We start from the raw sequence: 57,671 nt of genomic DNA, 5'->3' as shown, positions 1-57,671 counted from the left end.
TAGCAGGCGGAGAAAGTATTAGATTTTTAGGAATTAGCTTAGCTGAAACAACTTATACATCGTCAGTTTTACCACCATTATTTTTAGTTTGGATATTATCTTATGTTGAAAGATTTGTAGATAAAAAATTACCAGAAGTAATTAAAGCATTATTTACTCCATTTATATGTATGGTTGTTATGGTTCCACTTACTATATTAGTTATAGGACCATTATCAGATTCATTAGCTACAGGAATAGCAAACGGATATAATGCTTTATATAATGTAGCACCAGCAGTTGCAGCAGCTGTTATCGGTGGATTATGGCAAATTGTAGTAATATTTGGAGTGCACTGGGGAGTTACACCAATGTGCTTAGCTAACTATGATTTATATGGCATGGATACATTCCAAGCATTTCAAACAATGGCAGTTGTAGCTCAAGCAGGTGCAGTTTTTGGAGTATTTATAAAGGCTAGAAATAAACAAACTAAAAATATAGCTTTATCAGCTGGTGTTACAGGAATATTTGGTATAACTGAACCAGCAATATATGGTGTAAACTTAAGATTTAAGAAACCGTTTATATGTGGATGTATTGCAGGAGCAATTGGAGCAGTAGTTGGATCATTCTTTAATATAGCTTATTATGCATATGCAGGTCTTCCAGGACTTTTAACTGTTGTAAATGCTATTACACCAGATAATTCAAAATCTATTGTAGGAATGTTACTAGGAGCAGCTATATCATTCTTTGGAGCAATTGTACTTGTTCAAATAGTTGGTATTGGTGAAAAAGAAACTGATAAAAATAAAGAAGATAAAAAGGAAAAAGTTGAAGATGGACAAACAGTTTTAAATATAGGAGTTAAGGAAATAAAAAGTCCTATATCTGGAAAAGTAATAGAATTAGAAAAAGTTAATGACCCGGTATTCTCTTCAGGAGTAATGGGAAAAGGTGTAGCAATTGAGCCAACTGATAATAAAGTATACGCTCCATTTAATGGTACAATAGAATTTATTGCGGATACTAAACATGCAATTGGCTTACTTTCAGAAGATGGTGTAGAAGTATTAATACATGTTGGTATGGACACTGTAAAGATGCAAGGTAGAGGATTTAATGTTAAGACATCAGTAAATTCTAAGGTAAAAGCAGGAGATTTATTATTAGAATTTGATAGAAGTGCCATAGAAAAAGAAGGGTATCCGTTAGTTACACCAGTTGTAATAACAAATTCTGATGAATATGAGGATAAGGCATTATGTATAAATGAAGAAGTTAAAAATGGAAAATCAATAATTAATCTAGAAAAATTAAGTATACAAACACAGTAAAAAATCAAGCAAAAATATACTAGATAAAGGAGAATAATTATGAATAAGTTACCAAATGACTTTTTATGGGGAGGAGCCTTTGCAGCTCATCAATTTGAAGGGGGATGGAATGCTGGAGGAAAAGGACCAAGCGTTGTTGATGTAATGACAGCAGGAGCTCATGGAGTACCAAGAAGAATAACTGACACAATAATGGAGGATACTTTTTATCCAAATCATGAAGCAATAGATTTTTATGGAAGATATAAAGAGGATATAGCATTACTTGCTGGAATGGGTATTAAGTGTTTAAGAACATCAATAGCATGGACAAGAATTTTCCCAAAAGGTGATGAATTAGAACCGAATGAAGAAGGATTAAAATTTTATGATGATGTATTTGATGAGTTATTAAAGTATGGAATAGAGCCAGTTATTACTTTATCTCATTTTGAATTACCATTACATTTAGCAAGAGAATATGGTGGGTTCAGAAATAGAAAGCTTGTAGACTTCTTTGAAAGATTTGCTGAAGTTTGCTTTAAAAGATATAAAGATAAAGTTAAGTATTGGATGACTTTTAATGAAATAAATAATCAAATGGATACAAATAATCCATTATTTTTGTGGACAAACTCTGGTGTAACATTAACTGAAGGAGAAGATCCAAGAGAAGTTTTATATAAAGTAGCTCATAATGAGTTATTAGCAAGTGCAAAGGCAGTTATAAAAGGAAGAGAAATTAATCCAGAATTTAAAATTGGATGTATGATATCTCATGTTCCTATATATCCATATTCTTGTAATCCAGAAGATATAATGGCAGCAGAAGAAGCTATGCGTGAAAGATTCTTCTTCCCAGATGTACATGTGCGTGGACATTATCCAAGATATGCTTTAAAGGAATTTGAAAGAAAAGGATATGATATTGGTATGGAAGAAGGGGATGCAGAAATTCTTAAAAAAGGAACTGTAGATTATATTGGATTTAGTTATTATATGTCAAATGCAGTAAAATCAGGTGTTTGTAATGACGGAGAAGTTTCAGTAAATGGATCACTAGAAAATTCTGTTGAAAATCCATATATAAAGGCAAGTGATTGGGGATGGCCAATAGATCCGATTGGATTAAGATATACTTTAAATAATCTTTATAATAGATATGAGTTACCTTTATTCATTGTTGAAAATGGATTTGGAGCTCATGATAAGGTAGAGGAAAATGGACAAATACATGATTCATACCGTATAGAATATTTAGCTAAACATATTGAGGAAATGGAAAAGGCAGTTAATTATGATGGTGTAGAGTTAATGGGATATACTCCATGGGGAATAATAGACTTGGTATCATTTACAACTGGAGAAATGAAAAAGAGATATGGAATGATTTATGTAGATCGTGATAATGAAGGTAATGGAAGTATGAAGAGATTGTGTAAGGATTCATATTACTGGTATAAAGATGTTATTGCCTCAAATGGATCAAAACTTAAATAGTTAAATATGGTATAAAGGGTAATGTAATTATTAATATAGGAAAGATAAGAGGAATCACTTTGATATATTTCAAAGTGGTTCCTCGCTTTATGCAATGATTTCTGAAGAGGGGAAATAATTATGAATGTATTTTTAGCAGAATTTATAGGAGTAGCAATTTTAATATTTATAGGATGTGGAGTTATACAAGGAAACTAATTAAAAGAATCAAGAACATATAAAATTGGATCAGTAGCAATAAATTTAGCGTGGGGATTTGCGGTTATACTAGCTATTTATACAGTAGGAGATATAAGTGGCGCACATTTAAATCCGGCGTGTACAATAGCTAAAACTTTGAATGGAAGTTTTGAATGGAGGCTAGTTCCATTTATAAGCTTTTTAATAATACTTTAAGAAATATAAAAAAAGTATTGACCTAAAGTTAACTTTACCCTGTAAGATAAATTTGTTGATATAATTCAATAATATGGAAGAATTAATTTCTTTAATTTTAGAAATAATTAATTTAGATGATAATGTATCAGGAGGTAAAGTATGAAAGGGAGTATCTTAAATAAAATAAATGAACCAAAGGATTTAAAAAATCTTAATCAAGAAGAATTAAATATATTAGCAGAAGAAGTAAGAGATGTATTAATAAAAAAAGTTAGTAAGACAGGTGGACATTTTGGACCTAACTTAGGAATGGTGGAAGCAACTATTGCATTACATTATGTTTTTAATTCACCAATAGATAAAATAGTCTATGATGTTTCACATCAATCATATCCACATAAAATTTTAACTGGAAGAAAAGAAAATTTCATTAATCCAGAAAAATTTGGAGAGATAACTGGATATACATCTCAACATGAAAGTGAGCATGATTTCTTTACTGTAGGCCATACTTCTACTTCAATTAGCTTAGCATGCGGATTAGCTAAAGCTAGAGATGTGAAGGGAGAAAAGGAAAATATTATAGCTGTAATTGGAGATGGATCTCTAAGTGGTGGAGAAGCTTATGAAGGTCTAAATAATGCAGCAGAATCAGGAAAAAATATAATAATAGTAGTAAATGATAATGATATGTCTATTGCAGAAAATCATGGGGGACTATATAAAAATTTAGCTGAACTTAGAGAAACTAATGGAGCTTCAGAAAATAACTTTTTTAAAGCTTTAGGATTTGAATATTACTATGTAGGTGAAGGAAATAATGTTGAAGCCTTGATAGAAACATTTAATAAAGTAAAAGATACAGAACATCCAGTTGTAGTTCATATTCATACTATTAAGGGTAAAGGATATGAAGAGGCAGAGAAAAACAAAGAAGCTTTTCATTGGGTAATGCCATTTGATTTAGAAAATAAAGAGTCAGATATAATTGAATTCCCAGAAAGCTATACTGATATTGCAGGAAAGTTTTTAGTTGAAAAGGCTAAAAAGGATAAAAAGATTGTGGCAATAACAGCAGCTACTCCAGCTCCAGCAGGATTAAATTATTTTAGACAAGAAGAAAGTCTTAAAGAGCAATATGTAGATGTTGGAATAGCAGAAGAACATGCAGTAGCATTTGCATCAGGAATAGCTTCACAAGGTGGAAAACCAGTATTATCAATTTTGAGTTCATTTGTTCAAAGAACATATGACCAATTATCACAAGATCTTGCAATAAATAATAATCCTGCACTTATTATGGTTTCTTGGGCTGGAATAACTGGAGGCGATGTTACTCACTTAGGAATATTTGATATACCGTTAATTTCTAATATACCTAATATAGTATATCTTGCTCCAACTAGTAAAGAAGAGTGTCTTGCTATGATAGAATGGGGAATAGAACAAAAGAATCATCCGGTAGCTATACGTGTACCAAACGGGAATGTTATTTCAACAGGAGTTAAGGTTAAAGCTGACTTCCATAATTTAAATGTTTATGAAAAAACTATAGATGGAAGTGAAGTTGCAATTATTGGTCTTGGTTCATTCTATGATTTAGGAAAAAGAGTTCAAGAAAAATTACAGAGTGAAACAGGAATAAAGGCCACATTAATAAACCCTAGATTTATTACAGGAGTTGATAAGGATTTATTAACAGATTTATTAGATAATCATAAACTAGTAGTTACATTAGAAGATGGAGTTCTTGATGGAGGATTCGGAGAAAAGATTTCAAGATTCTATGGAGATAAAAATATGAAGGTATTAAACTTTGGTGCTACAAAGGAATTTACTGATAGAGTATCATTAGAGGAATTATATGAACGTTATCATTTAACAGAGGATTTAATTGTTAATGATATTAAAACTGCGCTAAAATAATAGTAATTATAAATGTTACATTAGGGGAAGGTGTATCTATAATGACATATACAATTAAACAAGTTGCAGATAAAATGGGTGTTTCAGTACCAACATTACGTTATTATGATAAAGAAGGGTTATTGCCATTTATTGAAAAAAAGGAAAATGGTACTCGTATTTTTAAGGAGTCAGATTTAAGAACATTAGAGATAATATCTTGTATGAAAGCTTCAGGAATGCCAATAAAGGATATTAAGAGATATATGGATATGTGTCTAGAAGGTGATAATACATTAGAGGATAGATTAGATATATTTCTTAAAAGGAAAGATGTTGTTAAAGAACAAATGGAAGAACTTAATAAAATAATGAGTGTAATTGAACATAAAATTTCTTATTATGAAAAGGCCATTCAGGCTGGAACTGAAGAAGTTCATAAAGAAAAAAATATGAGTTTAAAATAATTTAGATAGAAATAGGTTGTAAAGTTTACTACCTATTTCTCTAAATATTAAAATTATTAGGACACAATGTTGTTCTTACAACTCTTAATCATAATTTTGAGCCAGAAGTACGTATTGGTATGAAACCATCACCGGTTATTATAGGAGAGAATGTGTGGATTGGAGCGAATGTAACAGTAGTTCCAGGAGTAACCATTGGTAATAATGCTATTATTGTCGCAGGAGCAGTAGTTACTAAGGATGTTGATTCTAATACTGTTGTAGGTGGAGTTCCAGCAAAATTAATTAAAATTATTAGAGAAGATTAAAATTAATTTATTTAAAAAAATAATAAAAATGAAAAATAAATATTATTAGAAGGTTTAGGAGGAAAATTTATGTTATTTGATTTTACTTATTATAACCCAACAAGAATACATTTTGGGAAGAATTCTTTAAGTAAATTAAAAGAAGAGTTGAAAAATTTTGGAGAAACGGTGCTTTTAATGTATGGAAAGAGTTCTATAAAGAAAATTGGATTATATGATGAAATAATTAAAATATTAAATGAGAGTGGAAAAAAAGTTGTAGAGCTTTCTGGAGTTATGTCAAACCCTACTTATAAGAAAGTATTAGAAGGTGGGGAGCTAGTACGTAACAATAAGGTAGACTTTATTTTAGCAGTTGGTGGAGGTTCAGTAATAGACTGTGCTAAGGCAATTTCAGTTTCTGCTTATTGTGAAGGAGATGCTTTTAAAAGATATTGGATGAATTTTGAACCAATTACAAATAAAATTATACCTGTAGGGTCAGTTTTAACAATGGTTGGTACAGGGTCAGAAATGAATGGTGGTTCTGTTATAACAAATGAAGAATTAAAGATTAAAAATGGGAGAGTTTATTCATCAGAGGTGTATCCAAAGTTCTCTATTTTAAATCCAGAGTATACATTCTCAGTTCCACAATATCAAATGATTAGTGGAATTTTTGATATTATATCTCATCTTATGGAGCAGTATTTTTCAGGAGATGATAATAATACAACTGATTATGTAATTGAAGGACTTCTTCGCTCTGTAATTGATAATGCAAGAGTTGCAATTAAGAATCCAGAAGATTATGAGGCGAGAAGTAATATTATGTGGAGTGCAACACTTGCACTTAATACCATGGCAGGACTTTCAAAGACTCAAGATTGGGAAGTTCACATGATCGAACACCAATTAGGTGCATATACAGATTGTGCTCATGGTATGGGATTAGCGGCAATTTCTATTCCATATTATCGTTATATTTACTCTTATGGATTAGATAAGTTTGTAAGATTTGCGAAGAATGTATGGAATGTATCAGAAGAAGGAAAGAACAAGGATGATATTGCAAAAGAAGGGCTTAATTGTTTAGAAGCGTTTATTAAAGAATGTGGAATGGTAACTTCACTTAGAGAACTTGGAGCAACTAAAGAGATGTTGCCACTTATTGCAAAATCCACTGTACTTGGTGGTGGATATAAAAAACTTAATGCTGAAGAAATTTTAACAATTTTAGAAGAATGTTATTAAAATAATAGCAGTCATTCATATTATGAATGGCTGCTAATTAACATTAAAAATGATAAATATTACTATGATTTATTTTAATCTAACATAGCTCTTTGATTTACAAACTGTACGAACATATCAACTGTATTTGGATCTTGGTGGTTAAAGAATAAACTATTTTTAGTATCTAACTCTTTTATTGTATTCATATCATCATCAGATAGCTTAAAGTCAAATATTGTGAAATTCTCTTGCATTCTATTTGGATTAACAGATTTGGCTAACGCAACAACACCTCTTTGAGTTAACCATCTTAGAATTACCTGAGCAACACTTTTTTGATATTTATCAGCTATTTTCTTTAAAACTGGATTATTGAACATATCGTTTCTTCCTTCGCCAAATGGAGCCCATGCTTCAATTTGAACGTTATTTTTAATCATATTTTCTTGTGCTTCAATTTGTTGATTAAATGGATTTGTTTCAACTTGATTTATTTGAGGTGTAATTTCATTAAAAGCACATATATCAGATAATCTATCAGGATAAAAATTACTTACACCAATTGCACGTAATTTCCCTTCTTTATATAAATCCTCTAGAGCGTGATAAGCTCCATAATAATCAGCAAATGGCTGATGTAGTAAAACTAAATCAAGATAATCTACTTTTAATTTTTTCATAGAATTAAGTACAGACTCTCTAGTTTTATCATATCCGTAGTTGCTAATCCATACTTTAGTTGTAATAAATAATTCCTCACGTGGAACTCCACATTTTTCTATTGCATTTCCAACAGCTTCTTCGTTGAAATAGCTTTGAGCAGTATCAATTAAACGATATCCTACTTTTATTGCATCAAGCACGCAAGCTTCACATTCCTCTTTTGTTACTTGATAAACCCCATATCCTAAAAGTGGCATCTTTACACCATTATTTAAAGTTACAAATTCCATAATAAACCCTCCTTGATTTATATCTAAATTAAATTTACAATATAATTGTATACCTCGGTAGTAACAACCGGGCAAGGGGGAATTAAAATTTTTTTTGGAGGATTTTTATGTATACTATGAAACAAGCATGTCAAGAGGTTGGTATGACTTATGAGACACTAAAATACTACTGCAACGAAGGGTTGGTTCCAAATGTAAAAAGAGATAAAAATAATTATAGAGTCTTTGATGAAAATGATATAGAGTGGATAAGAAATTTAACGTGTCTTAAAAAGTGTGGTATGAGTATTCAGGATATGAAAATTTATATTAAGTTATGTCTAGAAGGTGAATCTAGTATTCCTGAGCGTAAAATAATTCTTGATAAGCAAAAGGATGAACTGTTAGATAGAATTAATGAATTACAAGAATGTGTTGAGTATATAAATTGGAAACAACAGTTTTATGATGATGTGCTATCAGGAAAAACTAAGTATTATAGTAATTTGATAGAGGTGGAAGATTAATATTATTTCTATTAAAGCTTTTTATTGACATTAAAATTAAATAGTGTTACCATTTTGTTCATATAATGAACAGTTTGAATAAATTAAAAGCAAGGTGAATTAATTATGGTACTTCTTATAGATAGATGGATAGATATTTCTGAATACCTAAAAGAAAAAAAGTATGCATCAGTAGATGAACTTATGGAAAAGTTTCAATTATCTAGATCAACAGTAAGGAGAACGCTAATAGCAATGGAAGAAAAGAATTTGCTAAAAAGAGTTCGTGGTGGTGCTGAAATAGTTGATAATGAAGAAGAGTCTTTACCTACTGATTTTAGAGAGATTTTTAATGAAAAAAAAGAAGAAAAGATTAAAATTGCGCAAAAGGCAGCAGAGTTAATTAAGGATAATGATGTAATATTTATTGATTCAGGATCAACATGCTATTATATGATAGATAACATTAAAGCTAAGAATATTACTGTTGTAACTAATGGTATATTACATATACAAAAGCTTATGGCAATGGGTATAAACACTTATATTCTTGGAGGATATGCAAAACCTGAAAAGAATTTAATTATAGGAGAAGATATTGTAAAAAAGATATCTTCAATGAATTTTGATAAGGCATTTTTAGGAACTATGGGAATTGACTCAAGAAGTGGATTTACCACAATGATGTTAGAAGATGGAGAAGTGAAGAAGGCTGTAATAAAATCTTCTGATTTATGTTACATTCTTGCGGATACATCAAAATTCAATGTAAGAAAATTTTATACTTATGGAGATTTCTCACAAGCAACAATAATAACTAATTCAAAAGTAGAATTTGAAGATGAAAAAGCAAAAATAATATATTAGAAAAGTAGTTAAAAGCTGATTTATTCGGCTTTTTTTTATTTACAAAAAAATAAATAATGTTTATATAGTTGAGGATTATATTTCATTAAATGATATTTATAGAACAATAAAGTTCTAAAAATGAATAAAAATGAATTTTATGATTGACAAATGTTCATAAAATGAATAATATAAAGATAGAGTTAAACATTAAATAAAAATAATAAGTGGAAAATGGGAGGAATTATTTATGAGCAATATTAAATTTCCAGAAAATTTCTTATGGGGAGGAGCTACAGCTGCTAATCAATTTGAAGGTGGATATAGAGAAGATGGAAAGGGATTAAGTACATCTGATGTAATGACAGGGGGAACACATACTACTGCTAGAAGAATAACTCCTGAACTTGAGGTGGGAACATATTATCCAAGCCATGAAGCCATTGATTTTTATCATAGATATAAAGAGGATATAGCATTATTTGCAGAAATGGGTTTCAAGACTTTTAGATTATCTATAAATTGGACAAGAATATTTCCAAATGGGGATGAATTAGAACCAAATGAGGAAGGATTAAAATTTTATGATAAGGTATTTGCTGAATTAAAGAAATATAACATAGAGCCATTAGTAACAATATCTCATTATGAGACACCATTTGGTTTAACAAAGAAATATAATGGATGGTTAGGAAGAGAAACTATAGATTGTTATTTAAGATATTGTGAAACTATATTTAATAGATATAAAGATGTAGTTAAGTACTGGTTAACATTTAATGAAATAAATATTTTAACACATGGTCCTGCAGCAGCATTTTTAGGTGCTGGAGTAATGTTTGATGAAATTAGAGAATTAACATTTGGAGCAGCTGGTGAGCATCACTATCAAGAATGTTTCCAAGCATTACATCATCAATTTGTTGCAAGTGCTAAAGCGGTACAATTAGGACATTCAATTAATCCAGACTTTAAAATTGGATGTATGATTGCTTTTGGAAAATTATATCCGTACACTTGTAATCCAGAAGATGTTTTATTAGCTCAGCAACAAGAAGAGTTTAATAATTATCTTTGTGGAGACGTTCAAGTAAGAGGGGCATACTCAGGGTTTGCTAAACGTTTCTTTAGAGAAAATAATGTGGAAATTAAGATGGAGGAAGGAGACTTAGAAACTCTTAAAAAAGGAACAGTTGACTTCTACACATTTAGTTACTATATGACAAACTGTGTAAGTACTAATCCTGATATTGAAACTACAGGTGGAAATTTATCAATGGGGTTAAAAAATCCTTACTTAGAAGCAAGTGATTGGGGATGGCAAATTGACCCAGTAGGTCTAAGAACTGCTTTAAATGATATTTATAATAGATATCAAATTCCAATGATGGTTGTTGAAAATGGATTAGGTGCTGTTGATACAGTTGAAGAAGATGGTTCAATTAATGATGATTATAGAATTAACTATTTAAAAGCTCATATTGAACAAATGAAAGAAGCTATTGGTGATGGTATTGAATTATGGGGATATACTCCATGGGGATGCATCGATTTAGTAAGTGCTGGTACTGGTGAAATGAAAAAGAGATATGGATTCATTTATGTTGATAAACACAATGATGGTACTGGAACTTTAGATAGATCAAGAAAGAAGAGCTTCTATTGGTATAAAAAAGTTATTAGTTCTAATGGTGAAGAACTATAATATAAAATATTTATTATTATAAATAAAGAGTGTCTTGGAGATAAAATATAATTCTTTGGGACACTCTTTATTTAAATAATATTATTTATAAGCTAATTTAACTGGAAAAATTTTATTAAATAAAAATCTTACTATTGGAGATACAATAAGTAAATTTAAAGGTAAAGCCATTATAAAATTTCTTAATATGCATAATGGATATAATTTTAAAGCAGCAATAGTAAAGCCGGATGAAACTATAGCACCAAACATAGACATAAATAAAACCATTCCAACTACCATACAAGATGAAATTGCAATTATGATTTTAATTTGTTTAGTTTCTTTATTAGGTTTTACTATTTTAAAAGCTAATGGTTTAGCAAGTTTTCCAACGATAAATACATCTAATAAAAGTGCAACTATAAAACCAAGCCAAAAATCTTTTAATAAGTTATTTAATAAATTAGAATGAAAACCTTCGTTTAATATCATATTATAAATAGTCATACCTAAAACCATGCAAAAGCACATCATTAAAATTATTTAATGATGTGCTTTGAGCTATATATTATTAATTAAAAAGTTCTTAAAATCTTTTTCTACTTTTGAGAAATTCTTATCTTTTAGATGTACCAAGCATAAGGTGCTATAAATTTTTTCTTTTAAAAGAACAATAGAAATATTCTTTTTATCAAAGCACTCTACAGCTTTTCTCATTAAAGGAGAAATTCCCATTCCTGCTGAAACAAGTCCTATTATGTTTTCTATTCTGCTATTAAAACAAATTACATTAGGTTCAAATGAAGCTTTATTACATTCATTAACAAAGAAATCGTAAACTCCAGATTTTTTTCCTAAAGAAATAAAACTTTCATTTGATAATTCGGAAATAGAAACATATTTCCTTTTTGAAAGAGGATGTGATTTAGGAACAATTAGTACAAGTTCATCCTCAGCTAAAGGAGTAATATCTAAATTTGAATAATCTAATATATCACTTCTTAAAAATGCAAAATCTATTTTTTGAGATAATAATAGATTAAGTATTTCAGCATGCTCACCTTCATGAAAAGTTAATTGTAAGTCTGTAATTTTGGTTTTAAAATCGCCAATAAGATTAGCGATATTGTATTGGTTTATTACAGGAATATATCCAATAGATAATTTAGGACAAGAAGAAGTAAACTTATTTATATCAATTAATAATTCATTATAGTTAGCAACTATATTTAAAGCATACTTTTTTAGAGAAATTCCAGCATCAGTTAAATTAATATGTCTAGTACATCTTTCAAAAAGTACACAGTTAAGTTCTGTTTCTAATTTTTTTATATGTTTAGATAATGAAGATTGAGATATACATAATTCTTCAGCAGCTAAGGAAAAACTGTTATATTTTTCTACAGCTAAGAAGTATTTTAGACTTTCTATATTCATAAGTTAACCACCATAATTTCTTTAATATATCTATATTATATCATGATAATAATGTATTTATATAAGGATAGTTAGAAATTATTCCAAATTGGAATAAAAGCATATTAATTAAGGAATTGTTCCATCTTGGAATGTTAAATATAATTTCAATATATAGTAGTAGCTTTAAAAATACCTTGCTAAATATGATAAAAACAAAACGTAATTATAAAAATATAAATATAAGGTAAGATTATAAATAATAAATTTTTAAAGTTACTGCTAATTAATTGAGGTGAAAATATGAATTTAGTTATAAGAGTAATGGGAGCGACAGGTACTGTATATGCAGTCAGGTTGCTTGAATATTTAAAGGATATAGAAGAAATAAAAACTCATTTAATAATGAGTAAATGGGCAATTAATAATTTAGAGGTTGAAACAGATTATTTATTATGGAAGGGAAATAAGCATGAATAAGATTGAAATTAATGATTTAAGAAGTGCTATTGAATACTTAAAAAATGTTAAGGGTCAATTAGTGAAAAGTGATGTAGAAGTAGATCCACATGGGGAATTAGCAGGAGTTTATAGATATATTGGAGCTGGTGGAACTGTAAAAAGACCAACAAAAATAGGGCCGGCAATGATATTTAATAATATAAAAGGGCATAAGGATGCTAAAGTTATAATAGGGCTTCTGGCTAGTAGAGATAGAGTTGGAATGCTTCTAGATTGTGAACCTAAGAAGTTAGGATTTTTATTAAATGAAGCAGTAAAAAATCCAATAAACCCAATTATAATAGACAATGAAAATGCACCATGTCAAGAAGTTGTACATTATGCAACTGATGAAGGATTTGATATAAGAAAGATATTACCGGCACCTACAAATACAGAAGAGGATGCTGGACCATATATAACTTTAGGAATGTGTTATGCAAGAGATCCTGAAACTGGAGAAGGGGATGTTACAATTCATCGTTTATGTTTACAAGGAAAAGATGAATTATCAATGTTTTTCACCCCTGGAGTAAGACATTTAGATGCATTTAGAAAGAAAGCAGAGGAAAGTGGAAAGCCTCTACCGATATCTATTAGTATAGGGGTTGACCCAGCAATTGAAATAGCATCATGTTTTGAACCACCAACTACCCCAATTGGATTTAATGAACTATCTATAGCAGGAGCAATAAGAAAGAAGCCAGTTGAAATGGTTAAGTGTTTAACTGTTGATGAGTCTGCAATTGCCAGAGCAGAATATGTGATTGAAGGTGAGTTGGTTCCTAATAAACGTGTAAGAGAAGATATGAACACAAATACGGGAAAAGCAATGCCTGAATTCCCAGGATATACAGGTGAGGCTGCTAAGGAGTTACCTGTAATTAGAGTAAAAGCAATAACTCATAGAAAGAATCCAATAATGCAAACTTGCATAGGACCAAGTGAAGAGCATGTAAATATGGCTGGAATTCCAACAGAAGCAAGTATAATTCAAATGGTTGAAAAAGCAATGCCAGGTAGACTTTTAAATGTATACGCTCATCCAGCAGGGGGTGGAAAGTATATGGCTATACTTCAAATTAAGAAGAGCGTTCCTAGTGATCAAGGAAGAGAAAGACAAGCTGCATTATTAGCGTTATCAGCATTTTCAGAATTAAAGACTGTAATATTAGTTGATGAAGATGTAGATCCATTTGATAGTAATGATGTTTTATGGGCATTAAATACTAGGTATCAAGGAGATATTGATACAATATTTATTCCAGGAGTTAGGTGCCATCCATTAGATCCTTCACAAAGCCCTGAATATAGCTGGACTATTAGAGATAGAGGGATAGCTTGCAAAACTATATTTGATTGTACTGTACCTTATAAATTAAAGGATAAGTTTAAGAGAGCTAAATTTACTGAGGTTGATTTAGAGAAGTTTAAAATAGAAGAGTATAATTAAGAGTAATGAAGGGACATCAAAATAATTTTTGATGTCCTTATTAAATTACGAAGGTTGATTTGCCTCTTTAATAAGTTTTGCCATTGATTCAGGAGATTCTTTCATTCCTCTAGCTATCCATTCGTTAATCCAACCGAATAAACCATAGGCAAGCCATGAATTAAAATAAGCTTGCAAATTATCTTGCTCAGCCTTTGGACCACAAACAGCTTTGATATTGTCTAAAACTAAATGTGACAAATTAGATTTATATAGCAATGTGTAGACTTCACTATAGTTTTTATAAAGACCGAATAAGTTTTCTATCCAATCTGCATCTTCTCTTTTTTCAAGTTTAACTTTTAATTCCCACTCTTTAATAAGGTGTATAAGATATTGTTGAATTACATCTTCTTTATCAGCAAAATTTCTATAAAATGATGCTCTACTAACCATAGCTAATTTAGCGATGTCAGTTATTTTTATTTCTTCAAAAGCTGTGGTTTCCATTAGTTTTAAAAGCGCCTGAGTAATTTGTTTTTTTACATATGTAGCATTTTCGTTCATTTTCATCTGATACAAAACCCCTTAGATTGTCTCATTTTTTTAAAAATATGGTTTTAAAATAAAGTGTATGATACACTTGTCTCAAATTTGAGGATATAACTGTATCATAAAATTGTAAAGGGGGAAGGCTTAATATGAAAAAGTTTATAAAGATTATTTTAATTATGCTTTTAATTATTTTTTTATTAATATGTATTCTTTTAATGATGTTAAAATATTTGGCATCAAAGCCTATTAGTAGTGAGTATTTCAATAAAGTTATAACAAGTGGAGTATTGGAAAATAAATATACAGGTTATGGAGAATATACTGTTAATTCTCTAGAAGTTGATAGTAATGAAGAATTATTTAATAAATATAAGATATGGTATCCTGAAGAATTGGAGGAAAAAAGTGATAAGAAATATCCAGTTGTATTATTTGTAAATGGTACAGGTGTACCATATTCTAAATATGGAGCAACTTTTGAACATTTAGCTTCTTGGGGATTTATTGTTATAGGAAATGATGATGCAAGTACTGCAACTGGTGAATCTTCTTCTATTACTTTAAATTATATATTATCATTGAATAATAATAAGGAAAGTATATTTTATAATAAGTTAGATATAGAAAATGTAGGAATATCAGGACATTCTCAAGGAGGTGTAGGTGCAATAAATGCTGTCACTAATTTTGAAAATAGTAACATATTCACATCAATCTATACGGCAAGTACAACATCTTTAGAGTTAGCTAATGCACTTCAATGGGACTATGATGTAAGCAAGATAAGAATACCTTATTTTATGGTTGCAGGTACTGGTAAGATTGACTCAGAAACAATAGCTCCATTAGAATCTTTAATAAAAAATTATGAAAACTTAAATGAGGATATAAAAGCAATTATGGCAAGAAGAAAAAATGTTGATCATGGGGACATGCTAATTTATGCTGATAGTTATATGACTTCTTGGTTTAGATATACTTTAATGAATGATAAAGAAGCTAGTAAAGTTTTTTGTGGAGATTCATCAGAAATAGTGCAGAATACAGATATTTGGCAAGATGTGAGAATTAGAAATTTAGATTAAGAAAATATTAATTAGTGAATGGATATGAAGAAGAGTAGATTTACTTATAATACCAAGTATATCTACTTTTCCTGTTATTAGACTATTGATGTAAAAATATATATTTATTTAATAGGTTCATAGTTAATTTTAGCCTCTTCATCAGTTGATTCTATTTTAAAAATTACAGGACGAATACCGTCATTACATGAGCAAATAGCTACACCTTCTTTATCTATCCAATCCTCATAATAAAATTTATCACATCCATGAGATAGAGCAAAAACATATTGATACATAGATTTCCATGCTTCATCACACAATCCTTCTGGTTTTGAGTAATCACCATAAAATATATCGCCTACCTTATGCATAGGACATTTGCCAAGATTTTTACAACCATATTGTTTTGCTAAATCTTCATGAAATGTTGTTTTAAGAACTTCAATTTTACATTTTTTCATAAATTCCCATCTCCTTATATTATCTTTTACGAATATGAGTATATGTGTTATTTTATATTTAAACAAGTATGCACTTTTAGGTAAACTACATACCTTTTGGTTAGTATTAATTATATAAGAAGGTGATAAAATGAGTATGAAAGACTTTGAAAAGTCTGATTTAACGGATATTACATCTACTCCTTTTGGATATACACTTTCAATTATAGGTGGAAAGTGGAAGATGATTATAATGTTTTGGTTAGTAGAATATGAAGTATTACGATATGGTGAATTAAAAAGGTGTATAGGTCAAATAAGTGATAAAATATTAAACAATCAATTAAAGGAATTAGAAAGAGATGGGATTATTATTAGAAAAGAATATCCTCAAATTCCTCCAAAGGTTGAGTATAGACTTTCAAAACGTGGATTATCTTTAATGCCAATTTTAGAGGAAATGTGTAAATGGGGAGAAGAGAATAAGATATAAACAGAAGAAAATTATCATTTTGATAATTTAATATCAAAAAAATGATAATTATTTTATTAGAAAAAATAATGGTAATATTAATTTTTAAATAATAATGAAAAACTAATATATTTATATTAAATAAAACAGCTTTAATGTCAGAAAATATAAAAAAATACAATTATTTTAAAACATAGATTTGGAATGAAACTTGCTAGAGATAATCATATATAGATTATCTCTAGGAGGTTTATTTTATGTTATTAGAAAATGATATTTTAAATATATTAAGCAAGTATAATAATCAAAGAGAAAATATACTTTTTATATTAAAGGAAATCCAAAATAATGATAAAGATAAAGAAATTAAGGAAGAGTATTGCAAAATTATTAGCAGAGAAATGAATATTACTTTAGCTAAAATATACGAGATGATAACATTTTATTCTATGTTTAGTACTAGTAAGCAAGGGAAATATGTTATTGAGTTTTGTGGATCAGGTCCATGTTATGTAAGTAAATCTAAATATATAGTGGATTATTTGCAAGAAAAGCTAGGAATAAAAATAGGAGAAACAACAACTGATAATATGTTTACTTTAAAATCCAGTAGTTGTATGGGCTCATGTGATATTTCACCAGTAATAAAAATTGGAGACCAAGTATATGGAAATTTAACTAGGAAAAAAGTAGATGAAATAATAGAAGGATTATTAATATAGGGGGGCAATATTATGATAAGGGCAATTTTAGATGGATTTTATAAAATTAATCCTACTGATGTAAATGACTACATTAGTATTGGGGGATTTGAAGCTCTAAAAAAAGCCATAAATATGGAGCCATTAAGTATATGCGAGGAAATTAAAAATTCTAATTTAAGGGGAAGAGGTGGAGCTGCATATCCTACTGGGGTTAAGTGGGAGCAAGCTTATAATATAAAGGGCGATGAAAAATATATATTGTGTAACGGAGATGAAGGAGAGCCAGGAACATTTAAAGATAAATTAATATTTGAAAATTTACCATTAAGGTTAATTGAAGGAATGACAATTGCAGCGAGAGTACTAGGAGCAAAGGAAGGTATTATTTATATAAGAGGTGAATATGCAGCTATTCAGAAGGTTGTAAATGAAGCTATTTACAATGCAAAGAAAGAGGGATATTTAGGTGAAAATATATTAGGAACTACCTTTACTTTTAATATAAAAGTATTAACTGGAGCAGGTGCATATGTAGTAGGTGAAAACTCTGCATTAGCTGAATCAGCAGAAGGTAAAGTTGGTAGACCAAGAATGAAACCGCCTTATATAAAGGAGTGTGGACTATATGGAAAGCCTACATTAGTTAATAATGTAGAAACATTCACTACAATACCATATATAGTTTTAAAGGGTGCAAAAAGTTATAGGAGTTTAGGCAATGAAGCTAGCGGAGGTACAAAATTAATTAGTTTATGTGGAAATGTTAAAAGAAGAGGAGTATATGAAATACCATTTGGAATATCAATAAAAGATATAATTTATAAATTAGGAGAGGGAATATATTTAGATAATAAATTAAAGGCAGTTCATATAGGAGGATCTTCAGGTAGTATAATACCTAAAGAATTAATTGATACAGAATATTGTTATGATGCATTAAAAGGAATAAATGTATCAGTAGGTTCTGGTTCAATATTAGTTATAGATGATAGTGTAGATATGATTGAATATTTATTACATGTATATAAATTCTTTTTCCATGAATCCTGTGGAAAGTGTACTCCTTGCAGAGAAGGAAATAAACAAATAGTTAATATATTAGAAAAGCTAAATAACAAAAAGGGAACAATAGATGATATTAATACCTTAGAAAGATTATTAGATGTTATGAAAAATGCATCATTTTGTGGTTTAGGTAAAACTGCACCAACAGCATTAAATTCTGCTATTAAGTATTTTAAAGAAGATTTAATGAAAGGGATAGAGGTGAAGAGGTAATTATGGTCAATTTAACTATTAATGGAGAATTATATTGTTTTAATGAAGGAATGAGTATTTTAGAAGCAGCAAGAAGTGTGGATATATATATACCAACTTTATGTTTCTTAAAGAATATAAATAAAGATGCTAGCTGTAGAGTATGTTTGGTTGAGAATAAAGGAAGGTTGATACCTGCATGTGATACCACAATAAGTGAAGGTATGGAGATACTTACTAATAGCAGTAAAGTTAGAAATACTAGAAAGACTATTTTAGAGTTAATTGCTGCAGATCATGACTTTGATTGTGGACATTGTATAAAAAATAGTAATTGTGAGTTAAAAAAATTATGTGAAATATATAATATTAGAGAAAATACATTTGCATCAAAAACAAATTTTGATAAAAAAGATGAATCAAGTATAGCTATTATAAGAGATGAAAGTAAGTGTATAAAATGTGGAAGATGTGTGGCTGTATGTAGAAATAATCAAGGGGTAGATGTATTGTGCTATTCTAATAGAGCACAGGATTATAAAATAACAACAGAGTTTGATAAAGACTTAAATGATAGTTCATGTATTTTTTGTGGACAATGTAGCAAGGTTTGTCCAGTAGGAGCTATATATGAAAGAGAAAACTTAAATGATTTATATAGTGCTATTGATAATAAGAGTAAGCATGTTGTAGTTCAAATAGCACCTGCAGTAAGAGTTAGTATAGCAAATGAATTAGGAATTGAAGGATGCGACTTATCAGGAAAGATAGTAACTTTACTTAAGCTTATAGGTGTAGATAAAGTCTTTGATACTAATTTTGGGGCTGATTTAACAATAATGGAAGAGACAGAGGAGTTAATTAGAAGAATAAATAATAATGGTGTATTACCCTTAATGACTTCTTGTAGTCCGGGATGGATTAATTATGTTGAAAAACATAAACCAGAATTAATTCCTAATTTATCATCTTGCAAATCTCCACAACAAATGTTTGGAGCTATATTAAAGACTTATTATTCAAAGAAGGCAGATATAGATTATAAAAATATAGTTAGTGTATCTATAATGCCTTGTACTGCAAAAAAGTATGAGGCACATAGAGAAGAGTTTAGTAAATCAGGAGTTAGAGATGTTGATATTGTTATAACTACAAGAGAATTACTTAGATTAATAAAGGAAACAGGAATTAATTTTGACAATATTCCTTCTAGTGATTTTGATAATTTATTAGGCATATCAAGTGGAGCAGCCAATATTTTCGGAGCATCAGGAGGCGTAATGGAGGCAGCATTAAGGACTGCTTATGAGAAGATTACAGGATATGATTTGAAAGCATTAGATTTTTATGAAGTTAGAGGAACTAATGGGTTTAAAGAAGCTGCTATAGATTTGAATGGAAAAGAAATAAAGGTAGCTGTAGTTAATGGAATAAAAAATGTAGATATACTTTTAAATAAAATAAAGAATGGTGAAAACTATTGTTTTGTTGAAGTAATGTGCTGTCCAGGAGGATGTATTGGAGGTGGTGGACAACCATATAATATTGATGAAAGCAGTGAATTAATTAATAAAATGAAAAAAATATATAGTATAGATAAAAATAAAATTATTAGAAAATCACATGAAAATCCTAATATAATAAAAATTTATAATGAGTATTTAGGAGAACCAGGTTCAAATAAGGCTGAAGAATTATTGCATACTAAATATTTTAAACGATGACTTTAAAAGGAGTTTATATTATAGGCTCCTTTTAAATATTTTCATTACTTTTTTTAGTTCTAAATATTTTGTATTACTTAATTTTGATAAGTGATATATAATAATAGTAAAAGATTACAAAAATTGTATTGAGTAATAATTTTTATGAAAAGTAATGGGTATTAGAGGAGAAATATGGTATGCAAATGGATTTAAAATTAAATATATCTCAAAAACAAAAATTAATATTAACTCAAATAATGCAACAATCTATAAATGTTTTGCAAATGTCAGCATATGATTTACGAGAATATATAGAAAAAGAGTTTGAAGAAAATCCAATATTAGAAGCTGATTTTAATTTAATTGAAAGTAAGGATAATATTGATAATACACAATTATCTAAGTATTTAAATGATAGATATGATGAAGATTATAATTATCAACATAATAATGAAGATGAGGCATCTGTATTTAACTTTATTTCAGATAAAAAATCATTAAAAGACTATCTTTATGAGCAGCTAGGTGAAATAAAAAGTGATATAAAAATTAAGAAAGTAGTATCTTATATGATTGAATCATTAGATAGTAGAGGATATTTAGAAAATACATTAGAAGAAATTTGTAGTGATTTAGGAATAGATGGGGAGAAAGTGCAGAATGCATTAGAGATATTACAATCATTAGAACCATGTGGTATTGGGGCAAGGGATCTTAAAGAATGTTTATTAATACAATTAAAAAACAAAGGTATTTTAGATGAAATTATAAAGGAAATAGTACTAAAGTATTTAGAGTATATAGCAGATTGTAAATATAACTATATAGCTAAAGAATTAAAAATTACACCTAAAGAAGTACAAGCATATGGAGATATTATAAAAAGCTTAGAGCCAAAGCCATCAAGGGGATATTATACTGGTGAAGAGGTTAAATTTATAATACCAGATGCATACATAGTAAAAATAGGGGATAAGTATAATGTCATAATGAATAAGGATATTATACCTAATATTACAATAAATAATTTATACAAGCAGGAAATTTTAAATGGGAAAAACAAAAAAGAAGTAGAATACGTTAAAGAAAAAGTTAATGATGCTATCGGTTTAATAAATGATATAGAACAAAGAAATAATACTATATTAAAATTATTAGAGTGTATTGTTAAAAAGCAAAAAGCATATTTTGAAAATGGACAGGAATATTTAAAACCAATGACTCTGAGAGATTTAGCAGATGAGATGGCTCTGCATGAATCAACAGTAAGTAGGGCTATAAAAGATAAATATATATTAACATCAAGAGGAACTGTAAAAATTAAGGACTTATTTTGTAATGGAATTGTATCTTCTGGGATAAATGGTGAGGGAGTTTCAACTAATACTATTAAAAATAAGATAAAACAATTAATTCAGTTAGAAAATAAAAATAAGCCATTATCAGATCAAGCGATATGTGATTTATTAAATAAAGAACATATAGATATTTCGAGAAGGACTGTAGCAAAATATAGAGAAGAATTAGGTATAAAATCATCATCTAAAAGGAAAAGAGTCTAGATAAATTTCAATGAATATGTGAAATATTTAACTAAAAATAAGATTATGTAAATAATTTAATAATTAAAGTATTATAAAGCAGAGATTGTAAATAAATACAACCTCTGTTTTTTGATATAAAATACATGAAAAATTTTAAATTTAATTTGAAATTTTTATGGTAAAAAGTTTAAAAATAGTTTAAAATTGAATATATATAAAATTGTAAGTACAATATTTGAAGGAGTATATTATGGCAGAAAAAACAATTAAATATATAGAGATATTTGAATTTTATAGGGATAAAATATTAAATGGAGAAATGAAGTATAGTGAGAAATTACCTACTGAACAAGAAATAGGTGAAATGTTTTCAGTAAGTAGACATACTGTTAGACAATCTATATTAGAACTTGAAAAGCAAGGATATATTTATAGGGAAAAAAGTAAGGGGGCATTTGTTGAAAAATTAGATAAAGATAAAAGAAGTAATAGCAAAATGATTATGGTAATTACAACATATTTATCAGAATATATATTTCCGTTTCTAATTAAAGGAATAGATGAAGTATTAAGTGCAAATGGATATGATATTTTATTATTAAGCACTAATAATGATAAAGAAAAAGAGCGTGAGCAATTGAAAAAGCTATTAGAATATGATGTTGTTGGTGCAATAATTGAACCTACTGCAAGTGCATTAGGTAATACAAATCTAGAATATTACGAAGCAATAGCTAGAAATAATATTCCTTATTTAATGATTAATGCAGCTTATGATAAAAAAGAGCAATCTTATGTAGCTATAGATGATGAAAAAGGTGGATATACAATTTGCAAATATTTAATTGATTTAGGACATAAAAAAATAGCTGGATTATTTAAAGAAGATGACGTACAAGGTATTGAACGTAAAAATGGCTACTTAAAGGCATTAGAAGAAAATAATATTGAAATTGACAGTACAATTATTGGGAAGTTTAAGACTTTTGAAGAAGAGTTTTATATAGATGGATTTACTAGAAGTTTATTAAGTAAAGAAGATAAACCAACAGCTATATTCTGTTACAATGATAAAGTTGCTATGAATGTTGTTAAAGTAGCAAAAGAACTAGGGGTAAGAATTCCAGAGGATTTATCTGTTGTTGGATATGATAATGATGAAACTATATCAGCAGCATTGGATTGTGGAATAACAACAATTTCCCATCCTAAAGAAGAGCTTGGAAGAAAGGCAGCAGAAATGTTATTATCATTAATAAATGGTGAAAAAGAAAAAGTTTCATATGTATTTGAACCGGAAATAGCAATAAAAAATAGTGTTAAGAGAATATAAAATATAGAAGTGCTTATAAGAGAAAGGAAACCTCAGTATGAGCACTTTTTTATTAGAAATAAAATAATAATTTTAATGTTTAGGGGGAGAAAGATGTCTAATAAAAAAAATTACTTTGGAGAGGGTATTGTATTTACAATATCAGATTATTTTATATATTTTCTTATGGGAAGTATATATTTTTGGGGATTAAATATACCATTGATTATCTATTTAATTATTTCTTCTATAAATCCAAGTTTCAATAGTAAATTATTTTTATTTATAGCATTAATACCTATTTTTCCGGCTGGGAGTGCTTTATTAAGTGTTATGGGAAAATTATTTAGAGAGAAGAGTGTAAACATTACCAGAGATTTTTTTTGTTCCTATAAAACAAATTTTTCAATTTCTGCTAAAATTGGACTTTTACAAGTTTCCTTATTAGCAATATTTCATTTAGAAAAATTTTATATTTCTTTAAATGAAGGATTACTTTTTTTTAAGTATTTAATAGAAATATTCATTTTAATATGTATAATGATCAATTTTTATTTGCTTTCTATAATATCTAGGTTTTATGTAAGATTTTTCGATTTATATAAATTGTCTATATATTACTTAATAAGGAAGCCGCATATAGGTATTGTATTGATGATTATGATTTATTTACTGGGCATTGTAGCATATAAATTGTCATTTATATTAGCATTATTTTTTACAAGTATTTTAGGATATGTTGTTATAAGTATGATGAATAATATACTTACTATTCTTGAAGGTAGAATAAAGTAAGCAAATTTATTGAGGAGGGTACTATATTAATGATTAGATTAATTGTGATAGATGATGAGGCAATACATCGTAAGGGATTAAGTAATCTTATTAGAAAATTGAGGCCGAATTATGAAATTAATCAATTCAAAGATGGGAGCGACGCATTAAATTTTTTAAAAGAAAATGAAGTAGATATAATTATAACAGATATACGAATGCCATTATTAGATGGATTATCTTTTATAAGAGAATGTAATTATAAAAATATTAATACAAAAATAATAATTTTAAGCGCATATGCTGAGTTTGAGTATGCACAAAATGCTATTTCATTAGGTGTGTTTGACTATATTTTAAAGCCTGTAGATATAGAAAAGGTTATAAATATATTAAATAGAGTTGAAGAAAGTATAAAGAAGGATAAGAATAATAAAATTAAAGAAATAAATTTAATGTTAAGTTGTAAATTAAATGGAGATAAGAGTGGCATAATATCTGATATTTATATTGATTATATTAACAATAATTATATGCATGATATATCATTAGATGAAATAGCAGAAAAATTTCATTTTAATTCAAGTTATTTTAGCACTATTTTTAAGGAAAAGATGGGTATGAATTTTGTAAAGTATCTATTAAAGATAAGAATAGAGAAAGCATGTGAACTTTTAATTGGAACTGATAAAAAAGTATACGAAATAGCTCAATTAGTTGGATATAAGGATTGTAAGTATTTTAATAGAGTTTTTAAGAGGGAAATGTTAGTATCTCCTGAAGAATATAGAAGATTAAATTCTAGATAAGGAGCTAAATTATTATGAAAAAAGTATTTCAATTTAAAGAATTAAATAATATGAAACTAAAAAATCAATTATATATAACTTATGTATTTTTATTAATTAATTCTATTATAATAATTAGTTCTATTTATTATAAAACAAGCTATAATATTACGTTAAAAAATGTAGAAAAATCATCTTTAAGTTTGGTGAATAATAACAATTTGGTAATTGATATTAAACTTTATAATATATTAGAAAGCTCTGAGGCAATAACGTTAGATCATGATTTATTCAATATTGTAAGTAATTTAGAAAATAGAAGTAATTATGAATTATTAAGCGATGATAAATCAATTAACAATATTCTGTTTAAGTATTTTAACTTTTCTTATATATATTCCACACATATAATAACACCATATTATAATTTTGGTTCAGGTAAAATACCTATTAAAAATGACTTCTATAAAAATTCAATATTTTATGATATTGCAAATGATAATAATGGATCTCTTGTATGGATTCCTACCTATAAATTTTCTGAATTTTATAATTTTAATGAGTTAGAAAATATACGTCTGGACTATGAGTATTTATTTTCAGCTGTTAAGGTATTAAATAACTTAGATAGTGAAAATTTAAAGTTTAATAATGAGAATATTAATAAGGATAAAAATGTATTATTAATTAATCTTAAGCCTGATATATTTAATGATATCCTAAATAAGGATTTACAATATAATAATTCAAATTACTATATTATATCTAAGTCTGGAGAAATAGTTTATAGCAATAATAAAACGGAGTGGGGTAAAAAGTATAAAGCGGAGTGGATAAATGATATTGAGAATAATGATGGAATTATAAAAACTGAAATAGATAATGAAAAATACTTAGTATGTTATTCAAGGTTAAAATCTACAGGGTGGTTTTCAGCTATAGTTATTCCGGTTAGAACAATATTATCAGATTTTAATGATTTAGGAATATTTATTTTAATTTTATCTTTAATGATAGTAATTGCAGGATGTGTATTTGCTAATATAATTTCAAAAACTGTCACTAAACCAATTGGAAAGTTACTTGAATCTATAAAAGAAATGGGAAATGGTAACTTTTCTAATAAAACAGAAATAAAGGGAAGTTATGAAATAACAAATTTGATTACTAAATTCAATGAAATGGATGATAAAATAGCAAATTTAATAGATGAAAATTATTTAACCAAAATAAGAGAAAGAGAAGCAACCATAATGTCTTTAAATATTCAGCTTAATCCTCATTTTTTATATAATACGTTAAATGTTATTAATTGGATTGCAATAGAGAATGATCAGAATGAAATAAGTAAAATTATTGTATCATTATCAAGTATGTTACAATATACAGCCAATAATAATGAAGAGTGTTGTGAATTTGAGAGAGATTTTGAATGGTTAAAAAGGTATATTTATATCATGCAGATTCGTTTTGAGGATAGATTTGATGTAAAATATAATATTGATAGTAAGTTGATGAAGTATAAGGTACCTAAATTATTTTTACAACCATTTGTAGAAAACTCAATAATTCATGGGTTTGATTCAAGTGAATATAAAGGAGTTTTAGAGGTGAATGGATATATAGATAAAGATAAGGTATGTTTTTGTGTATATGATAATGGGAAAGGAATAGAGAAGGAAAAGATAGACTATATTATAAAAGAAAATAAAGAACGTATAGGAATAAGCAATGTTAATAATAGAATTAAGTTGATTTATGGTAAAAAATATGGGGTTAAAATATCTTCAGAATTAAACTGTGGAACATATATATATATTTATTTACCTTTAGTTAGAGAGGAATCAAAAGAAAATCCACTAATCTAAGAATATTAGAATTTATTAGTTTTGAAGGCTAATATATAATTTTATTTGTAAACAGTTACAAATAAGAGGGGGAAGATTTATGGGTATAAAAAAAATATTGTCTACGATTCTATTAATGACATTTGCTACTGGTATGTTAGTTGGATGTGGAGGAACATCATCAAATTCTCAGGGGAAAAGTAGCGAAGGTGAAGATGAAATAGTTACGCTAACATATACTACATGGGGAAGCACTAATGAATTAGAAGCTCAAAAAAAAGCTGTAGAGGAGTTTGAAAAAAATAATCCCAATATAAAAGTTAAGTTACAACATATACCAACAGACTATGATACTAAATTAGCCACTATGATTGCTGGAAATACAGCTCCAGATGTAGCTTTGATGTATAAGACTACTGCGTTATCATGGGCTGATGAAGGGAAAATATATGATATATCATCTATGATAGATAATGATGATGAGATAAGTGAAGATACGTATATAGATGGTTCATTTATTCATATAGACCCTGAAACTATAGTAGGAATTACACCATGTCAAGAAGTTTTTGGATTATATTACAATGTCGATGCGTTTGAAGAGGCAGGGATAGGATTGCCACCTACAAAATCAGAGGAAGCATGGTCTTGGGAAGAGTTTGTAGAAGTATGTCAGAAGCTTACTATAGATTATAATGGTAAAAATGCAACAGAAGAGGGATTTGATCCTGATAATATTAAACAATTTGGAATAAATATGCCAAGCTCAATATGGCAAACTTTTTTGAATTTAAATGAAGTAAAAATTATTAATGACGATGGAACACAGTCAAATTTAACAGATCCATTAGTTATTGATACAGTTCAAAAACTTGCTGATTTATCTGTAAAATATCATGTTGCTCCTTCACCATCACAATCAAAGACATTACCAGCACCAGCGGTAGCGCTTCAATCAAGAAAAATAGCAATGGATTGGGATGGTCAATGGGTTCAATTAGATTTAGCAAATGCAAATGTAAATTATGATGTAGGGGTACTTCCTAAAATGAAAACTAATACAAATACACTTTTTGGAGAAGTTATGTCAATCTTTAATACCACTAAACACCCTGAAGAAGCATGGAAATTCTTAAAATGGATGACATCTGGTGAGGGGACTAAGGATTTAATAAAAAGTGGATTATGGCTACCTACTGCTAAAAAATGGTATACAGATGAAGAGTTAATAAAAGAGTGGGTTATAAAACCAGGGCATTCAGATGGTTTCAGAGAAGCAATATTAGAGCAAGCTTTAAATAATAGTGTTCCTGATGTAGGATATTATTTGAAAAATTCGGTGAAAATTAATTCAATTATTGGACCAGCTCTAGATCAAGTTTGGAGTGGAGAAAAGACAGCTGAAGAAGCATTAACTGAAATAGAACCTAAAGTTACGCCGGAATTAAAAGGAGTATATAAATCAGAATAAAAAGAGAGGTTTGGCTTTGGTTTAGTTTATTAATTATATTACAGAAGTCAAACCAATAAACGGTATATAGGGGGAGAGTTAATGATTTGTACGGAAAGTAAGAAAAATATTAATATTAAGCCTAAAAATAAATTATCGGATAGAAGAAGGAAAGAGTTGATTACAGGATTAGTTTTTGCATCTCCGGTAATACTTGGATTTATTATTTTTGTTGTTGGACCAATGATAGCAAGTGGATATTTTAGTTTAACAGATTACAGTATAGCAAGTACTCCTAAATGGGTTGGATTTGATAATTATAAAAATTTATTAACTGGTGGAGATCCATTCTTTTATAAGTCGCTAATAGTTACAACTATATTTGTTATTTTTAGTGTGCCAATTCAACTTATTTTCTCATTGATGATAGCGATGCTTTTAAATAATGATGTGAAATTTAAGGGTGTATTTAGAACGATATTCTATTTGCCTACAATTGTTCCAGCTGCTGCATCATCAATGATTTGGATATGGTTAATGGATCCTGATTTAGGATTGTTTAATACTATTTTAAGATCTTTAGGTATGCCAACATCAAAGTGGATATTTGATGAAAAAACAGTATTACCATCATTAATAATAATGAGTTTATGGACAACTGGGAGTACAGTTATAATCTTTTTAGCAGGATTACAAGGAGTTCCAAAACAATTATATGAAGCTGTCGAAATTGATGGTGGAAATTCAATTCATAAGTTTATAAATGTAACAGTTCCTATGATAACACCTACTTTATTTTTTAATCTTGTAATGGGATTTATAAATGGATTTCAAACATTTACTCAGGCATATATAATGACCAATGGTGGCCCTAACAATTCAAGTTTATTTTATGCATTTTATTTATATAGAGAAGCGTTTAGTAATTTTAGAATGGGAAATGCAAGTGCTTTAGCATGGATATTATTAATAATAATAGCTGTTTTCACATTTATACTATTTAAATCATCGAATTGGGTCTATTATGAAGGAGGGAAATAAGTATGAAGAGTAAGAAGAAAAAAGTATCTAAAGTACTAATATATTTAGCATTAGCATTATTATCTGTTTTATGCTTACTTCCTTTTTATTGGATGATTCGAAGTTCACTTATGGATATGTCACAGATATTTGCTATGCCACCAATATGGATTCCAAACCCTATTAAATTTAGCAATTATAAAGAAGCTTTAAATATGATTCCATTTCTACAGTATTTTTTTAATACTGCCTTTATTGTTGTTTTATCAGTGGCTGGGACAGTAATTACAAGTTCATTATGTGCTTATAGTTTTTCTAGAATAAATTGGATTGGGAGAGACAAGGTTTTTGGAATATTACTAACAGCAATGATGATTCCCTTTGCAGTAACTCTTATACCAACATTTATTGGATGGCAAAAGCTTGGAATGGTAAATACGTATGCACCTTTAATAGTTCCAGCATGGTTTGGAGGAGGAGTTTTTAATGTATTTTTACTAAGACAGTTTTTTATGACTATTCCTAAAGAATTAGATGAATCAGTAATGGTAGATGGGGGAAATCATTTTACAATTTATTCAAAGATAATAATGCCATTAAGTAAACCATCATTGATTGTAGTTGGATTATTTGCGTTTATGGGAGCATGGAATGACTTTTTAGGACCTTTAGTATATCTAAATGATAGTGATAAATTTACACTTTCTCTTGGACTCATGCAGTTTCAAGGTATGTATACTGCGCAATGGCAATATATGATGGCAGCCTCAGCAGTTGTTATAATACCAAGTATAATAATTTTCTTTCTAGGACAAGATTATTTTATCGAGGGAATAGCAATGACTGGAATGAAGGGATAGGAGATGAAATTATAGTAATAGCGCTATAGTATAAATGCTTAAAGTGTTTATACTATAGCGCTATTTTATTAATAAGATTGTTATGTGATAATTTTATTAATAATTAAAAAAAAGCTTAAAAATGTACGATCAATATTTTCTATAATTTTCTAATAAAAACATTTACAAACATAGAAATATTTGCTAACATTAAATTGTACGGTACATAAATTGAGGGCAATTAAAATTGTATGTACTAATTGGGAAAAAGGGGAATTACAAAAAATGGATTGACCCCGGAGGCAGATACAAAAAATGGGAGGTATTAAGGTGTTAGAGAATTTAAAAGAAGAGGTTTTTAAGGCAAACTTAGATTTAGTAAAACATAATTTAGTTGTATTAACTTGGGGAAATGTAAGTGGAATAGATAGAGAAAAAGGACTTATAGTAATTAAACCAAGTGGAGTAAGCTACGATGAAATGAAAGCTAGTGATATGGTTGTAGTAGACTTAGAAGGAAATGTAGTAGAAGGTGATTTAAGACCATCTTCGGATACACCAACTCACATTGAATTATATAAAAAGTATCCCAACATAGGAGGAGTTGTTCACACTCACTCATCATTTGCAACATCTTGGGCACAAGCTAAAAGAGATATTCCTTCATATGGAACAACTCACGCAGATACATTCTATGGCCCAGTTCCATGTACAAGATCTTTAAATAATGAAGAAATTAAAAATGAATATGAAAAGAATACTGGTTTAGTAATTATTGAAACATTAACAGAAAGAAAAATTGAAGAGTTAAGTGTACCAGGAATAATTATTGCAAGTCATGGACCATTTGCATGGGGAGAAACTGCAAGTAAGGCTGTTTTAAATGCAGTAGTTTTAGAAGAAGTGGCTAAGATGGCAATAAGAACTGAAAATTTAAATAGTGAAATTACACCAATACCTTCAGAGTTACAAGATAAGCATTATTTTAGAAAACATGGAGCAAATGCTTATTATGGACAAGATTCAGTAAAAGTAAAAGAAGTAATGAAATAAGTGATAAGAATTAAAATAGTTTAAATATAAGATTCAAGGTATTAAAAGGTTTTTAGTATATATGTGAAATTGTAAGATATGAAATTTGGAGGGGAATAATGAGGGAAGTAGAAATAAAAAGCATCAATACAATAAGAATGTTATCAGTAGATCAAATTGAAAAAGCAAAATCAGGTCATCCAGGAATCTGTATGGGTGCAGCACCAATGACATATACATTGTTTAATAAGCATATGAACATTAATCCGGAAAATAGCAAATGGTTTAATAGAGATAGATTTATATTATCAGCTGGACATGGATCAGCGCTTTTGTATTCAATGTTACATTTAAGTGGATTTGATGTATCTATTGATGATTTAAAACAATTTAGACAATTAAATTCAAAAACTCCAGGTCATCCAGAAGTTGGACATACTCCAGGGGTAGAGGCTACAAGTGGTCCATTAGGACAAGGTATTGCTCAAGCTGTAGGTATGGCAATGGCTGAAAAACATTTAGCAGCTAAATATAATAAAGATGGATTAGATATAGTAGATCATTATACTTATGCAATAGTTGGTGATGGGGATTTAATGGAGGGGGTTGCTAATGAAGCAATATCTTTAGCTGGACACTTAGGCTTAGGGAAATTAGTTGTTCTATATGATTCAAATGATATTTGTTTAGATGGAAAACTTTCAACTTCATTCTCAGAAAATGTTATAGATAGAGTTAAAGGTATGAATTGGCATACTATTAGAGTTGAAGATGGAGATACAAATATTGAAGCAATTTCAGCTGCAATAGAAGAAGCTAAGAGTGTAACAGATAAGCCAACATTAATAGAGATTAAAACAACAATTGGATATGGCTCACCTAATAAGGGAGGAACAAATGGAGTCCATGGAGCACCTTTAGGATCTAATGAATATGAAGAAACTAAAGCAAATTTAAATTGGACTTATGATCCATTTACTGTTCCTAATGAGGTAAAAGAAGATTTTGCTAATAATCTTATATCAAGAGGAAAACAAAAGGAAAGTGAATGGAATGAGTTAGTTAATAAATATAAAGAAACTTATCCAGAAGAATATAATAGTTTAATATCTTCAATTAATGGAGAATTAAATATTAATTTTGAAGAAGTATTACCAAAGTATGAAATAGGTCAATCAGTTTCAACTCGTAATGCTTCAGGATTTACAATGAATGCCATTGCAAAAAGTTATGGTAATTTCTTTGGTGGTTCAGCAGACCTTGCACATTCAAATATGACCTACTTAAATGATCAAGGAGATTTTAGAAGAGATACTCCAGATGGAAAGAATATTTGGTTTGGAGTTAGAGAATTTGGAATGTCTTCAGCTGGTAATGGAATAATGCTACATGGTGGATTAAGAGCATTTGTTTCAACATTCTTTGTGTTTAGTGATTATTTAAAACCTGCAATAAGAATGTCTGCAATTGAAAAATTACCATTAGTATATGTATTAACTCATGATTCAATAGCTGTAGGAGAAGATGGGCCAACACATGAACCAATTGAACAATTAGCAGGACTTAGAGCTATACCTAATGTAAATGTAATAAGACCGGCAGATGCTCATGAAACAAATGCAGCTTGGCAAATAGCTTTAGAAAATAAAGAAACACCTTCAGTATTAGTATTATCAAGACAGAATATAAATGTAAATGCTGAATTTAATTGTGTAGATAATGTTAGAAAAGGTGCATATATAATTTCAGAAGCAGCACAAACTCCAGTAGCTCAAATAGTAGCAACTGGTTCAGAAGTAGATCTAGCAATAAATTCTCAAAAGGAATTAGAAAAACAAGGAATATATGTTGATGTTGTATCAATGCCATGTTTTAGATTATTTGATATACAAGATGAAGCTTATAAGAATAGCGTGTTAAAACCAGGAGTTAAAAAGTTAGCTGTAGAAATGGCTTCATCATATGGATGGCACAAATATGTTGATGAAGTATTATCCATAGATACATTTGGGGCATCAGGTAATGGTAATGAGGTAATGAATTTCTTTGGATTTAACAAAGAAACTGTAGTAGATAAAGTAAAAGAATTAATTTAAAGGGTTAATAATGGGTGTGTTCTTTGATGGAGTTTAATAGGTTATTAAACTCCATAGAGAAAAGAGGATGTAGGAGGATAATGAGTCATGAATAGTTTAAATGAAGTAAAAAAGACGCTAGAATCAGGAAAAGCTGTTCTAGGAATTGAGCTTGGCTCTACCAGAATAAAAGCAGTTCTTGTTGATCAAATGGGATCAGTTATTGAGACTGGAGGATTTGACTGGGAAAATAGCTTAATTGATGGGATTTGGACATATTCTTTAGATGAAGTTTGGACAGGTATTCAAGGGTGTTATAAAGACTTGGCAGAAAGAGTTAAGGAAAAATATGATGTAAGAATAAATAAATTATCAGCTATGGGAGTAAGTGCTATGATGCATGGATATCTTCCTTTTGATAAAGATGGAAGTCAATTAGCTGAATTTCGTACATGGAGAAATACCTTCACAGGACAGGCTGCTAATGAATTAACAGAACTATTCCAATATAATATTCCAGAAAGATGGAGTATTGCACATTTATATCACGCTATTTTAAATAAGGAAGAGCATGTGAAGGATATAGATTTTCTTACAACTTTAGCAGGCTATGTTCATTGGAAGCTTACAGGGAAAAAAGTAATGGGTATTGGAGAAGCAGCTGGAATGTTTCCAATTGATATAAATAACAAGAATTATAATAAAGATATGATAGGAAAATTTAATTCATTAATTGCTTCTAATAAATACTCATGGACACTAGAAGAAATTCTTCCAAAGGTTTTAGTTGCAGGACAAGAGGCTGGAACATTAACAGAGGAGGGGGCATTACTTTTAGATCCAACTGGAAAGCTGGAACCAGGAGCTAAACTTTGTCCTCCAGAAGGAGATGCAGGAACTGGAATGGTAGCTACTAATAGTATAGCTAAGAAAACAGGAAATGTATCAGCAGGGACTTCAGCATTTGCCATGGTAGTTCTTGAAAAAGAGTTATCTAAATTGCATAAAGAGTTAGATATGGTTACAACTCCAACAGGAGATTTAGTAGCAATGGCACATTCAAATAATTGCACATCAGATATTAATGCTTGGATGGAAATATTCAATCAATGTTTAGGAGCATTTGGAGTAAAGGTTACACCAGGTGAATTATACAAGACATTATTTGAAAAAGCTTTAGATGGTGATGATGACTGTGGTGATTTAATGTCTTACTGTTTCTATTCAGGTGAACATGGAATAGGGCTAACAGAAGGATGTCCTATGTTTTTACATCCAGCAAATTCAAAGTTTAATTTAGCTAATTTCATGAGAGTTCAATTATATACATGTTTTGGTGCAATGAAACTTGGAATGGATATTTTAACAAAAGAAGAAAATGTTAAAATTGATAAAATTCTTGGACATGGAGGCATATTTAAGACTAAGGGAGTTGCACAAAATATTTTATCAGCAGCTATAGGAGCACCTGTAGTTGTAATGGAAACTGCAGGAGAAGGTGGAGCATGGGGAATTGCATTGCTAGCACTATATCTTGATAAAAAGCAAGAAAATAATTCTTTAGAAGATTTTTTAAATAACACTATCTTTAGAGATGCAGAAGCAGTAACAGTAGAGCCAAATCAAAATATGATTATTGGATATGAAAAATTTATAAAAGATTATAAAAGTGGATTAACTATTGAGCATGAAGCAGTAAAGTATTTGAAAAATAAAGCTTAGGAGTCAAATATAAAGTATATTGAAAAATTAAATTAACATAGTATTAATAATTTTATTAGATATAACTATGGATTTATGGGGGAAAGAGAATTATGAAAATATTTATAGATACAGCTAACGTTGAACAAATTAAAAAGGCAAATGATATGGGATTAATTGATGGAGTTACAACAAATCCATCATTAGTTTCAAAAGAAAATAAAACAATGGCAGAAGTAATTCCAGAAATTTGTGAAATAGTAGATGGGCCAATAAGTGCAGAAGTTATGAGCTTAGATACTGAAGGAATGATTAGAGAAGCAAGAGAGTTAGCAAAAATAAGCAAAAATATAGTTGTTAAAATACCAATGACTTTAGAAGGGTTAAGTGCAGTTAGGGTTTTATCTCAAGAAGGAATAAAAACTAATGTTACCTTAATATTCAGTGTTCATCAAGGTATTTTAGCTGCTAAAGCTGGAGCAACTTATATTAGTCCTTTTGTTGGAAGATTAGATGATATTGGATTAGATGGAATGGATTTAATAAATGATTTAATCATAGCTAAAGAAAACTATGGTTTTGAAACAGAAATAATTGCTGCAAGTATAAGAACAAAGGAACATATTCTTCAATGCATATTATCAGGGGTAGATATTGCAACAATACCATATGCACAAATTGAAGATATGGCTAAACATCCATTAACTACAGCTGGAATTGAAAGATTTATAAGTGATTATAGTAAGGTTCAAAATAATTAATTTTCTTAGGGGAAAATATATAAAAGGGAGAGGTAAAGATGATTAATACAAGAAAATATAGTTTTTGGTTTGTAACAGGAAGTCAAGACTTATATGGAGAAGATACCTTAAAGCAAGTTGCTTTAGATTCTAAAGAAATGGTAAGTAAATTAAATGATGTTGAAGGAATTAAATATGAAATAATTTATAAGACAACAGTAAGAAATGCTAAGGAAATATATGATGTATGCTTAGCTGCTAACAATGATGAAAATTGTGCAGGTATCATAACTTGGATGCATACTTTTTCACCAGCTAAGATGTGGATAAGAGGACTATCAATATTAAATAAGCCACAATTACATTTCCATACACAATTTAATAGAGATATTCCATGGGATACAATGGATATGGATTTTATGAATTTAAATCAATCAGCTCATGGAGATAGAGAATTTGGATTTATAAATACAAGAATGGGTAACAATAGAAAAGTTGTTGTTGGATATTGGCAAGATCCAGAGGTTCATAAAGAAATAAATAAATGGATGAGCGTTGCTGCTGGATATGTTGAGGGAATGAATATTAAAATTGCTAGATTTGATGACAATATGAGAGATGTTGCTGTAACTGAAGGTGATAAAGTTGAAGCAGCATTAAAATTAGGGTGGACTTGTGACGCTTTTGGAATTGGAGACTTAGTAGAAGTAATTAATGAGGTTACTGATGAAGAAGTTGAAAACTTAATGAAAGTATATGAAGAAAAATATGAAATTTGTGAAGCAGGAAAAACAGAAGGTTCTGTAAGAAATTCTATTAAATATCAAGCAAAGGTAGAAATTGCCTTAAGAAGATTCTTAGAAAAAGGCGGATATACTGCATTCACAACTAACTTCCAAGTGCTTCATGGTATGGAACAATTACCAGGACTTGCAGTACAAAGACTTATGGAAGATGGATATGGATTTGGAGGAGAAGGTGACTGGAAAACTGCTGGTTTAGTTAGATTAATGAAAATTATGACTAACAATACTAGAACTTCTTTCATGGAAGATTATACTTATAACTTCGAACCAGAAAATGAAATGATTTTAGGAGCTCATATGCTTGAAGTTTGTCCAACAGTTGCAGCTAACAAACCTTTAATCGAAGTTAAGCATTTAGGAATTGGTGATAAGGCAGCTCCAGCAAGATTAATATTTAACGGACAAGCAGGTTCAGCAGTTTGTGCATCATTAATTGATTTAGGTGGAAGAATGAGATTAATAATAAATGAAGTAGAAGCTAAAGAAGTTGAAAAAGATCTTCCACAACTTCCAGTAGCAAGAGTATTATGGAGACCAGAACCATCATTAAAAGTAGGAGCAAAAGCTTGGATACTTGCTGGTGGAGCTCATCATACTTCATTTTCTTATGAATTAGACTCAGAGCAATTAACTGATTTAGCTAATATGTATGGAATTGAATCAGTTGTAATAGGTAAAGATACTAATATTAAAGAGTTTGAAAAAGAATTAAAATGGAATGATTTATATTGGAGATTAAATAGATAATTTTATTTAAGATAAGGGGTTAGAATTATGAGTAGATTAATAATTAACACACACAATAAAAAATCAAAAATAAGTAAAGAAATATATGGACACTTTTCAGAACATTTAGGAAGGTGTATATATGAAGGAATATATGTTGGCGAAGATTCCAAAATACCTAATGTAAATGGAATGAGAAGTGATGTTGTACAAGCATTAAAAGAAATTAAGATACCAGTATTACGTTGGCCAGGTGGATGCTTTGCTGATGAATATCATTGGATGGATGGAATAGGACCAAAAGAAAATCGTAAAAAGATGATAAACACACATTGGGGTGGAGTTGTAGAAGATAATAGTTTTGGTACACATGAATTTATGGAATTATGTAGACAATTAGAATGTGAGCCATATATTAATGGAAACCTTGGTAGTGGGACAGTTCAAGAAATGTCTGAATGGGTAGAATATTTAACTTTTGATGGTATTTCACCAATGGCAGAGTTAAGAAAACAAAATGGACATGAAGAACCATGGAAAGTTAAGTACTTTGGTGTAGGAAATGAAAACTGGGGTTGTGGCGGAAATATGACGCCAGAATTCTATGGAAACATGTATAGAAGATATCAAACTTACTGTAGAAACTATGGTGATAATAAGCTTTATAAAATTGCATGTGGACCAAATGTAGATGATTATAATTGGACTGAAGGAGTAATGAAAGTAGCGGCAAACTTTATGGATGCCTTAACGTTACATTACTATACTCATCCAGGTGGATGGGAAAACAAAGGGCCAGCAACAGGTTTTGATAAAGAGACATGGTATGTTAGTATGAATAAAACTCTAAAAATGGAAGAGTTAATTAATAAACATTTAGAAATAATGAATAAATATGATCCAGAAAAGAGAGTTGATTTAATTATTGATGAATGGGGTGGCTGGTATGATGTTGAGCCAGGAACTAATCCAGGATTCTTATATCAACAAAATACAATGAGGGATGCACTTATTGCAGGGATTAATTTAAATATATTTAATAAGCATAGTGATAGAGTTAAAATGGCAAACTTAGCTCAAGTAGTTAATGTACTTCAAGCTGTTATATTAACAGAAGGTGAAAAGATGATATTAACTCCAACTTATCATGTATTTAATATGTATAAAAACCATCAAGAAGCAACATTAGTTGAAAGTTATATAGAAACTAAAATGATTGGTGTTGATGAAAAAAATCAAGTTCCTAACTTACATGAATCAGTTTCTGTAGATGCCGAAGGTAGAATTAATATAACTATAAATAATTTATCTATTGATGAAGCATATGATATTGAAGGAATAATAGTTGATAGACCAATTAAATCTGTTACAGCTACTATTTTAACTAATAAAATGGATGCATATAATACATTTGATAATCCAGAAGTAGTTAAGCCAGAAGAGTTTAAAGATTTTGTTTTAACAGCACAAGGATTAAACTTTAATATTCCAGCTTGTAGTGTAATTAGCTTTATTATAGAGTAATTTATGGAAAATAGATTTTGTAAGAAGTGTTTATTAGATAAAGTAATGGGCGATGCCGAATATAAACATATGCAGGATTATATTAAAAATATAGATAATGATATTAAAACTCCAGAGGCGGATTATAAGATTAGGTTAGATACTTGTATGGAGTGCGATAATCTTGTAAATGGCATGTGCAAGTTATGTGGTTGTTTTGTTGAAATGAGAGCAGCTGTTAAGAAAAATTATTGTCCTAATATAAATAAAAAATGGGATAAGATTTAATGGCAAATTTTAATTGTTATAAAAGTAAATAATATTTATACAGAAGCTGAAGGCATATATCAATAAAAAATCACTTTGGATATATGCCTAATTTTATTTATACTTAGATATTTATTTAAATTTATTATAAAGATTAAAGGAGGGAGTCAATATTAACAGCAAGATTAAAAATTAATAAAATTTATAGGATATAAAGGGGGAAAGAGATTATGAAATCAAAAAAGGTAAGAAAGATATTGGCATTTTTAATGACAGGAGTTTTAATATCATCTTTTGGATTAGTTAGAATTACAACGGCTAAGGAAAAAATAGCCGCTAAAAACCGTGTTTCTGTACATGATCCTTCAATAGTTAAAGATGGAGATGAATATTATGTGTTTGGATCTCATATAGATGCAGCAAAATCTACAGATTTACAAAATTGGACTAGGTTCACTAATGGATATACAACACCGGGTAATATTATATTTGGGGATTTATCAGAAAACTTAGCTGGTTCATTTGCATGGGCTGGTGAAGATGATTCTGATAGTAAAGGTGGTTTTTCTGTTTGGGCACCAACTGTATTCTGGAATGATAACTATGTAAACGATGACGGAACTAAGGGTGCATATATGATGTATTATTGTACATCTTCTACTTATAAACGTTCTGCTATAGGTTATGCAGTATCTCAAAATATTGAGGGGCCATATACTTATGTTGATACTATTATGTACTCTGGATTTACTAAAAATGATGCATATGATTCAAATAGTACTAAAAATACTAAATATGTAAATACGCATATTGATGAATTAATTGAAGAGGGTGTTATAGAAGGATTAAATGATTCATGGTTTAATGCTGATGGTTCATATAATACAAGTTACGCACCAAATGCAATAGATCCAGAATTATTCTATGATGAAAATGGACAATTATGGATGACTTATGGATCTTGGTCAGGAGGAGTATATATATTAAAAATAGATGATACTACTGGACAACCTATATATCCAGGAGTTGATGCAGATCAAGATAGTCTTAATCTTACAGATAGATATTTTGGTAAAAGAATATCAGGAGGTTATACACAATCAGGGGAAGGAGCAGATGTAGTATATGATAAGGAAACAGGATACTATTATATGACTGTAACTTATGGTGGATTAGCTGCAGATGGTGGATATAATATGAGATTATTTAGATCAGAGAATCCAGATGGTCCATATTTAGATTCTGAAGGAAGAAATGCAGCATTACCAGGTAATGTTAGTAATACTAATTATGGAATTAAGTTAATTTCTAATTATAAATTTGATTGTCAGGATACGGCTCTAAAAGCAGCAGGTCATAACTCAGTTCTTTTAGAAGAAGATGGAGATAGATATTTAATTCATCATCAAAGATTTGATAATGGAACTGAATATCATGAGGTAAGAGTTCATCAAATGTTTGTAAATAAAGAAGGATGGCTAGTAGTTGCTCCTTATGAAAATAGTGGAGACGAAATTTCACAAACAGGATATTCAAAGGAAGAAATAGTTGGAAATTACCAATTTATTAATCATGGAACTGCCACTACAAGTGCTATAGCAAACACATTGAATATTAAATTAAATGAAGATTTTACAGTAAGTGGGGATATAACTGGTACTTGGACTATGGAGGAAGATACTTATTATATGACTATTACTACAAATGATGTAACTTATAGTGGAGTATTCTTTAAACAACAAGATGAATCATTAGAAGAGAATAAAGTTATGACATTTACTGCTATTGGGAATAATAATGAATCAGTTTGGGGAAGTAAGCTTGAATTAGATGATTTACAATCAGTTGAATATACAGGAAAGGATTTAGAAAAGAAAATTCCAAGTGTAACTAAATCTAACATAGAATTACCTACATCAGGTGCATATGATACAAAAATTGCTTGGAAATCAAGCAATGAAAATAGTATATCTAATGAAGGAGAAGTAAATCGTACAGGAGAAGATGAAACTGTTATTTTAACTGCAACGATAACTAAGGGTGAATCAGTTGTTACTAAAGAATTTACTATACTTGTTAAAGGGATTCTAAAGGAAGTTGGAGTAGAGCCAATTTATAAATATGATTTTGAAAGTTTAGAGAATCAAGCAGTTGCAAATACAGGTAGTAAGGTTGGTAATGCGACATTAGTTGGTACAGTATCAGTTGTGGAAGATGAAGAAAGAGGAAATGTATTAGAGGTTAAAAATGAAAAGGGTGCAGTTAAGGTTAATTACTTAGCATTACCTACAGATACATTTGATGGAATTAATGAAGAGGGATATACAGTAAGTATGTGGGTAAATGTAGATAAGAATGATCCAAATTATTTTGAGCATAGTGCATTATTTGAAGCAAGCATGACTAATGAAGATGGTACTCCTAATTATCCAATTACAAGAATAAGTGCTAACCTTTTTGGAAGAATAAATGCAAATGGAGCATGGTCAGATGCAACAGAAATATCTAAGCCATTAGAAGGAAATAAGTGGGAGTATGTAACTTATACTGTAAGTTCTACTGGAATAGTAGTTTATGTAGATGGTAACGAAGTTGCTAGACAAGATAAAGATATATCTGCTTGTTTTAATGATAATTTTTTAGCTTTAATGACAGATGTAAGAGTAGGTAGTGGGAATATATGGAGCGATATGGATATAGCAAATGCTAAATTTGATAATGTTTCAGTTTATAATGTTGCATTATCAGATAAGCAAGTAGAGGCTCTTTATAATGATGAAACAAAGGAAAATGAAGAGCAAGAAAATCCAGAAGAACCAGGAGATATAGTAAATCCAGAAAATCCGGGAAGTGGTCATACAGGAAATGTTGATTCTGGAAAGAAGCCAACTGTAAATAATAATTTAAATACATCAAAATTACCGCAAACAGGAGACATTAATGTATTATTTACATTAGCTTTAGCCGGAGCAAGTGTTACTATTGGGGGAATAAGCTTAAAAAAGAAAAAATTATAATATAGAGTAATTAATAGGGCTGTATCAAAAGTAATTTTGATATAGCCTTATTAATTAAAAAATAAATCTTATTAATAAATATTTATTTTAGTACCTAAAAGTTTTAGAGAATTAGTGTAACTATAGAATTTTGGTGCGTTTAGATATTCATCTTTATTAGAATTACTTTTAAATATAAATTGCGTGAAAGAATAATTATAGATTTCATTAAATAGTTTTATATTAATCCAATTTTCTCCGTTATTTAAAGAGGAAGTAGTATATAAATGATTATATTCCATCCACTGACAGTAAAGAATATCCTTATATTTAATTATATTTGGGAATAAGCTTGGTATTTTAGTGCTTAAAAATATATTGTTTTGAATAAAAGGAGTTTTATTTTCGAAAAACAAATTCATATATTTACAGTAAAATTGATTTTGATTTTTTTCAGAGTATACAATATGATATATATTTTTCGAATCCTTTAATAGTGATAAATAAACTTTTGATTTTTTTGAAAAAGTTAATTGAATAGGAATATCCCACTTTTCTTTATCAAAACTATAGTTAGCCACAAAAAGTTCTTCATATCCATCTATTAATTTAAAGTAATAAATCTTTAAATCGTTTTCATTTATTATTACTTCAAAATTATTTAAAAGTGTATAATTTAAAAAATCTATGTTGCTTTTTACCCAAATATTATTTTTTTTATAATAATGCACTAATGCTGAAAAATGAGACTTTTCTTTATCTATCTCATAGTAAATTATATGAACTTTATTATCAAGACGTTTAATAAAAGGAAATTTAATTTTGTATTTATTTGAATCGTATTTTAAAATTAATGTTTTCGATATAATTGAATCATTTATATGTAAATAATTGAGAAATTTATTTTTTTCAGTGAATAATCCATATATATTATCATTAGAATCTATATCAAAATAAATAGTTGATAGAGATGAAATATCTGATAAAATTTTTTTGTTTTTTTTTATTTCAAAATTAGAATTAACATAATTAATAGAAATTCCATTTTCTACAGAAATAGTATATAAATTATTAAATGAATTCCTAATTAATATTGAGGATTGTTTTATAAATGGCATAGTATCACTCCAGATATCTTTATATATTAAATATATATTTTCCTATTTATATTAATATGTTATTAATAATTAAATTTCAAAATTAATTTATTAAATATATGGAGAAATGCTTGTATAAAAAATAATTAATTTCAAAAAAAAATTATCAAAAGGAAACATATATAGCTATAAATCATAATATGAAGTAGAAAAAACAAATTTATTGTCTAATATTAATGATATAAATTAGGAGGAAAAAATAATGTCAAATAAAAGAAGGCGTATGGATAAAAGTTCAAATTGTCATAAAGAAATCAAATTTAAAAAGAATTGTGATTTAAATTGTTGTGACAATTTAATAGTTAAAGACTCAGATATTTATGAAGCTGAATGTGTTCCAGTAGTAACTGAAAAAATATTTGATAGCATAACTTTAGAAGATTTTAAATATAGAGTAGAAAATGAAGAATTTACTATAGTTTCTACAGACAGATGTCATTATGATGAAGGAGCACCTATATGTATAGATAAAATAGGAGTAACTTATGATTTTATAGGAATAGCAGAAGAGAAAAAGGAAGAATTAGTAAACTCTGAAAGTGTTATTTTTTCAGCAGAACCAGGAACAGGATATAATATTTACGATGAAGTTCTTTATAATGAATATGTAGGAACTTTTGTAACAAATAGATGCTGTGAAAAGGATAAGAGAAAGCAAGGAATAAAATCAAGAGTTTTGGAGAATAATGTAAAATTCTACGTTAGTAATTTACAAATTGTTTTAATTGGTACAATAGGAAATAAACCATTTAAAGCAATTTCAAGTAATGCGCCATATACAGGAGCTATATTTGATGGAGTTAGTTTGGATTTTTACGGAAGAATGACTTTACCAAAAGGGTATAAAAAAGCAACTATACATGAAGAGTATGATGGATGCTTAACTGCTGAATGTGCAACAACAAATTCTTTATATAGCAATGATAATGAAACATTTACAGCAGCTATAGAATTTTTATTAGTAGTTGAGAAAACTATGTATTCAACAGTAACTGAAAAGATGGCTGTTTTTACAATGAGTAATGCTGTTATATCTCATTCTGGAGAAGTAAATCATGTATGTTATAATGGTTGTCCAGAAGATTCTAGATATGATTATTCAAGAGAAGATTCTAGATATGATTACTCAGAAGAAGATTCTAGATATGATTACTCAGAAGAAGATTCTAGATATGATTGTTCAAAAGAAGATTCTAGATATGATTGCTCAAAAGAAGATTCTAGTTATGATTCATCAAAAGAAGATTCTAGATATGATTGTTCAGAAGAAGATTCTAGGAAATGCTCTAGTGAAATTTCTGATGAAAGTATTTGTAAAGATGAAATTGATAGAAGAGAAGATTGCTGTAGAGATTAATTATTAAAAAGAAAGAAAAGTTTAAATAATTAAAATTGTAGTAATTATTTTAATTTTTATAAAAATATTAGATAATTATATAGTTTTATTTAATAAATATTACTGGAAATTATGGTTTCCAGTAATATTTATTTATTACATATAATATTGGAATATATTCTTGATTTTATGTTAAATAATTTATATATTTATAAGTTATTTAAGTCGATAGGAGTTATAGATATTTGATCCAATTCTTTGTTTAAAATATCTATTTGCTCTAAAATCATAGAAATACTTTCATTTATTAAGGAGATATCGTTAGACAATTTAGAGGTTATAGTATTAATCTCTGAAATTATATCATCAGTATTTTGTAGTGATTTATTAATATCAGTATTAACTTTATTAATTGTTTGAGAAAATTCATTTTTTATATTATTTAAATTAACAGTATTTAAATCTACTATATTAGTTAATTTAGAAATTTTATTATTAATTGAATTTTTAAAATTGCTAAACTCAAGATCTATATTTGTTTCATTTAAATTTATAAGTTCTATAAATGGTGGATTATCTGAATAAAATGAATCAAAATTAATTATTGTATTTAATGTTGAATTTAATGATTTAACAATTAAGCTAGATTTTCTATTATTAGATAAAATAGATATTAATATAGGAGTAATATCTATTTTTATATATTTATTTATATCATAAGAATTAATTTTTATATTTGTATTTGAAGTTGATTTTGTTTTGGATATAAATTGTGGATTAATAAGCAGATCATTGTAAGATGTTAAATTTTCGCAGATTGATACAAGCATAGGCTTATTATTTATAAATTTTGAATCTTTTATATAGAGATTTAAAAATGCTGAATCAAATGAATTTAAATTAATATTACATAAATCAAAATTTAAAATTGTTAAGTATTCATTCTTTGTATTAAAGTTATTATAAGTTATTCCTACAAATAAATTATTATTTTTTAAATTAGTTTTTAGATTATATTTATTTATAGTGGTTCCTGCGGAACAAATAATTTTATTAGAATTTTTCAAAATTAATCACTCCTAGTTTAGTAGTGTTTATTTTAATATATTATGAAATTAATTTTTATTTTGTTCTTATGTATGTTAATAAAAAATAAAAATGGAGTCTGGTAAAGAATTAAATATTATTCATTACCTTGACTTCCATTTTTATTGTAAACCTTATATTAACTTATCATAATAGAATAATCTCGTACTTTTATATAAAGCTTCTTAAAAATTTAGCAGTGTTCTTCAACTGCCAAGGCTGTAATTTGTCCACTAACAGTTGTTCCTATTTGTGCTAAAGTTGCATTTGAGATTTCTAGTGTATAGGTACAACATTCACAGCATACACTACAGTCACAAATTTGAAATTCAAATGATTTTCCTGATAAAGCATTAATTAATGAGCTTGAAGTATAAGATCCACCTACATATTGAGAGCAACCATCAGAGCAACATTTCTTTACTCTAAAAGTTATGCTTGTTAATACATCTAATGGAGCGCTTATTAATGCGGTAATACGAAGTAATACCTTAGGATTTTTTAAGCATTTTGTATTTAATGTTACACTTGCTACTGAAAATGGATTTCTTATACTAGCTCCTGCTAAATCTAATATTGGTAGTGGACCTGCTGATCCGCATCCGCAGTTTAATACGGAATTTCCTGGTTTTTTTATTTCACATACAGAATTCATAAGATTACCTCCAATTTAATATCTAAGCAAAGCTTAGCAAGATTTTTCTACGGCTAAAGCAGAAATAGTACCACTAACTGTTGTTCCTGCTACTAATAAGCTTGCATTAGATATTTCTACAGAGTAAGTTGCGCATCCACAACATTCTCCGCAGTCGCAGAATTGGAAAGAAAAAGATTCACTATGCAAAACATCAATTGCATCACTATAGCTGTAGCTTCCACCTACATATTGAGAGCAACCATTAATGCATCTTACTAATCTAAATGTTATATTTGGGAAAACTCCTGCTGGAACATTGATTAATGCAGTAAAGTTAATTAATACTGTTGGACAGTGCATTCCTCTTGTATCAATAGATGTGCTTGCAACAGAATAAGGATTTACTATACTAGCACCAGTTAAGTCTAATACAGGTAAAGGACCAGCAGCACCACATCCGCAACTTAATATAGATTTTCCAGGTTTAGGACATGAACATTGTTCATTACAACCTTTTTTAGTCATACAGCTATTATTATTACTATTGTTTAACATAATTTTCCTCCAAAGTACATTATTTTTATAAGTGTTTATTAAAGAAATATATCTTTCTCAATTTTATAATATGTACTTATAGACAAATTGTGCTAAAACATAAATTATTTTTAGACATATTTATACAGGTTTTGATAAAGATTAAATATAAATTATTTAATTACATTAGTATAAAAAATTTTTACTATAATGATTTAAACTTAGAAAGTAAATCTACAAAAGGAAACTTAGCTACTTAAAAATCATAATATGAAGTAGAAAATCTTAAATTATTATCTTATTAATCTTATAAATTAAGGGAGGTAAGTAATGTCATATAAGAGAAAAGTTGTTTATTGCTATCCAAATTGTTATAAAAAAATTAGTTTTAAAGATAATTGTAATTTAAAAGATTCCTATAATTTAATATTTGAGGATGTAGATATTTATCAAGCTGAATGTATTAAAGTAATAAATGAAAAAATAATTGATTATATTACAGTAGAAGATTTTAAATATAGGGTTGAAGAAAAAGGAGAATTTAAAATAGTTAATTCATTTAATTATAAATATAATGAAGGTGATTCTATATCTATAGATAAAATAAGTATAAATTATGATTTTATAGGAATGATAGAGGTTGAAAAAAAAGAATTAGTGGATTTTGAAAAAGTAATTTTTTCAGCAAAATCAGGAACTGGATATAAGTGTTGCGAAGAAACTTTTTATGATAAATTCACAGCCAATGTTTATACTGCTAAATTTAATTCGAGGACAAATAAAAAGAATGAAGTAAAATCTAGAGTTTTAGAAAATGAAGCACAGTTTTATATATGTAATTTACAAGTAATATTATTTGGAACAATAGGAAAGCAAGAGTTTAAAGCCATTTCTAGCACTACACCGTATACAGGAATTATATTTGAAGATGTTGGATTAGATTTTTGTGGAAAAATATATTTGCCAGAAGAATATAAAAAAGTAACTATACATGAAGAATATGATGGATTTTTAAGAGCTGAATGTGCAATTGCAGATAGTGAATATGATTTTTCTAGTAACACATTCACAGCTTCAGTAGAATTTTTATTAGATGTTAAAAAAACTATATACTCAACAGTAAATGAAAAAATGGATATTTTTACTGTGCCTGATTTATATATATAATTAAGGTAATAGATTATATAGTTATATAAAAATACTTATAAAAAATAGAAAGTTAAAAAGTAATTATTACACATATATGTTAAATAGAATAATATAAAAATACCATCTATCAGAAAAAGGTAGATGGTATTTCTATTTAAATATAAAATTAAGAGATAATTTTATTAAATAAGTTTATATCTTTGTTAAAGACAATTAAAAAAATACGGGATACCATATAGCTATGCAATGCTACTCCTAAAAGAAGCATAAATAAAAATACTATTGGAAAGTAAAAAGTTGCAAATAATATAGATGCTCCAAATAAGGTAATAAGTAAGCTATAAGGAAGATTTTTTAATGAAATAACGAAACAATACTTAAAAGTATTTAAAATAGAACATTTAGTTTTTGTTAATATTGGGAATATATATGGAGTGACTAATAAAAAAATAAGTAAAGAAAAAAATATAAATGGTAATGCGAAGTATGATAGTGATAAACCACACTTTAGCCAAAAAACTAAGTTAACACCTAAAATTATAGATGTTATCAGAATGATTAACCATATTATTGTTGATTTTTTGAAATTTTCCTTAAATGATTTAAAGAATGTTTTTATTAAATTTCCTTCCTCATTATCAATAATTTTTAAATTAACAGAATATAAAGCTGTGGTTGCGGCTCCTATTGTTACTATAGGAATGCTACAAAATATCCATAAAATATTTAAAATAAACCAATCAGCAATTTTATTCATAATCTTAGAAAAGCCGCTATCTGAATTAAACATATTTCCCATAAAACCCCTCCTTATTTCCATATATATCTAATTTAATAATACAGTATGTAAATGATTAAATCAATGGTATTAAAAATATAGAAATAAAATTAACAGTTCCTTTCGGAAAGAAGAGAATGAATATTTATATTTCTATTAAAATGAATACTTATTATTTTTTAGAAGAATAATAGTATTATTGACTTAAATTTAACTAAGGAGGATATTATGAAGCATAAGAGAATATTAGCATTAACTTTATTATTTTTATTAATATGTAGTTGTAATGTTTTTGCAAGTAAGAGACCAGAACCTAATGCAATTTTTATGGGAGAGGTTGAAGAAGTTAAAAGAAATGAAAATGATAATACTTTAAACATAAAGGTTAAAGGATATCTTAAGGGACTTACAGTAAAAGATCAAGAATTAATAGCAGTTGTAGATAATGAAACATTAATAATTCCAAATGAATGTCCAAAGGAAGGTGAAGAAATAGACATTAAAAAGGTTGATCCTAAAGTATTTAAGGTAGAAAAAGGTGACGTGGTATTATTTATATTAAGCGAAGCTATGACAAAATCAAATCCGCCCCAAGCTTCAGCTAAAGCTATTCAAGTGACATATAAAAAATAAAATTCAGTTACTACATCTTATATAGATATACTTTATATAAGATGTAGTAATTTTTTTCTATAAAATAGTTAATATTTTATTGTTTATATAATTGTTAATTAGATTATGAAAAATAAATTTAAATAACAAAATAAAACTTTTTATAATATGATAAAATGTGAATATTAATTATGAGGATATAAAAAATGGCTAAGAATAAGAGAAAAAACAAATCATATAGATTTAAAAATTCTTATACAAGTAAAAATAATTCAAGTAAATATACAGATTATTCTAATGAAAATAATAGTTCAACATATAATAGAGAAGATTTTAGTGAAGAAGATATAGAGTCATTACTTTTATTAGAAATACAATTAAGAGGAACATTAATTGTTATATATGGACAGTTATTATTAATACAAGCTAATTTTCAAGGTAGAGAAGTTATTTATAACAAATATAAAGATAACAATGATATAGATAATAGTAATACGATGTTACAAGTTACTCCGGATAAGACTGTTTTAAAAGCTACGTATATTTTTTTCTTAATTAAACTTTTATTTATACAAATAGCATTTACTAGGTATAATACAGTTTATAATAAAAAACTTAATGGAGAATTTCCATATTCTTTAGAGCCTAATATATTAATAAATAATGCTAATTTATTAGATTTAATATCATGTATTTATTATATTAAAGCAGCAGAAGGGATACTAGCTAGAGATAATAATCAACCTGTATTTGGTATATGATAATAATAAAGAATATAAAGTTTAAAGGTTAGAATATTAAATGATAAATTATAATAAGAGTAATAATAAAGATAAAATACAGGAGGTTTTTGTTTATAAAAATTATAGATTTTAAGGTTTTATTAATTAAGATTAATGAAGCCTTTTATTATTTTAAGAGTAACTTAATTTATATAATTATACTAAAAAATAAATGATTAAATATGTAACATAATTAAGTATATTTACGTAATATATATTAAGATTTATCTTATCTATTGTGCAAAAAGAGAAGAATTTATCCTATTAATAGTTGGATTATAAGTTTTAATCTAGCAACTAACATTTAAGTTAAGTAATTGTAATATAATCTTATCTTCCGTATTACAATAAAAAGTTTTTATAAAAAATCTCATAGAAATTTTATAATTATCTATGAGATTTTTTGTTTTATAGATTATGTGAAATATTATTTTGAATTAGTTTAACGAATGTATCTGGAGTTACAATTCTAACTTTAGGATTTTTATTTAATTTAGTTATAACATCGTTAACATTATCCATTGTATTACTCCAAACATGAACATATACAAAGGTATAAGAGTTTGGATCTTTAATATTTGTATAGCCTAAATTAATTCTATCGTTAATATTAGAAAGTAACTGATTTCCATCTTCTATATTAGCCCAAAGTAAGTCTCGGCAAGAAATTATAGGTTTATCATTAGACCAAATTATTTTTCCTTTATAGGCATTGTTTATATCATAATTCAAATAAAGGAGGCCATCTATATTAGAATTACAAGTATATTTATCCCATAAATCTTTTTTATAAAAAGATTCATCATCAAGAATTAATACAATATGTTCATCAACATCTTTCATATATTTATTAAGTCGTTTAGTATAATTAATTAATTTTTCAGAAGGATATTTACTAGGATATATATAGCCATTACCTGAAGCAGCAACTATATAATTATCATTATATTTTGAGGAGCTTGCAGCTTCATAATATTTATTAAAAACTGTAGGAGCTAAATAATATAATGAAGGGCTTAAAGACCAGCCTAAATTAAAATTACCTCTATAAGGAGATCCAAACCAGTTTTTTGCATTAAAATTACTTCCGAGAAGCCATTGCTGATTATCGCCATCAGACATTATAAAAGTAACATAATGAAAACCATCTTCTTCAAGTAGTTTTTCATTAATGCTTTGGGTTTTAGGGGTTGAAGGATATGAGCTTAATACTGAAAGGTTATAAGACCAATCTGCAGCAATCATATCAATTCCAAAGCTAGAAGCAATTGAAACGTTAGTATGTTCATCAGGTCCCCAGCCTAATATTCGGCCACCATCATCCATAGAGCTAAAAATGCTTTCCCTAAAAGTACTATCATTTATATCATCTTCATAAAAAACTAATGATTTTGAAAGAATTGCATAGTCCCTTAATGATATGTATTTGTCGCTAGGTAATTCTATTACTGTGGAGTGATTTAAACCAGAATTCCAAAGGTTATTAAATGCCCAATACTTATCAGTGTCTCTGCAATCTTCAATCAAAGTTGTTATACCATGATTATTTAATATAGATTCTATGGATTCATCAATAGCGATAGAATTTTTTAAAGAGGCTAGAGTACAAGCGTTATTTATTGAATGTTCTTTTACATTACTGTATAAAACATATCCATCAACTTGGGACTTAAATTTATCTATAAGTTTCCAAGGGTCTTCAATTATTTTATATTTAACTTTATAATTCTTATTTAAATCTTTAAGCCATATTTTATAATCCGGTTCAGTAGAACTTAGAATATAAATTTGATCTTCAGATTTTGATGATATAAGACCTTGAAGAGTTGCTATCATTGTTTGTTCCGCTTTAGTCATATTATTATCAGATATAACATAAAGGAATTTAGGAATTATATCATTTTTAATATAAGAGTCATTAGTTTCTATAGAAATATTACAGCTACAATTTATTGAGTTAACAGTTTGGGTTGTAGAATTTATAGTATTAATCGAATTAGTTGTAGAGAGAGTAGGCTTACAACCTTTATATTTATTATAAAATTCACTTAGGAAATCATATCTTTTACCTATATAAAAACCTACAGAGTCTTTTTGGGAAATACCTGATAGTAATACTTGACGTCCAATAATGTCATGTAAGCTAACCTCATTACCATTTTTAATAATGTCATACATTATCATAAATGTTGTTGTTCTACCTACTCCAGCTTTGCAATGAAAATGAAACCAAGTATTTTCTGTAGTATTATTAACAACATCAATAAAATAATCAACCATATCTTTACTAGGAAGATTTCCATCTGTTACAGGAATTTTAATATAAGATATATTATTTGATTGAGCTAATGTAGATTCGTTTTTAACTGAAGTTGGTACAAGCGTTTTTTTATTATTATATAAAGTTAAGGGTTCATTTAATTTAATAGAAGATAAGTCTCTGTTCTCTTTTTCAATAATTTCATTTAAAGTAAGTCCAGCATTTGCACTATTATTTGAGTTGGCAAAGCTAATAGCAATATCATTAATAAATCCATGAGACTCTTCTCTTAAATCAATATCTATTATAGGGAGCTGAGTATCAATACTTTCAATTAATAAATGTAAATTAGCAGGAGTAAATTGACCACTTCCAGATATATTGAGTTGTTCTAAGCCTTTTATATTTACTGCTTTAAGAGCTGAAGCTTTTGATATATCAGTAGTTTTGCGAAAGTGACTTGGTAGTGAAGTGGAGTTATCTGAATCTTGAATAATATTAACATCAGATAGAGCATTGATTGGAAATGAAATTGTTGTTAATAAAATTATAGTAGTTAATAAAAAAATAAAGAAAAGTTTAATATTTTTTTTCATTAGTATATACCTCTTAATTATAGTATTTATTATTTATTATGGTAATCAATGAAAAGTGTATTTATTCATTTTAGTTAATATAAATATAAAAAGTTAGTATATGGATTTAGAGTTTAATGCTGTTTCTTTTAAAGAAGTTATGTAGAAAAATAGATAAATAAAAATTAGTTAAAATATAAAAAAAATACAATTTAAGTTATAATTAAATTATATAATAGAAAAAATCTTTAATACATGAGGAGCGTTATGTTGAAAGAAAGTATTTTAGTTGTTGAAGATGATGTTGATATAAATAATTTAATTAAAAAAAGTTTAGAGAAAAATAATTATGAAGTTGTACAAGCTTTTTCAGGAAGTGAAGCTGCTTTAAGAATGGATATGAAATCATTCGATGTTGTTTTATTAGATTTAATGCTACCTGGAATTAGTGGAGAAGAACTTATAAAAAATATTAGAGAAAAGAAAAATATGCCTATAATAGTCATCTCTGCAAAAAGTTCCTTAGAAGATAAGGTACATCTTTTAAATATTGGTGCAGATGACTATATAACAAAACCTTTCCAATGTGAAGAGATTATTGCAAGGGTAAATTCACAATTAAGAAGATATAAAAGTAATTCATTACAAGAAAAAGAATTTAAAATATATAAATTTAAAGAATTAATTTTAGATGAAGAAGCAAGAGAAGTAAGAGTTAAAGATAAAGTTTTATCTTTGACAGCATATGAATTTCAGATATTGAGTATATTAGTAAAAAATCCAGATAAGGTGTTTTCAAGGGAAATATTATATAGTAAAGTATGGAAAAATGGATATTATGGCGAGGATAATAGTGTAAATGTTCATATAAGCAATATTAGAAAGAAAATTAAAGAAGTAATACAAGAAGAATACATAAAAACTGTATGGGGAATTGGCTTTAAGATGAATAAAAATTAAAATCTTTAAACTTTCTTTAAACTTTCTTGAAGATTTATTTAAGCTATTTTTATATCATTAATATTGAAATAACAAAGTATAAAAATAATTAAAAATATCTGAAAGGAGAATAATGTGAGAGAAGTTATAAAAACTAATAATTTAGTAAAGAAATATGGAGAAAATATAGTACTAGATAATATTAGTATTACAGTTAATCAAGGTGAAATTTATGGACTGGTAGGAGATAATGGAGCTGGTAAAACAACACTTTTTAGAATATTAAGTGGTCAATCTAATATTAGTGATGGAAGCTTTGAATTATTAGGTGAAGCAAGTGAAAAAAATATAGTGAAAGTAAGAAAAAGAATAGGTACAATAATTGAAAATCCAAGTTTTTATCCTAAAATGACAATAGAAGAAAATTTAGAGTATTATAGACTTCAAAGAGGTATTCCAGGTAAAAAAAATATTGATAAAATATTAAAAGAAGTAGGATTATTAGAAGTTAAGAAAAAGAAATTCAATAATATTTCTTTAGGAATGAAACAAAGATTAGGACTTGCTCTTGCATTATTAGGAGAACCTGAACTTTTAATTTTAGATGAACCTATTAATGGGTTAGATCCAAGTGGAATTATTGAAATAAGAAATTTATTATTAAAGTTAAATAGAGAAAAGAATATAACGATAATTATATCAAGTCATATTCTATCAGAGTTATATAATATAGCAACATGTTATGGATTTTTAAGCAAAGGAAAGCTAGTAGAGGAACTAAGTTTAAAACAATTAAATGAAAGATGTAGAAGCTATTTGGAAATTAATGTTACAAACCCTAAAAAGTTCTCTGTACTTTTAGAAGAGAAATTAGGATATAAAAATTATAAAATTATGCCAGATGGATTAATTCATTTATTTGAAAAAGACCCAATTAATGAAGAAATAAGTAGATTAGCAGTAGAAAATGGTATAGGACTTAAAAGTATAAATGAAAAGAGTGCAAATTTAGAAAATTATTATTTATCTTTGATTGGGGGAGTTAAAAATGCTTAATTATTTTAGAAGTGAAATATATAGAAACTTACATTCAAAAGGAAATTATATGTTTATATTAGGGGTTATGTTGTTTGTTGTATTCTTAAATGTAATCTTATGGATGTTTGGTAATTTAGATTCAACTTTCCCTTATAATACTACTAAATATGCATTTAGTAGTTTATATGCAAATATGAAAATACCTATGGTTCTTTGTGTTTGCGTTGTAAACTTAATATTTGGTCAAGAATATAAAAATCATACTTTAAAAAATACAATTTCATTTGGGATATCAAGAAATGCCATATATTTATCTAAATTTTTAATTAGTTTAGTATATGCTTTAATAGTAGGAGTATTTGTGAGTTCTGCATTTATAATAAGTGCATATATGCTTCTTGAAAATAGTGGAATAGAGTATTTAACTATATTAATTAAAGCAATGATAGCATCTATACCATTATTATTAGTTGCTTTAACTATAGCAAATTGTTTTTATTTTATTACTGATAAGGAGATAAATGCTATTGGATATTGGGTTGCTATAATTGTAATAATACCAAGTTTATTATTAATGGCTGGACGTAGAAGTGAAATTTGTAAGGTAATAGCTAATTACATGCCATTAAATTTAATTAGTGATATTAGTTTTAATGAGGAAACTAATAAGTTGGTTTTAGGATTTATAACTCAAGGCGGAATTATAAAGTCAATTATTGTAGGGATTATATTTTGTTTAATATTCTATTTCTTAGGATTAGAAATGTTTAAGCGAAGAGAAATTAAGTAATAAGAGGGGGTGTGTAGAAAATGATATGTATACTTTTAATTTTATTAATACCTAGTGTGTATTTTTCTGCACGCTTTTTTTTACTTTATAAAAATATTAAGATTTCAACAAGAGAACTTAAAGAAATTTGTGAAAATATAGAGTTGAATAGAAGATTAACATATTTTTCGTATGATAAGAATTTTGAGAATCTCATTATGGTAATGAATGAATATTTGGAAGAAGCGCAACGTAATAAAATTAGATATATTAGGAGAGAAAGTAAAATAAGAGAGGAAATTGAAAATGTTTCACATGATTTAAGAACACCATTAACTTCTATATTAGGATATTTAGAACTTTTAAATGATGTAAATATAAGTAGTGAAGAGAAAGATGAATATTTATCTATTATAAAGAGAAGATCAAATGGGTTATATAAATTAGTTGAAGTATTTTATGATTTATCTAGATTAGAAGCTAATGAATATAAGTTTAATATGGAAAAAATAGATATAAATAAAGAGATAAGAGAACATATTCTTTTGTTTTATAATGATTTTGAAAATAAAAATATTAATGTTGAAATAAATTTATTAAATGAGGAAGTGTTTGTAGAAGCTGATAAAACTGCTTTAGAAAGAGTCTTTACTAATTTATTTCAAAACACAATTAAGTACTCTAGGGGAGAATTTAAAATTTCTTTGGAAAAAACAAAACATAATGTCAAAATTATTTTAATTAATAGTATTGACGAATTAACAGAAAGAGAAGTAGAAAATTTATTTGATAGATTTTATATGAAGGATACAGCAAGAAGTACCTCTAGCTCAGGGCTTGGACTAACAATAACAAAGTTATTAATAGAAAAGATGAACGGAGAAATCAGGGCTGAAATTATAAATGGATTTCTAATATTTACTATAGATTATCCAATTTTAATAGTTTAATTATAATATTTTAAAATAAATAGATAAAAAAACTTCAATTTATTTAGAATTGAAGTTTTTTATCTGTCTCTATTTTATTCCTAGTTTATTTTTAGCATCATCAACTAAATTTTTTAAATCTACTCTAGCATCATGTGCGCCTAATGTTAATGATTTTAAGCCTTTTATTACTTCATCTTTAGATAAAGTGGCATAATCTTTTGTTTTTTCTGCAAAAGTTCCAGTATAATCATCAACTGCAATAATAGCTTTATCAACAGCAGTTATTACTTCTTGATTATATTTATCAACTTCAGCATTTCCTTTTACAACATTATTCTCTAAATCACTCTTAAAAGCTTCTAAGTTTGTTTTTAACTGTTCATAAGAGCCATTATATGCAGTTATAAATTCATCATATGTATTATCATATGTAAAATTGTCTACATAAATATCATATGTCGTGTCAAGAGTATCATTGTTAAAGTAATGATTATATCTTTCTGTTAAGTAGTCATAATATTCTTGATTAGTAGGTGCATTATTCTTAGTAGAATCATTAGCTGTACTATTATTAGTACTATTATTAGTAGTATTATTACCACATCCAACTAATCCAAATAATAATAAAGATAATAGTAATAAAGATAGTACTTTAAATCTTTTTTTCATATAAAACATCTCCTTAAATTTTTTTTTGTATTTATAGTTTGCTTAAGATAACTATTTGTATTCATTTAAAATAAGTAAAGTTTTAATAAATATTTAAGAAGATAAACAATTGAATAATATTGCGCACCACATGGAAGCGAAAAATGAAATATTTATTTTCCGGTAATGGTGAAATTTTCACCTAGAATTTATATAATTGATTCCGTAAAGTTTGCTAAAGTTTTTAAACTCGCTATTGGCTCAAACAGTAAAAACTTTTTTACGCAACTTTACTCCATCAATTATTAAATTCTACGGCTTAATTTCAATGATACCTCCAAATAAATATTTCATTTTTTTCTTTTTACATGTGTTTGCTTATAACGCGCCACTTTATAGTTAATGTTTTGTGCTACAAATTTTTCTT

The 57,671-nt window shown here is 27.7% G+C and carries 53 protein-coding genes (1 of these 53 running past the window's edge); 41 read left to right on the top strand and 12 right to left on the bottom strand.

What is annotated here, in order from left to right; translation table 11 throughout:
• The 7 genes from EJJ37_RS00260 to EJJ37_RS00230 form a co-directional block, all read left to right on the top strand.
• Positions 1 to 1,319 carry the 3' portion of a beta-glucoside-specific PTS transporter subunit IIABC gene (locus EJJ37_RS00260; protein WP_133013590.1) on the top strand. Its footprint begins 592 nt before the window's first position, so only the last 1,319 of its 1,911 coding nucleotides appear in the window; the start codon falls outside the window, past its left edge; the stop codon is at positions 1,317 to 1,319.
• 39 nt (positions 1,320 to 1,358) lie between these two features.
• Positions 1,359 to 2,798 carry a 6-phospho-beta-glucosidase gene (locus EJJ37_RS00255; RefSeq protein ID WP_133013589.1) on the top strand — a complete coding sequence of 480 codons (1,440 nt, stop codon included), beginning with the start codon at positions 1,359 to 1,361 and terminating at the stop codon, positions 2,796 to 2,798.
• 222 nt (positions 2,799 to 3,020) lie between these two features.
• Complete coding sequence (locus EJJ37_RS00250) at positions 3,021 to 3,194, top strand: aquaporin (RefSeq protein WP_133013694.1); 174 nt, start codon at positions 3,021 to 3,023, stop codon at positions 3,192 to 3,194.
• A 141-nt stretch (positions 3,195 to 3,335) separates the two neighbouring features.
• Complete coding sequence (locus EJJ37_RS00245; RefSeq protein WP_133013588.1) at positions 3,336 to 5,102, top strand: 1-deoxy-D-xylulose-5-phosphate synthase; 1,767 nt, start codon at positions 3,336 to 3,338, stop codon at positions 5,100 to 5,102.
• A 41-nt stretch (positions 5,103 to 5,143) separates the two neighbouring features.
• Positions 5,144 to 5,548 (top strand): MerR family transcriptional regulator, encoded by a 405-nt coding sequence (locus EJJ37_RS00240; protein WP_193553901.1) that lies wholly within the window; start codon positions 5,144 to 5,146, stop codon positions 5,546 to 5,548.
• A gap of 119 nt (positions 5,549 to 5,667) precedes the next feature.
• A complete protein-coding gene (locus tag EJJ37_RS00235) occupies positions 5,668 to 5,856 on the top strand; it encodes a DapH/DapD/GlmU-related protein (protein WP_133013586.1) in 189 nt (62 codons plus the stop codon).
• A gap of 69 nt (positions 5,857 to 5,925) precedes the next feature.
• Positions 5,926 to 7,089, top strand: coding sequence for an iron-containing alcohol dehydrogenase (locus EJJ37_RS00230; RefSeq protein ID WP_133013585.1), 1,164 nt, complete (start codon positions 5,926 to 5,928; stop codon positions 7,087 to 7,089).
• Between the two features lie 74 nt (positions 7,090 to 7,163).
• On the opposite strand, the gene EJJ37_RS00225 is transcribed toward EJJ37_RS00230, so the two are convergent.
• Positions 7,164 to 8,024 (bottom strand): aldo/keto reductase, encoded by an 861-nt coding sequence (locus tag EJJ37_RS00225; protein WP_133013584.1) that lies wholly within the window; start codon positions 8,022 to 8,024, stop codon positions 7,164 to 7,166.
• A 107-nt stretch (positions 8,025 to 8,131) separates the two neighbouring features.
• Between EJJ37_RS00225 and EJJ37_RS00220 the strand changes: the two genes are divergently transcribed.
• The 3 genes from EJJ37_RS00220 to EJJ37_RS00210 all read left to right on the top strand — a co-directional run bounded on the left by EJJ37_RS00220 (position 8,132) and on the right by EJJ37_RS00210 (position 11,060).
• The gene (locus EJJ37_RS00220) at positions 8,132 to 8,530 is read left to right on the top strand and encodes a MerR family transcriptional regulator (RefSeq protein WP_133013583.1); all 399 of its coding nucleotides are present in this window, start codon (positions 8,132 to 8,134) and stop codon (positions 8,528 to 8,530) included.
• A gap of 105 nt (positions 8,531 to 8,635) precedes the next feature.
• Positions 8,636 to 9,376, top strand: a complete 741-nt coding sequence (locus tag EJJ37_RS00215; RefSeq protein ID WP_133013582.1) for a DeoR/GlpR family DNA-binding transcription regulator — start codon at positions 8,636 to 8,638, stop codon at positions 9,374 to 9,376.
• A gap of 229 nt (positions 9,377 to 9,605) precedes the next feature.
• Positions 9,606 to 11,060, top strand: coding sequence for a glycoside hydrolase family 1 protein (locus EJJ37_RS00210; RefSeq protein ID WP_133013581.1), 1,455 nt, complete (start codon positions 9,606 to 9,608; stop codon positions 11,058 to 11,060).
• An 81-nt stretch (positions 11,061 to 11,141) separates the two neighbouring features.
• Here the strand turns inward: EJJ37_RS00210 and EJJ37_RS00205 are convergent, their stop codons facing one another.
• On the bottom strand, positions 11,142 to 11,573 hold the full coding sequence (locus EJJ37_RS00205) for a DUF2798 domain-containing protein (protein WP_275547901.1): 432 nt from the start codon (positions 11,571 to 11,573) through the stop codon (positions 11,142 to 11,144).
• A 30-nt stretch (positions 11,574 to 11,603) separates the two neighbouring features.
• Positions 11,604 to 12,479 (bottom strand): LysR family transcriptional regulator, encoded by an 876-nt coding sequence (locus EJJ37_RS00200; RefSeq protein ID WP_133013579.1) that lies wholly within the window; start codon positions 12,477 to 12,479, stop codon positions 11,604 to 11,606.
• A gap of 282 nt (positions 12,480 to 12,761) precedes the next feature.
• Between EJJ37_RS00200 and EJJ37_RS20010 the strand changes: the two genes are divergently transcribed.
• Together EJJ37_RS20010 and EJJ37_RS00195 are read left to right on the top strand one after the other, a co-directional pair.
• Entirely contained in the window at positions 12,762 to 12,938 is a 177-nt protein-coding gene (locus EJJ37_RS20010; protein ID WP_166484622.1) for a flavoprotein, read from the top strand.
• Positions 12,931 to 14,412, top strand: coding sequence for a UbiD family decarboxylase (locus EJJ37_RS00195; RefSeq protein WP_133013578.1), 1,482 nt, complete (start codon positions 12,931 to 12,933; stop codon positions 14,410 to 14,412). The genes EJJ37_RS20010 and EJJ37_RS00195 overlap by 8 nt, the downstream gene beginning before the upstream one ends.
• A gap of 45 nt (positions 14,413 to 14,457) precedes the next feature.
• Here the strand turns inward: EJJ37_RS00195 and EJJ37_RS00190 are convergent, their stop codons facing one another.
• A complete protein-coding gene (locus tag EJJ37_RS00190; protein ID WP_133013577.1) occupies positions 14,458 to 14,964 on the bottom strand; it encodes a TetR/AcrR family transcriptional regulator in 507 nt (168 codons plus the stop codon).
• A gap of 128 nt (positions 14,965 to 15,092) precedes the next feature.
• Here EJJ37_RS00190 and EJJ37_RS00185 point away from each other — a divergent pair, with 128 nt between their 5' ends.
• On the top strand, positions 15,093 to 16,031 hold the full coding sequence (locus EJJ37_RS00185; RefSeq protein ID WP_133013576.1) for a poly(ethylene terephthalate) hydrolase family protein: 939 nt from the start codon (positions 15,093 to 15,095) through the stop codon (positions 16,029 to 16,031).
• A 104-nt stretch (positions 16,032 to 16,135) separates the two neighbouring features.
• On the opposite strand, the gene EJJ37_RS00180 is transcribed toward EJJ37_RS00185, so the two are convergent.
• Positions 16,136 to 16,474 (bottom strand): TIGR04076 family protein, encoded by a 339-nt coding sequence (locus EJJ37_RS00180; protein ID WP_133013575.1) that lies wholly within the window; start codon positions 16,472 to 16,474, stop codon positions 16,136 to 16,138.
• A gap of 130 nt (positions 16,475 to 16,604) precedes the next feature.
• Here EJJ37_RS00180 and EJJ37_RS00175 point away from each other — a divergent pair, with 130 nt between their 5' ends.
• From EJJ37_RS00175 to EJJ37_RS00080, 20 genes are all read left to right on the top strand, one after another.
• Positions 16,605 to 16,946, top strand: coding sequence for a winged helix-turn-helix transcriptional regulator (locus EJJ37_RS00175; RefSeq protein ID WP_133013574.1), 342 nt, complete (start codon positions 16,605 to 16,607; stop codon positions 16,944 to 16,946).
• A 236-nt stretch (positions 16,947 to 17,182) separates the two neighbouring features.
• The gene (locus EJJ37_RS00170) at positions 17,183 to 17,647 is read left to right on the top strand and encodes an NADH-quinone oxidoreductase subunit NuoE family protein (RefSeq protein ID WP_133013573.1); all 465 of its coding nucleotides are present in this window, start codon (positions 17,183 to 17,185) and stop codon (positions 17,645 to 17,647) included.
• A 12-nt stretch (positions 17,648 to 17,659) separates the two neighbouring features.
• A complete protein-coding gene (locus tag EJJ37_RS00165) occupies positions 17,660 to 18,907 on the top strand; it encodes a complex I 51 kDa subunit family protein (RefSeq protein WP_133013572.1) in 1,248 nt (415 codons plus the stop codon).
• 2 nt (positions 18,908 to 18,909) lie between these two features.
• Entirely contained in the window at positions 18,910 to 20,610 is a 1,701-nt protein-coding gene (locus tag EJJ37_RS00160) for an NADH-dependent [FeFe] hydrogenase, group A6 (protein WP_133013571.1), read from the top strand.
• Between the two features lie 179 nt (positions 20,611 to 20,789).
• The gene (gene rpoN / locus EJJ37_RS00155) at positions 20,790 to 22,154 is read left to right on the top strand and encodes an RNA polymerase factor sigma-54 (RefSeq protein WP_133013570.1); all 1,365 of its coding nucleotides are present in this window, start codon (positions 20,790 to 20,792) and stop codon (positions 22,152 to 22,154) included.
• 232 nt (positions 22,155 to 22,386) lie between these two features.
• Positions 22,387 to 23,469 carry a GntR family transcriptional regulator gene (locus tag EJJ37_RS00150; protein ID WP_133013569.1) on the top strand — a complete coding sequence of 361 codons (1,083 nt, stop codon included), beginning with the start codon at positions 22,387 to 22,389 and terminating at the stop codon, positions 23,467 to 23,469.
• A 93-nt stretch (positions 23,470 to 23,562) separates the two neighbouring features.
• Positions 23,563 to 24,243, top strand: coding sequence for a DUF624 domain-containing protein (locus EJJ37_RS00145; RefSeq protein ID WP_166484621.1), 681 nt, complete (start codon positions 23,563 to 23,565; stop codon positions 24,241 to 24,243).
• A gap of 29 nt (positions 24,244 to 24,272) precedes the next feature.
• On the top strand, positions 24,273 to 25,031 hold the full coding sequence (locus tag EJJ37_RS00140) for a response regulator transcription factor (RefSeq protein ID WP_133013567.1): 759 nt from the start codon (positions 24,273 to 24,275) through the stop codon (positions 25,029 to 25,031).
• A 14-nt stretch (positions 25,032 to 25,045) separates the two neighbouring features.
• A complete protein-coding gene (locus tag EJJ37_RS00135; RefSeq protein ID WP_133013566.1) occupies positions 25,046 to 26,878 on the top strand; it encodes a sensor histidine kinase in 1,833 nt (610 codons plus the stop codon).
• A gap of 79 nt (positions 26,879 to 26,957) precedes the next feature.
• Positions 26,958 to 28,328 (top strand): ABC transporter substrate-binding protein, encoded by a 1,371-nt coding sequence (locus tag EJJ37_RS00130; protein ID WP_133013565.1) that lies wholly within the window; start codon positions 26,958 to 26,960, stop codon positions 28,326 to 28,328.
• 81 nt (positions 28,329 to 28,409) lie between these two features.
• The gene (locus EJJ37_RS00125; protein WP_133013564.1) at positions 28,410 to 29,348 is read left to right on the top strand and encodes a carbohydrate ABC transporter permease; all 939 of its coding nucleotides are present in this window, start codon (positions 28,410 to 28,412) and stop codon (positions 29,346 to 29,348) included.
• 2 nt (positions 29,349 to 29,350) lie between these two features.
• Positions 29,351 to 30,187: a carbohydrate ABC transporter permease gene (locus EJJ37_RS00120; protein ID WP_133013563.1), complete on the top strand. Its 837-nt coding sequence runs from the start codon at positions 29,351 to 29,353 to the stop codon at positions 30,185 to 30,187.
• Between the two features lie 309 nt (positions 30,188 to 30,496).
• Positions 30,497 to 31,219, top strand: a complete 723-nt coding sequence (locus tag EJJ37_RS00115) for an L-ribulose-5-phosphate 4-epimerase (RefSeq protein WP_133013562.1) — start codon at positions 30,497 to 30,499, stop codon at positions 31,217 to 31,219.
• A gap of 98 nt (positions 31,220 to 31,317) precedes the next feature.
• On the top strand, positions 31,318 to 33,294 hold the full coding sequence (gene tkt / locus EJJ37_RS00110; RefSeq protein ID WP_133013561.1) for a transketolase: 1,977 nt from the start codon (positions 31,318 to 31,320) through the stop codon (positions 33,292 to 33,294).
• A gap of 87 nt (positions 33,295 to 33,381) precedes the next feature.
• Complete coding sequence (locus tag EJJ37_RS00105; RefSeq protein WP_133013560.1) at positions 33,382 to 34,995, top strand: xylulokinase; 1,614 nt, start codon at positions 33,382 to 33,384, stop codon at positions 34,993 to 34,995.
• A gap of 92 nt (positions 34,996 to 35,087) precedes the next feature.
• Positions 35,088 to 35,735, top strand: a complete 648-nt coding sequence (gene fsa, locus EJJ37_RS00100) for a fructose-6-phosphate aldolase (protein WP_133013559.1) — start codon at positions 35,088 to 35,090, stop codon at positions 35,733 to 35,735.
• Positions 35,736 to 35,773: 38 nt separating this feature from the next.
• The gene (araA, locus tag EJJ37_RS00095; protein WP_133013558.1) at positions 35,774 to 37,267 is read left to right on the top strand and encodes an L-arabinose isomerase; all 1,494 of its coding nucleotides are present in this window, start codon (positions 35,774 to 35,776) and stop codon (positions 37,265 to 37,267) included.
• A gap of 27 nt (positions 37,268 to 37,294) precedes the next feature.
• Positions 37,295 to 38,770: an alpha-N-arabinofuranosidase gene (locus EJJ37_RS00090; protein ID WP_133013557.1), complete on the top strand. Its 1,476-nt coding sequence runs from the start codon at positions 37,295 to 37,297 to the stop codon at positions 38,768 to 38,770.
• Positions 38,771 to 38,773: 3 nt separating this feature from the next.
• Positions 38,774 to 39,037 (top strand): DUF6171 family protein, encoded by a 264-nt coding sequence (locus EJJ37_RS00085; protein WP_133013556.1) that lies wholly within the window; start codon positions 38,774 to 38,776, stop codon positions 39,035 to 39,037.
• A gap of 209 nt (positions 39,038 to 39,246) precedes the next feature.
• Positions 39,247 to 42,033, top strand: coding sequence for a lipocalin-like domain-containing protein (locus tag EJJ37_RS00080; protein WP_133013693.1), 2,787 nt, complete (start codon positions 39,247 to 39,249; stop codon positions 42,031 to 42,033).
• A gap of 71 nt (positions 42,034 to 42,104) precedes the next feature.
• On the opposite strand, the gene EJJ37_RS00075 is transcribed toward EJJ37_RS00080, so the two are convergent.
• Positions 42,105 to 43,130 (bottom strand): hypothetical protein, encoded by a 1,026-nt coding sequence (locus EJJ37_RS00075; protein ID WP_133013555.1) that lies wholly within the window; start codon positions 43,128 to 43,130, stop codon positions 42,105 to 42,107.
• 241 nt (positions 43,131 to 43,371) lie between these two features.
• Between EJJ37_RS00075 and EJJ37_RS00070 the strand changes: the two genes are divergently transcribed.
• The gene (locus tag EJJ37_RS00070; protein WP_133013554.1) at positions 43,372 to 44,526 is read left to right on the top strand and encodes a hypothetical protein; all 1,155 of its coding nucleotides are present in this window, start codon (positions 43,372 to 43,374) and stop codon (positions 44,524 to 44,526) included.
• 188 nt (positions 44,527 to 44,714) lie between these two features.
• Here EJJ37_RS00070 and EJJ37_RS00065 read toward each other — a convergent pair whose 3' ends face one another.
• The 3 genes from EJJ37_RS00065 to EJJ37_RS00055 all read right to left on the bottom strand — a co-directional run bounded on the left by EJJ37_RS00065 (position 44,715) and on the right by EJJ37_RS00055 (position 46,783).
• Positions 44,715 to 45,572: a DNRLRE domain-containing protein gene (locus tag EJJ37_RS00065; protein ID WP_166484619.1), complete on the bottom strand. Its 858-nt coding sequence runs from the start codon at positions 45,570 to 45,572 to the stop codon at positions 44,715 to 44,717.
• A gap of 212 nt (positions 45,573 to 45,784) precedes the next feature.
• Complete coding sequence (locus tag EJJ37_RS00060; RefSeq protein WP_133013552.1) at positions 45,785 to 46,246, bottom strand: DUF4489 domain-containing protein; 462 nt, start codon at positions 46,244 to 46,246, stop codon at positions 45,785 to 45,787.
• Between the two features lie 33 nt (positions 46,247 to 46,279).
• Positions 46,280 to 46,783: a DUF4489 domain-containing protein gene (locus EJJ37_RS00055; protein WP_133013551.1), complete on the bottom strand. Its 504-nt coding sequence runs from the start codon at positions 46,781 to 46,783 to the stop codon at positions 46,280 to 46,282.
• Between the two features lie 309 nt (positions 46,784 to 47,092).
• On the opposite strand from EJJ37_RS00055, the gene EJJ37_RS00050 reads away from it, so the two are divergent.
• Entirely contained in the window at positions 47,093 to 47,929 is an 837-nt protein-coding gene (locus EJJ37_RS00050; RefSeq protein ID WP_133013550.1) for a hypothetical protein, read from the top strand.
• Between the two features lie 148 nt (positions 47,930 to 48,077).
• On the opposite strand, the gene EJJ37_RS00045 is transcribed toward EJJ37_RS00050, so the two are convergent.
• On the bottom strand, positions 48,078 to 48,710 hold the full coding sequence (locus EJJ37_RS00045) for a YesL family protein (RefSeq protein ID WP_166484618.1): 633 nt from the start codon (positions 48,708 to 48,710) through the stop codon (positions 48,078 to 48,080).
• 207 nt (positions 48,711 to 48,917) lie between these two features.
• Here EJJ37_RS00045 and EJJ37_RS00040 point away from each other — a divergent pair, with 207 nt between their 5' ends.
• The gene (locus tag EJJ37_RS00040; protein ID WP_133013548.1) at positions 48,918 to 49,322 is read left to right on the top strand and encodes a hypothetical protein; all 405 of its coding nucleotides are present in this window, start codon (positions 48,918 to 48,920) and stop codon (positions 49,320 to 49,322) included.
• A 185-nt stretch (positions 49,323 to 49,507) separates the two neighbouring features.
• A complete protein-coding gene (locus EJJ37_RS00035; RefSeq protein ID WP_133013547.1) occupies positions 49,508 to 50,062 on the top strand; it encodes a hypothetical protein in 555 nt (184 codons plus the stop codon).
• Positions 50,063 to 50,491: 429 nt separating this feature from the next.
• Here EJJ37_RS00035 and EJJ37_RS00030 read toward each other — a convergent pair whose 3' ends face one another.
• Entirely contained in the window at positions 50,492 to 52,939 is a 2,448-nt protein-coding gene (locus EJJ37_RS00030) for a GxGYxYP domain-containing protein (RefSeq protein WP_133013546.1), read from the bottom strand.
• A 246-nt stretch (positions 52,940 to 53,185) separates the two neighbouring features.
• On the opposite strand from EJJ37_RS00030, the gene EJJ37_RS00025 reads away from it, so the two are divergent.
• The 4 genes from EJJ37_RS00025 to EJJ37_RS00010 all read left to right on the top strand — a co-directional run bounded on the left by EJJ37_RS00025 (position 53,186) and on the right by EJJ37_RS00010 (position 56,614).
• A complete protein-coding gene (locus EJJ37_RS00025; protein ID WP_133013545.1) occupies positions 53,186 to 53,878 on the top strand; it encodes a response regulator transcription factor in 693 nt (230 codons plus the stop codon).
• Between the two features lie 114 nt (positions 53,879 to 53,992).
• Positions 53,993 to 54,913: an ABC transporter ATP-binding protein gene (locus tag EJJ37_RS00020; RefSeq protein WP_133013544.1), complete on the top strand. Its 921-nt coding sequence runs from the start codon at positions 53,993 to 53,995 to the stop codon at positions 54,911 to 54,913.
• Positions 54,906 to 55,685 carry an ABC transporter permease gene (locus EJJ37_RS00015; protein ID WP_133013543.1) on the top strand — a complete coding sequence of 260 codons (780 nt, stop codon included), beginning with the start codon at positions 54,906 to 54,908 and terminating at the stop codon, positions 55,683 to 55,685. The genes EJJ37_RS00020 and EJJ37_RS00015 overlap by 8 nt, the downstream gene beginning before the upstream one ends.
• Before the next feature lie 20 nt (positions 55,686 to 55,705).
• Positions 55,706 to 56,614, top strand: coding sequence for a sensor histidine kinase (locus EJJ37_RS00010; RefSeq protein ID WP_133013542.1), 909 nt, complete (start codon positions 55,706 to 55,708; stop codon positions 56,612 to 56,614).
• A 69-nt stretch (positions 56,615 to 56,683) separates the two neighbouring features.
• Here EJJ37_RS00010 and EJJ37_RS00005 read toward each other — a convergent pair whose 3' ends face one another.
• The gene (locus tag EJJ37_RS00005; protein WP_133013541.1) at positions 56,684 to 57,265 is read right to left on the bottom strand and encodes a hypothetical protein; all 582 of its coding nucleotides are present in this window, start codon (positions 57,263 to 57,265) and stop codon (positions 56,684 to 56,686) included.
• Positions 57,266 to 57,671: the final 406 nt, after the last annotated feature.

The organism is Clostridium cuniculi, from assembly GCF_004353185.1.
In the GTDB taxonomy this organism is placed as follows: Bacteria; Bacillota; Clostridia; order Clostridiales; family Clostridiaceae; genus Clostridium; species Clostridium cuniculi.
The sequence above is the reverse complement of the archived record's forward strand: the minus strand, read 5'-3'. Positions and strand labels throughout refer to the sequence as shown.

Coding starts and splice junctions, on each gene's coding strand:
- EJJ37_RS00255 (WP_133013589.1), top strand. CDS start 1,359: ATGAATAAGTTACCAAATGACTTTTTATGGGGAGGAGCCTTTGCAGCT.
- EJJ37_RS00245 (WP_133013588.1), top strand. CDS start 3,336: ATGAAAGGGAGTATCTTAAATAAAATAAATGAACCAAAGGATTTAAAA.
- EJJ37_RS00240 (WP_193553901.1), top strand. CDS start 5,144: ATGACATATACAATTAAACAAGTTGCAGATAAAATGGGTGTTTCAGTA.
- EJJ37_RS00235 (WP_133013586.1), top strand. CDS start 5,668: ATGAAACCATCACCGGTTATTATAGGAGAGAATGTGTGGATTGGAGCG.
- EJJ37_RS00230 (WP_133013585.1), top strand. CDS start 5,926: ATGTTATTTGATTTTACTTATTATAACCCAACAAGAATACATTTTGGG.
- EJJ37_RS00225 (WP_133013584.1), bottom strand. CDS start 8,024: ATGGAATTTGTAACTTTAAATAATGGTGTAAAGATGCCACTTTTAGGA.
- EJJ37_RS00220 (WP_133013583.1), top strand. CDS start 8,132: ATGTATACTATGAAACAAGCATGTCAAGAGGTTGGTATGACTTATGAG.
- EJJ37_RS00215 (WP_133013582.1), top strand. CDS start 8,636: ATGGTACTTCTTATAGATAGATGGATAGATATTTCTGAATACCTAAAA.
- EJJ37_RS00210 (WP_133013581.1), top strand. CDS start 9,606: ATGAGCAATATTAAATTTCCAGAAAATTTCTTATGGGGAGGAGCTACA.
- EJJ37_RS00205 (WP_275547901.1), bottom strand. CDS start 11,573: ATGTGCTTTTGCATGGTTTTAGGTATGACTATTTATAATATGATATTA.
- EJJ37_RS00200 (WP_133013579.1), bottom strand. CDS start 12,479: ATGAATATAGAAAGTCTAAAATACTTCTTAGCTGTAGAAAAATATAAC.
- EJJ37_RS20010 (WP_166484622.1), top strand. CDS start 12,762: ATGAATTTAGTTATAAGAGTAATGGGAGCGACAGGTACTGTATATGCA.
- EJJ37_RS00195 (WP_133013578.1), top strand. CDS start 12,931: ATGAATAAGATTGAAATTAATGATTTAAGAAGTGCTATTGAATACTTA.
- EJJ37_RS00190 (WP_133013577.1), bottom strand. CDS start 14,964: ATGAAAATGAACGAAAATGCTACATATGTAAAAAAACAAATTACTCAG.
- EJJ37_RS00185 (WP_133013576.1), top strand. CDS start 15,093: ATGAAAAAGTTTATAAAGATTATTTTAATTATGCTTTTAATTATTTTT.
- EJJ37_RS00180 (WP_133013575.1), bottom strand. CDS start 16,474: ATGAAAAAATGTAAAATTGAAGTTCTTAAAACAACATTTCATGAAGAT.
- EJJ37_RS00175 (WP_133013574.1), top strand. CDS start 16,605: ATGAGTATGAAAGACTTTGAAAAGTCTGATTTAACGGATATTACATCT.
- EJJ37_RS00170 (WP_133013573.1), top strand. CDS start 17,183: ATGTTATTAGAAAATGATATTTTAAATATATTAAGCAAGTATAATAAT.
- EJJ37_RS00165 (WP_133013572.1), top strand. CDS start 17,660: ATGATAAGGGCAATTTTAGATGGATTTTATAAAATTAATCCTACTGAT.
- EJJ37_RS00160 (WP_133013571.1), top strand. CDS start 18,910: ATGGTCAATTTAACTATTAATGGAGAATTATATTGTTTTAATGAAGGA.
- rpoN (WP_133013570.1), top strand. CDS start 20,790: ATGCAAATGGATTTAAAATTAAATATATCTCAAAAACAAAAATTAATA.
- EJJ37_RS00150 (WP_133013569.1), top strand. CDS start 22,387: ATGGCAGAAAAAACAATTAAATATATAGAGATATTTGAATTTTATAGG.
- EJJ37_RS00145 (WP_166484621.1), top strand. CDS start 23,563: ATGTCTAATAAAAAAAATTACTTTGGAGAGGGTATTGTATTTACAATA.
- EJJ37_RS00140 (WP_133013567.1), top strand. CDS start 24,273: ATGATTAGATTAATTGTGATAGATGATGAGGCAATACATCGTAAGGGA.
- EJJ37_RS00135 (WP_133013566.1), top strand. CDS start 25,046: ATGAAAAAAGTATTTCAATTTAAAGAATTAAATAATATGAAACTAAAA.
- EJJ37_RS00130 (WP_133013565.1), top strand. CDS start 26,958: ATGGGTATAAAAAAAATATTGTCTACGATTCTATTAATGACATTTGCT.
- EJJ37_RS00125 (WP_133013564.1), top strand. CDS start 28,410: ATGATTTGTACGGAAAGTAAGAAAAATATTAATATTAAGCCTAAAAAT.
- EJJ37_RS00120 (WP_133013563.1), top strand. CDS start 29,351: ATGAAGAGTAAGAAGAAAAAAGTATCTAAAGTACTAATATATTTAGCA.
- tkt (WP_133013561.1), top strand. CDS start 31,318: ATGAGGGAAGTAGAAATAAAAAGCATCAATACAATAAGAATGTTATCA.
- EJJ37_RS00105 (WP_133013560.1), top strand. CDS start 33,382: ATGAATAGTTTAAATGAAGTAAAAAAGACGCTAGAATCAGGAAAAGCT.
- fsa (WP_133013559.1), top strand. CDS start 35,088: ATGAAAATATTTATAGATACAGCTAACGTTGAACAAATTAAAAAGGCA.
- araA (WP_133013558.1), top strand. CDS start 35,774: ATGATTAATACAAGAAAATATAGTTTTTGGTTTGTAACAGGAAGTCAA.
- EJJ37_RS00090 (WP_133013557.1), top strand. CDS start 37,295: ATGAGTAGATTAATAATTAACACACACAATAAAAAATCAAAAATAAGT.
- EJJ37_RS00085 (WP_133013556.1), top strand. CDS start 38,774: ATGGAAAATAGATTTTGTAAGAAGTGTTTATTAGATAAAGTAATGGGC.
- EJJ37_RS00080 (WP_133013693.1), top strand. CDS start 39,247: ATGAAATCAAAAAAGGTAAGAAAGATATTGGCATTTTTAATGACAGGA.
- EJJ37_RS00075 (WP_133013555.1), bottom strand. CDS start 43,130: ATGCCATTTATAAAACAATCCTCAATATTAATTAGGAATTCATTTAAT.
- EJJ37_RS00070 (WP_133013554.1), top strand. CDS start 43,372: ATGTCAAATAAAAGAAGGCGTATGGATAAAAGTTCAAATTGTCATAAA.
- EJJ37_RS00060 (WP_133013552.1), bottom strand. CDS start 46,246: ATGAATTCTGTATGTGAAATAAAAAAACCAGGAAATTCCGTATTAAAC.
- EJJ37_RS00055 (WP_133013551.1), bottom strand. CDS start 46,783: ATGTTAAACAATAGTAATAATAATAGCTGTATGACTAAAAAAGGTTGT.
- EJJ37_RS00050 (WP_133013550.1), top strand. CDS start 47,093: ATGTCATATAAGAGAAAAGTTGTTTATTGCTATCCAAATTGTTATAAA.
- EJJ37_RS00045 (WP_166484618.1), bottom strand. CDS start 48,710: ATGGGAAATATGTTTAATTCAGATAGCGGCTTTTCTAAGATTATGAAT.
- EJJ37_RS00040 (WP_133013548.1), top strand. CDS start 48,918: ATGAAGCATAAGAGAATATTAGCATTAACTTTATTATTTTTATTAATA.
- EJJ37_RS00035 (WP_133013547.1), top strand. CDS start 49,508: ATGGCTAAGAATAAGAGAAAAAACAAATCATATAGATTTAAAAATTCT.
- EJJ37_RS00030 (WP_133013546.1), bottom strand. CDS start 52,939: ATGAAAAAAAATATTAAACTTTTCTTTATTTTTTTATTAACTACTATA.
- EJJ37_RS00025 (WP_133013545.1), top strand. CDS start 53,186: ATGTTGAAAGAAAGTATTTTAGTTGTTGAAGATGATGTTGATATAAAT.
- EJJ37_RS00015 (WP_133013543.1), top strand. CDS start 54,906: ATGCTTAATTATTTTAGAAGTGAAATATATAGAAACTTACATTCAAAA.
- EJJ37_RS00010 (WP_133013542.1), top strand. CDS start 55,706: ATGATATGTATACTTTTAATTTTATTAATACCTAGTGTGTATTTTTCT.
- EJJ37_RS00005 (WP_133013541.1), bottom strand. CDS start 57,265: ATGAAAAAAAGATTTAAAGTACTATCTTTATTACTATTATCTTTATTA.